Annotated in this window: 54 protein-coding genes (1 of these 54 cut by a window edge); 17 read left to right on the top strand and 37 right to left on the bottom strand. The window is 71.4% G+C overall.

The annotated features are described in order from the left end of the window. The first annotated feature begins 86 nt into the window (after positions 1-86). Positions 87-1,523, top strand: a complete 1,437-nt coding sequence (locus KIK05_RS06560; protein WP_214409640.1) for an aldehyde dehydrogenase — start codon at positions 87-89, stop codon at positions 1,521-1,523. A 210-nt stretch (positions 1,524-1,733) separates the two neighbouring features. On the opposite strand, the gene KIK05_RS06555 is transcribed toward KIK05_RS06560, so the two are convergent. Then, entirely contained in the window at positions 1,734-2,852 is a 1,119-nt protein-coding gene (locus tag KIK05_RS06555) for an acetate/propionate family kinase (protein WP_308249795.1), read from the bottom strand. A gap of 185 nt (positions 2,853-3,037) precedes the next feature. After that, a complete protein-coding gene (locus KIK05_RS06550) occupies positions 3,038-3,838 on the bottom strand; it encodes an alpha/beta hydrolase (protein WP_214409638.1) in 801 nt (266 codons plus the stop codon). 520 nt (positions 3,839-4,358) lie between these two features. Here KIK05_RS06550 and typA point away from each other — a divergent pair. Beyond that, on the top strand, positions 4,359-6,209 hold the full coding sequence (gene typA / locus KIK05_RS06545; protein WP_214409637.1) for a translational GTPase TypA: 1,851 nt from the start codon (positions 4,359-4,361) through the stop codon (positions 6,207-6,209). Positions 6,210-6,288: 79 nt separating this feature from the next. Here typA and KIK05_RS06540 read toward each other — a convergent pair whose 3' ends face one another. The 3 genes from KIK05_RS06540 to KIK05_RS06530 all read right to left on the bottom strand — a co-directional run bounded on the left by KIK05_RS06540 (position 6,289) and on the right by KIK05_RS06530 (position 8,249). Further along, entirely contained in the window at positions 6,289-7,179 is an 891-nt protein-coding gene (locus KIK05_RS06540) for a polysaccharide deacetylase family protein (protein WP_308249778.1), read from the bottom strand. 30 nt (positions 7,180-7,209) lie between these two features. Then, positions 7,210-7,494, bottom strand: coding sequence for a hypothetical protein (locus KIK05_RS06535; RefSeq protein ID WP_250562313.1), 285 nt, complete (start codon positions 7,492-7,494; stop codon positions 7,210-7,212). A gap of 173 nt (positions 7,495-7,667) precedes the next feature. Continuing rightward, positions 7,668-8,249: a helix-turn-helix domain-containing protein gene (locus tag KIK05_RS06530; protein WP_214409635.1), complete on the bottom strand. Its 582-nt coding sequence runs from the start codon at positions 8,247-8,249 to the stop codon at positions 7,668-7,670. 85 nt (positions 8,250-8,334) lie between these two features. Between KIK05_RS06530 and KIK05_RS06525 the strand changes: the two genes are divergently transcribed. Next, on the top strand, positions 8,335-9,171 hold the full coding sequence (locus KIK05_RS06525; RefSeq protein ID WP_214409634.1) for a DMT family transporter: 837 nt from the start codon (positions 8,335-8,337) through the stop codon (positions 9,169-9,171). A gap of 122 nt (positions 9,172-9,293) precedes the next feature. Here KIK05_RS06525 and KIK05_RS06520 read toward each other — a convergent pair whose 3' ends face one another. Then, positions 9,294-9,890 carry a sigma-70 family RNA polymerase sigma factor gene (locus KIK05_RS06520; RefSeq protein WP_214409633.1) on the bottom strand — a complete coding sequence of 199 codons (597 nt, stop codon included), beginning with the start codon at positions 9,888-9,890 and terminating at the stop codon, positions 9,294-9,296. Positions 9,891-10,177: 287 nt separating this feature from the next. Between KIK05_RS06520 and KIK05_RS06515 the strand changes: the two genes are divergently transcribed. Beyond that, positions 10,178-11,251 carry a PLP-dependent cysteine synthase family protein gene (locus KIK05_RS06515; protein ID WP_214409632.1) on the top strand — a complete coding sequence of 358 codons (1,074 nt, stop codon included), beginning with the start codon at positions 10,178-10,180 and terminating at the stop codon, positions 11,249-11,251. A 24-nt stretch (positions 11,252-11,275) separates the two neighbouring features. Here the strand turns inward: KIK05_RS06515 and KIK05_RS06510 are convergent, their stop codons facing one another. Further along, positions 11,276-12,283 (bottom strand): ABC transporter substrate-binding protein, encoded by a 1,008-nt coding sequence (locus KIK05_RS06510; RefSeq protein ID WP_250562312.1) that lies wholly within the window; start codon positions 12,281-12,283, stop codon positions 11,276-11,278. Positions 12,284-12,397: 114 nt separating this feature from the next. Here KIK05_RS06510 and KIK05_RS06505 point away from each other — a divergent pair, with 114 nt between their 5' ends. Genes KIK05_RS06505 through KIK05_RS06495 form a run of 3 tightly spaced genes read left to right on the top strand, consistent with a single transcriptional unit; the run spans position 12,398 to position 15,338 of the window. Beyond that, the gene (locus KIK05_RS06505; protein WP_214409631.1) at positions 12,398-13,438 is read left to right on the top strand and encodes a FecCD family ABC transporter permease; all 1,041 of its coding nucleotides are present in this window, start codon (positions 12,398-12,400) and stop codon (positions 13,436-13,438) included. Further along, complete coding sequence (locus KIK05_RS06500) at positions 13,435-14,544, top strand: FecCD family ABC transporter permease (RefSeq protein ID WP_214409630.1); 1,110 nt, start codon at positions 13,435-13,437, stop codon at positions 14,542-14,544. The genes KIK05_RS06505 and KIK05_RS06500 overlap by 4 nt, the downstream gene beginning before the upstream one ends. Then, on the top strand, positions 14,541-15,338 hold the full coding sequence (locus tag KIK05_RS06495; protein WP_214409629.1) for an ABC transporter ATP-binding protein: 798 nt from the start codon (positions 14,541-14,543) through the stop codon (positions 15,336-15,338). The genes KIK05_RS06500 and KIK05_RS06495 overlap by 4 nt, the downstream gene beginning before the upstream one ends. Positions 15,339-15,359: 21 nt before the next feature. Here the strand turns inward: KIK05_RS06495 and KIK05_RS06490 are convergent, their stop codons facing one another. Beyond that, on the bottom strand, positions 15,360-16,772 hold the full coding sequence (locus tag KIK05_RS06490) for a serine/threonine-protein kinase (protein WP_214409628.1): 1,413 nt from the start codon (positions 16,770-16,772) through the stop codon (positions 15,360-15,362). Between the two features lie 138 nt (positions 16,773-16,910). Then, the gene (locus KIK05_RS06485; protein ID WP_214409627.1) at positions 16,911-17,579 is read right to left on the bottom strand and encodes a TetR/AcrR family transcriptional regulator C-terminal domain-containing protein; all 669 of its coding nucleotides are present in this window, start codon (positions 17,577-17,579) and stop codon (positions 16,911-16,913) included. Positions 17,580-17,674: 95 nt separating this feature from the next. On the opposite strand from KIK05_RS06485, the gene KIK05_RS06480 reads away from it, so the two are divergent. After that, entirely contained in the window at positions 17,675-19,288 is a 1,614-nt protein-coding gene (locus KIK05_RS06480) for an FAD-dependent monooxygenase (RefSeq protein ID WP_214409626.1), read from the top strand. 33 nt (positions 19,289-19,321) lie between these two features. Here the strand turns inward: KIK05_RS06480 and ftsY are convergent, their stop codons facing one another. The 12 genes from ftsY to KIK05_RS06420 all read right to left on the bottom strand — a co-directional run bounded on the left by ftsY (position 19,322) and on the right by KIK05_RS06420 (position 33,258). After that, positions 19,322-20,509 (bottom strand): signal recognition particle-docking protein FtsY, encoded by a 1,188-nt coding sequence (gene ftsY / locus KIK05_RS06475; protein ID WP_214409625.1) that lies wholly within the window; start codon positions 20,507-20,509, stop codon positions 19,322-19,324. A gap of 103 nt (positions 20,510-20,612) precedes the next feature. Beyond that, the gene (gene smc, locus KIK05_RS06470) at positions 20,613-24,293 is read right to left on the bottom strand and encodes a chromosome segregation protein SMC (protein WP_214409624.1); all 3,681 of its coding nucleotides are present in this window, start codon (positions 24,291-24,293) and stop codon (positions 20,613-20,615) included. 252 nt (positions 24,294-24,545) lie between these two features. Next, positions 24,546-24,737, bottom strand: a complete 192-nt coding sequence (locus KIK05_RS06465; protein WP_214409623.1) for a hypothetical protein — start codon at positions 24,735-24,737, stop codon at positions 24,546-24,548. 189 nt (positions 24,738-24,926) lie between these two features. After that, positions 24,927-25,223: an acylphosphatase gene (locus KIK05_RS06460; protein ID WP_214409622.1), complete on the bottom strand. Its 297-nt coding sequence runs from the start codon at positions 25,221-25,223 to the stop codon at positions 24,927-24,929. Beyond that, positions 25,220-26,116, bottom strand: a complete 897-nt coding sequence (gene mutM / locus KIK05_RS06455) for a bifunctional DNA-formamidopyrimidine glycosylase/DNA-(apurinic or apyrimidinic site) lyase (RefSeq protein ID WP_214409621.1) — start codon at positions 26,114-26,116, stop codon at positions 25,220-25,222. Before mutM ends, KIK05_RS06460 begins: the two co-directional genes overlap by 4 nt. Before the next feature lie 3 nt (positions 26,117-26,119). Further along, complete coding sequence (rnc, locus tag KIK05_RS06450; protein WP_308249794.1) at positions 26,120-26,851, bottom strand: ribonuclease III; 732 nt, start codon at positions 26,849-26,851, stop codon at positions 26,120-26,122. Positions 26,852-27,115: 264 nt separating this feature from the next. Continuing rightward, positions 27,116-27,295 (bottom strand): 50S ribosomal protein L32, encoded by a 180-nt coding sequence (rpmF, locus tag KIK05_RS06445; RefSeq protein ID WP_189161846.1) that lies wholly within the window; start codon positions 27,293-27,295, stop codon positions 27,116-27,118. A 1-nt stretch (position 27,296) separates the two neighbouring features. Then, the gene (locus KIK05_RS06440) at positions 27,297-27,896 is read right to left on the bottom strand and encodes a YceD family protein (protein WP_214409619.1); all 600 of its coding nucleotides are present in this window, start codon (positions 27,894-27,896) and stop codon (positions 27,297-27,299) included. A gap of 48 nt (positions 27,897-27,944) precedes the next feature. After that, entirely contained in the window at positions 27,945-28,421 is a 477-nt protein-coding gene (coaD, locus tag KIK05_RS06435; RefSeq protein WP_214409618.1) for a pantetheine-phosphate adenylyltransferase, read from the bottom strand. 15 nt (positions 28,422-28,436) lie between these two features. Then, on the bottom strand, positions 28,437-29,006 hold the full coding sequence (gene rsmD / locus KIK05_RS06430; RefSeq protein WP_214409617.1) for a 16S rRNA (guanine(966)-N(2))-methyltransferase RsmD: 570 nt from the start codon (positions 29,004-29,006) through the stop codon (positions 28,437-28,439). Between the two features lie 376 nt (positions 29,007-29,382). After that, positions 29,383-31,566, bottom strand: a complete 2,184-nt coding sequence (gene recG / locus KIK05_RS06425) for an ATP-dependent DNA helicase RecG (protein WP_214409616.1) — start codon at positions 31,564-31,566, stop codon at positions 29,383-29,385. Positions 31,567-31,611: 45 nt separating this feature from the next. After that, a complete protein-coding gene (locus tag KIK05_RS06420; RefSeq protein ID WP_214409615.1) occupies positions 31,612-33,258 on the bottom strand; it encodes a DAK2 domain-containing protein in 1,647 nt (548 codons plus the stop codon). Between the two features lie 247 nt (positions 33,259-33,505). Here KIK05_RS06420 and rpmB point away from each other — a divergent pair, with 247 nt between their 5' ends. Further along, positions 33,506-33,691 (top strand): 50S ribosomal protein L28, encoded by a 186-nt coding sequence (gene rpmB, locus KIK05_RS06415; RefSeq protein ID WP_214409801.1) that lies wholly within the window; start codon positions 33,506-33,508, stop codon positions 33,689-33,691. Positions 33,692-33,768: 77 nt separating this feature from the next. Here the strand turns inward: rpmB and KIK05_RS06410 are convergent, their stop codons facing one another. The 4 genes from KIK05_RS06410 to KIK05_RS06395 all read right to left on the bottom strand — a co-directional run bounded on the left by KIK05_RS06410 (position 33,769) and on the right by KIK05_RS06395 (position 38,101). Next, entirely contained in the window at positions 33,769-34,383 is a 615-nt protein-coding gene (locus tag KIK05_RS06410; RefSeq protein WP_214409614.1) for a hypothetical protein, read from the bottom strand. A 92-nt stretch (positions 34,384-34,475) separates the two neighbouring features. Then, positions 34,476-35,261 carry a bifunctional hydroxymethylpyrimidine kinase/phosphomethylpyrimidine kinase gene (gene thiD / locus KIK05_RS06405; protein ID WP_214409613.1) on the bottom strand — a complete coding sequence of 262 codons (786 nt, stop codon included), beginning with the start codon at positions 35,259-35,261 and terminating at the stop codon, positions 34,476-34,478. A gap of 35 nt (positions 35,262-35,296) precedes the next feature. After that, positions 35,297-37,057: a hypothetical protein gene (locus KIK05_RS06400; RefSeq protein ID WP_214409612.1), complete on the bottom strand. Its 1,761-nt coding sequence runs from the start codon at positions 37,055-37,057 to the stop codon at positions 35,297-35,299. A gap of 75 nt (positions 37,058-37,132) precedes the next feature. Next, entirely contained in the window at positions 37,133-38,101 is a 969-nt protein-coding gene (locus KIK05_RS06395) for a thiamine-phosphate kinase (protein ID WP_214409611.1), read from the bottom strand. A gap of 73 nt (positions 38,102-38,174) precedes the next feature. Here KIK05_RS06395 and KIK05_RS06390 point away from each other — a divergent pair, with 73 nt between their 5' ends. Together KIK05_RS06390 and KIK05_RS06385 are read left to right on the top strand one after the other, a co-directional pair. Beyond that, on the top strand, positions 38,175-38,408 hold the full coding sequence (locus tag KIK05_RS06390; protein ID WP_214409610.1) for an Lrp/AsnC ligand binding domain-containing protein: 234 nt from the start codon (positions 38,175-38,177) through the stop codon (positions 38,406-38,408). 25 nt (positions 38,409-38,433) lie between these two features. Then, positions 38,434-38,883, top strand: coding sequence for a DUF3515 family protein (locus KIK05_RS06385; RefSeq protein ID WP_308249777.1), 450 nt, complete (start codon positions 38,434-38,436; stop codon positions 38,881-38,883). A 21-nt stretch (positions 38,884-38,904) separates the two neighbouring features. Here the strand turns inward: KIK05_RS06385 and KIK05_RS06380 are convergent, their stop codons facing one another. The 4 genes from KIK05_RS06380 to KIK05_RS06365 form a co-directional block, all read right to left on the bottom strand. Then, positions 38,905-40,017 (bottom strand): D-alanine--D-alanine ligase family protein, encoded by a 1,113-nt coding sequence (locus KIK05_RS06380; RefSeq protein ID WP_214409609.1) that lies wholly within the window; start codon positions 40,015-40,017, stop codon positions 38,905-38,907. Between the two features lie 129 nt (positions 40,018-40,146). Beyond that, complete coding sequence (locus KIK05_RS06375; RefSeq protein WP_214409608.1) at positions 40,147-41,382, bottom strand: trans-sulfuration enzyme family protein; 1,236 nt, start codon at positions 41,380-41,382, stop codon at positions 40,147-40,149. A 14-nt stretch (positions 41,383-41,396) separates the two neighbouring features. After that, positions 41,397-42,404, bottom strand: a complete 1,008-nt coding sequence (locus tag KIK05_RS06370; RefSeq protein ID WP_214409607.1) for an NAD(P)H-dependent glycerol-3-phosphate dehydrogenase — start codon at positions 42,402-42,404, stop codon at positions 41,397-41,399. Positions 42,405-42,476: 72 nt separating this feature from the next. After that, a complete protein-coding gene (locus KIK05_RS06365) occupies positions 42,477-43,133 on the bottom strand; it encodes a lysophospholipid acyltransferase family protein (RefSeq protein ID WP_308249776.1) in 657 nt (218 codons plus the stop codon). Between the two features lie 141 nt (positions 43,134-43,274). On the opposite strand from KIK05_RS06365, the gene cofC reads away from it, so the two are divergent. Then, complete coding sequence (cofC, locus tag KIK05_RS06360) at positions 43,275-43,943, top strand: 2-phospho-L-lactate guanylyltransferase (protein WP_214409605.1); 669 nt, start codon at positions 43,275-43,277, stop codon at positions 43,941-43,943. A gap of 25 nt (positions 43,944-43,968) precedes the next feature. Here the strand turns inward: cofC and KIK05_RS06355 are convergent, their stop codons facing one another. Beyond that, the gene (locus tag KIK05_RS06355) at positions 43,969-45,675 is read right to left on the bottom strand and encodes an MFS transporter (protein WP_308249775.1); all 1,707 of its coding nucleotides are present in this window, start codon (positions 45,673-45,675) and stop codon (positions 43,969-43,971) included. 242 nt (positions 45,676-45,917) lie between these two features. Between KIK05_RS06355 and KIK05_RS06350 the strand changes: the two genes are divergently transcribed. After that, entirely contained in the window at positions 45,918-46,655 is a 738-nt protein-coding gene (locus KIK05_RS06350) for a TetR/AcrR family transcriptional regulator (protein ID WP_214409604.1), read from the top strand. Between the two features lie 39 nt (positions 46,656-46,694). On the opposite strand, the gene KIK05_RS06345 is transcribed toward KIK05_RS06350, so the two are convergent. Continuing rightward, positions 46,695-47,057: a YciI family protein gene (locus tag KIK05_RS06345; protein ID WP_214409603.1), complete on the bottom strand. Its 363-nt coding sequence runs from the start codon at positions 47,055-47,057 to the stop codon at positions 46,695-46,697. A 167-nt stretch (positions 47,058-47,224) separates the two neighbouring features. On the opposite strand from KIK05_RS06345, the gene KIK05_RS06340 reads away from it, so the two are divergent. Continuing rightward, complete coding sequence (locus tag KIK05_RS06340; protein ID WP_214409602.1) at positions 47,225-48,751, top strand: MFS transporter; 1,527 nt, start codon at positions 47,225-47,227, stop codon at positions 48,749-48,751. Between the two features lie 3 nt (positions 48,752-48,754). On the opposite strand, the gene KIK05_RS06335 is transcribed toward KIK05_RS06340, so the two are convergent. Then, positions 48,755-50,023, bottom strand: coding sequence for an MFS transporter (locus KIK05_RS06335; RefSeq protein ID WP_214409601.1), 1,269 nt, complete (start codon positions 50,021-50,023; stop codon positions 48,755-48,757). 76 nt (positions 50,024-50,099) lie between these two features. On the opposite strand from KIK05_RS06335, the gene KIK05_RS06330 reads away from it, so the two are divergent. Further along, positions 50,100-50,303 carry a hypothetical protein gene (locus KIK05_RS06330; RefSeq protein WP_214409600.1) on the top strand — a complete coding sequence of 68 codons (204 nt, stop codon included), beginning with the start codon at positions 50,100-50,102 and terminating at the stop codon, positions 50,301-50,303. 79 nt (positions 50,304-50,382) lie between these two features. Here KIK05_RS06330 and KIK05_RS06325 read toward each other — a convergent pair whose 3' ends face one another. The 4 genes from KIK05_RS06325 to leuC form a co-directional block, all read right to left on the bottom strand. Next, the gene (locus KIK05_RS06325) at positions 50,383-50,685 is read right to left on the bottom strand and encodes an HU family DNA-binding protein (protein ID WP_214409599.1); all 303 of its coding nucleotides are present in this window, start codon (positions 50,683-50,685) and stop codon (positions 50,383-50,385) included. 163 nt (positions 50,686-50,848) lie between these two features. After that, the gene (locus KIK05_RS06320) at positions 50,849-51,109 is read right to left on the bottom strand and encodes an SCO5555 family protein (protein ID WP_214409598.1); all 261 of its coding nucleotides are present in this window, start codon (positions 51,107-51,109) and stop codon (positions 50,849-50,851) included. Next, complete coding sequence (leuD, locus tag KIK05_RS06315) at positions 51,088-51,675, bottom strand: 3-isopropylmalate dehydratase small subunit (protein WP_214409597.1); 588 nt, start codon at positions 51,673-51,675, stop codon at positions 51,088-51,090. Before leuD ends, KIK05_RS06320 begins: the two co-directional genes overlap by 22 nt. A gap of 14 nt (positions 51,676-51,689) precedes the next feature. Continuing rightward, positions 51,690-53,066, bottom strand: a complete 1,377-nt coding sequence (gene leuC, locus KIK05_RS06310) for a 3-isopropylmalate dehydratase large subunit (RefSeq protein WP_214409596.1) — start codon at positions 53,064-53,066, stop codon at positions 51,690-51,692. Positions 53,067-53,203: 137 nt separating this feature from the next. Between leuC and KIK05_RS06305 the strand changes: the two genes are divergently transcribed. Together KIK05_RS06305 and KIK05_RS06300 are read left to right on the top strand one after the other, a co-directional pair. Then, positions 53,204-53,920 (top strand): IclR family transcriptional regulator, encoded by a 717-nt coding sequence (locus tag KIK05_RS06305; protein WP_214409595.1) that lies wholly within the window; start codon positions 53,204-53,206, stop codon positions 53,918-53,920. A gap of 268 nt (positions 53,921-54,188) precedes the next feature. Next, positions 54,189-55,826: a hypothetical protein gene (locus KIK05_RS06300; RefSeq protein ID WP_308249774.1), complete on the top strand. Its 1,638-nt coding sequence runs from the start codon at positions 54,189-54,191 to the stop codon at positions 55,824-55,826. A gap of 117 nt (positions 55,827-55,943) precedes the next feature. Here the strand turns inward: KIK05_RS06300 and KIK05_RS06295 are convergent, their stop codons facing one another. Further along, positions 55,944-56,453 carry the 3' portion of an SGNH/GDSL hydrolase family protein gene (locus tag KIK05_RS06295; RefSeq protein WP_214409593.1) on the bottom strand. The gene runs 192 nt beyond the window's last position, so the window shows 510 of its 702 coding nt (coding positions 193-702); the start codon falls outside the window, past its right edge; the stop codon is at positions 55,944-55,946.

Below are 56,453 nucleotides of genomic sequence, written 5' to 3'. Positions count from 1 at the left end.
GTGGCCCCGCTCCTTCGCGGCAAGACTGAAACAAGCAAGCATTAGGTCAAACAGAACCCCGGCCCGCCCGACCAGGAGGCAGACACATGCTTCAGCACGACCGTCTTTTCATCGGGGGCGACTGGGTGGCTCCCGCGGGCAGCGCGACGATCGACGTCGTCTCGCCGCACACCGAGGAGATCATCGGGCGGGTGCCCGAGGGCACCGCCGCCGACATGGACCGCGCGGTCGCCGCGGCCCGCGAGGCGTTCGACAACGGCCCCTGGCCCAGGATGACCATGGCCGAGCGCGCCGAGGTGGTCGGCAAGCTGACCGAGCTGTACTCCGCCCGGCAGTCCGAGATGGCCGAGATCATCACCCGCGAGATGGGCTCTCCCATCACCTTCTCGCAGCTCGCCCAGGCTCCGCAGCCGCTCGGGATCCTTCAGTACTTCAGCGAACTCGGGAAGACGTTCGCGGTGGAAGAGGACCGCCCCGGCATGTTCGGGCCGGTGACGGTCAGGCGCGAGCCGGTCGGCGTGGTCGCGGCCGTGGTGCCGTGGAACGTCCCCCAGTTCGTCATCATGACCAAGCTCGCCCCCGCGCTGATCGCCGGGTGCACCGTCGTCGTCAAGCCCGCCCCGGAGACCCCCCTCGACTCCTACCTCCTCGCAGAGATGATCAAGGAGGCCGGTCTCCCGGCCGGGGTCGTCAACATCGTCGCCGCCGGCCGCGAGGCGGGCGAGCACCTCGTCTCGCACCCCGACGTCGACAAGGTGGCCTTCACCGGGTCCACCGCCGCGGGCCGCCGCATCGCGAGCATCTGCGGCGAGCAGCTCAAGCGCTGCAGCCTCGAACTGGGCGGCAAGTCGGCGGCGATCATCCTGGACGACTGCGACCTCGGCGCCGCGATGGGCTTCCTGTCGATCGCCTCCCTGATGAACAACGGCCAGGCGTGCGTCGCGCAGACCCGCATCCTCGCCTCCTCCCGCCGGTACGACGAGGTGGTCCAGGCCATCGCCGACATGGTCACCTCCCAGCCCGTCGGCGACCCGGCCGACCCGGCCACCGGCATCGGCCCGCTGGTCGCCAAGCGCCAGCAGGAGCGGGTCGAGGGGTACATAAAGATCGGCATCGACGAGGGGGCGAAGCCCGTCGTCGGCGGCCTCGACCGGCCGTTCGACCGCGGCTGGTACGTCGCGCCCACGGTGTTCGCCGGGGTGTCGAACGACATGCGGATCGCCCGCGAGGAGATCTTCGGCCCCGTCCTGTCGGTGATCGAGTACCAGGACGAGGCCGACGCGGTCCGCATCGCCAACGACAGCGACTACGGCCTGTCCGGCACGGTCTGGACGGCGGACACCGACCACGGCATGAACATCGCCCGCCGGGTCCGCACCGGCACCTACGGCGTCAACATGATGAACACCATGGAACCGTCCACCCCGTTCGGCGGCTACAAGGCCAGCGGCATCGGCCGCGAACTCGGCCCCGAAGGCCTGTCCGCCTACCTGGAGCACAAGTCGATAGCCCGCCTCGGCTGACCCGCTCCCCGCCGTACGGCAGCGCCCGCTCCCCGCCGTACAACGGCGCCGCGACTCCGGGTGAAAGGGGCGAGACCGTCGTCCAGCGCGCCCCCGCGTCGCTGGGCGACGGTCTCGTCGCCGTAGTGGCCGAGATCGCCCCCGCTGGAAGAGACGCCCCCGCTGGAGCCCTTCCGGTTGATCTCCTACCTCCGTGGAGGTAGACGACAACTATTCGGGATTGGTTCGCGAGATGACGGTGAAAGTTTCGCGGGCGATCTCCAGCTCCTCGTCGGTGGCGACGACGGCGACCGCCACGCGCGACTCGTCGGTGGAGACCAGGCGGGTGCCGGTGCAGGAGACGTTGCGGAAGGGGTCGAGGCGGACGCCCATGGGCTCCAGGCCGGTGAGCACCCGGCGCCTGACCTGTGCGGAGTTCTCGCCGACGCCGCCGGTGAAGGCGATCACGTCGACCGTGCCGAGCACCGCGCAGTAGGCGCCGATGTACTTCTTCAGCCGGTGGCAGTACACGTCGTAGGCCAAGGTGGCCCGCTCGTCGCCCGACGCCCTGCGCTCCATGACCGTTCTCATGTCGTTGTCACCGCACAGCCCCAGCAGGCCGCTGCGGTGGACGAGCATCTCCTCGACGTCCTCGGGCGACATGCCGCCGCGGATGAGCTGGAAGACCACGGCCGGGTCGATGTCGCCGGAGCGGGTGCCCATCACCAGGCCCTCCAGCGGGGTCATGCCCATCGAGGTGTCCACGCACCGCCCTGCGGAGATGGCCGAGGCGCTGGCGCCGTTGCCGAGGTGCAGGACGATGACGTTCGCGGTGGCCGGTTTGCCGACCATCTCGGCGGCGAGGCGGGAGACGTACGCGGTGGAGGTGCCGTGGAAGCCGTAGCGGCGCACGCCGAACCTCCGGGCGACCTCGTCGTCGATCGCGTAGGTGTGGGCGGCCGGCGGGATGGTGCTGTGGAAGGCGGTGTCGAAGACGGCGACCTGTGGCACCTCGGGCCAGAGCCTGCGCGTCACCTCGATGCCGGCGAGGTTGGCCGGGTTGTGCAACGGAGCCAGCGGGACGGCGGCCTCGATCTGCTTGACGACGTCGTCGTCGATCAGCGCGGGCTCGGTGTACGAGGGGCCGCCGTGGACGACGCGGTGGCCGACGGCCCTCATCTCACCGGGAACCCGCGACACCTCCTCGGCCACCCGCTTCAGGGCCGCCTCGTGGTCGTGGACGCCGGACTCCGGCTCACCGATGCGCTCGATCTTGCCCGCCTTCAGCCGGACCGGGCCGTCGAGGTCGATCAGTTGGTATTTCACTGACGAGGATCCCGAGTTGATCACCAGGATCACTTGGTCCACCCCCTGTGCCTGGATCACCTGGCGGCGACCGCGCTGACAGATGTCCGGAACCGATGCCCCCGGACGCGAGCCTTAACCGGCCCGGCGGCGCTCCGCGATCCAGGCCAAGCATGGAAGATGGCGTTCACGCAGGACGGGGCGGGGGCCGTGTCCCGCCTGAGGGCGGGTCAGGTCGCGGAGTGGGCGCTCGCGGGGCTGGCGTCCTCGCCGGAGTCCCAGGGAGCCCCGGCGATCCACCTGCCGATGCGCCTGATCAGGTCGGGGGTGGCCGCCGACTCCGCGTGGCCGTACCCCTCCTCGATCCACAGCTCCTTCGGTTCGCGGGCGGCGTCGAAGATCTGGTGGGCGTGCTCCAGCGGGAAGAACCGGTCGGCGTCGCCGTGGACGACCAGCAGCGGCGTCGGCGAGATCAGCCCGGCCGCCTCGTGCGGCGCGAGCGGCACGGGGTCCCACTGGCCGACCTTGATGCGGGTGCGCTTGGCCACCCGCGCCACCAGGCGTCCTGAGGCCCGCTCGATCGCCCAGTGCACCTGCCGCATCGGGCGGGTGCCGCGGTAGTACCAGCGGGCGGGCCCGCTGACGGCGACCACGGCGTCGGTCCCCCGGTGCAGGGCCGCGTGGCGTACGGCGATGGCGGCCCCCATGGAGAAGCCGACCGTGGCCACGTGCGTGTACCCGACGGAACGGGCGTGCCGCACGGCCGCGTCGAGGTCGAGGACCTCCTCGTCGCCGACGGTGGACAGGCCGCCCGACCTGCCGTGCCCGCGGAAGTCGAAGGCCACCACCCCGCCGAACCCGCTCAGGACGTGGGCGATGCGCCGCGTCGTGGCCTCACGCCAGGATCCGGTGAACCCGTGCGCGAGGACGATGCCGAGATCGGGCTCGCCCCGGGAGGGGGTGTGCGCGGCGTCGATGCGCACACCGTCCTTGGTCATCAGCGTCGCGGGGAATGCTGTGGCGAGAGGCATGCGTTGAGCTTATTCGCCACCGTCGTAGCGCACTGCGGCGAGTGGTAGGCCACCGGGGCGGCCAGGGCAGCCGTTCCGTCGGCCTTGGCCGACATCGGCATGACGCAGCCCGCCGCGAACGCTCCGAGCACCAGCCCCCATACGACGAGGCGGCAACCTTGGCCCTTGCGCCGCCTGCACTGATACCGGTCGGACGGCCGGCCGGTCCGGAGTGCGGTGGCGGCGACTTGTGTCAGTCCTTCGTCCACCATGCTGTCTGCCTTCCCGTGCCCGGCGGTGTTAGTCCCCGGCGCCGTTTCATGCGGCGTACAGTGCGGCCTCGTACGGGCACCCGTACCCGCCGTCGTTCCTGGTGAACGGGGGTTGGACGGACACCGGGCGGGCCCGGGAACGAGTTTGGAATAACGCCGGAATTGTCCTCTTTGCGGATGACCGGCACATGCTGGTAACAGCGATCAACTAAAATGGGGGAGCCGCAGTGTCCGCGGCGTGCCCCCACGACCCAGAGCGAGATTCAATCATGCCTTTGAACAGCCGCGACGACCTGCGGAACATCGCGATCATCGCGCACGTCGACCACGGCAAGACCACGCTCGTGGACGCCATGCTCTGGCAGTCCGGGGCGTTCCGCGCCAATCAGGACGTCGACGAGCGGGTCATGGACTCCAACGACCTGGAGCGCGAGAAGGGCATCACCATTCTCGCCAAGAACACCGCCGTCAAGCACGGCGGCATGACCCTCAACATCATCGACACCCCCGGCCACGCCGACTTCGGCGGCGAGGTCGAGCGCGGCCTGTCGATGGTCGACGGCGTCGTGCTGCTGGTCGACGCCTCCGAGGGTCCGCTGCCGCAGACGCGGTTCGTGCTGCGCAAGGCGCTCGCCGCCAAGATGCCGGTCATCTTGTGCATCAACAAGGTCGACCGGCCCGACGCCCGCATCAAGGAGGTCGTCGACGAGGTCTACGAGCTCTTCATGGACCTCGACGCCACCGAGGAGCAGATCGACTTCCCGATCGTCTACGCCTCCGCCAAGGCCGGCCGGGCCAGCCTGAACCGTCCCGAGAACGGCGGCATGCCCGACTCCGACGACCTGGAGCCGCTGTTCCAGACGATCGCCGAGACGATCCCGGCCCCGGTGTACGACCCGTCCGCGCCGCTGCAGGCCCACGTCACCAACCTCGACGCCTCCAGCTACCTCGGCCGTATCGCCCTGTGCCGTGTCCACCAGGGCACCATCAAGAAGGGCCAGCAGGTCGCCTGGTGCCGCACCGACGGCAGCATCCAGCGCGTGAAGATCAGCGAGCTGCTGATGACCGAGGCCCTGGAACGCAAGCCGGCCCTGGAGGCCGGGCCCGGCGACATCATCGCCATCGCCGGCATCCCCGACATCATGATCGGTGAGACCCTCGCCGACCCCGACGACCCGCGTCCGCTGCCGCTGATCACGGTCGACGAGCCGGCGATCTCGATGACGATCGGCACCAACACCAGCCCGCTCGTCGGCAAGGTCAAGGGCTCCAAGGTCACCGCCCGCATGGTCAAGGACCGCCTCGACAAGGAGCTCGTCGGCAACGTCTCGCTGCGCGTGCTCCCCACCGACCGTCCCGACGCGTGGGAGGTCCAGGGCCGTGGCGAGCTGGCGCTGGCCATCCTGGTCGAGCAGATGCGCCGCGAGGGCTACGAGCTGACGGTCGGCAAGCCGCAGGTGGTCACCAAGACGGTCGACGGCAAGATCCACGAGCCGGTCGAGCGCCTCACGGTCGACGCCCCCGAGGAGTACCTCGGCGCGATCACGCAGCTGCTGGCCGTCCGCAAGGGCCGCATGGAGCACATGACCAACCACGGCACCGGCTGGATCCGCATGGAGTTCGTGGTCCCGGCCCGCGGCCTGATCGGCTTCCGCACCGAGTTCCTCACCGAGACGCGCGGCACCGGCCTGGTCCACCACGTCTTCGAGGCGTACGAGCCGTGGTTCGGCGAGCTGCGCACCCGCAACAACGGCTCGCTGGTCGCCGACCGCGCGGGCGCGGTCACCGCGTTCGCCATGATGAACCTCCAGGAGCGCGGCACGCTGTTCGTCTCGCCCGGCACCGAGGTGTACGAGGGCATGATCGTCGGAGAGAACTCCCGCTCCGACGACATGGACGTCAACATCACCAAGGAGAAGAAGCTCACCAACATGCGCTCCTCCACCAGCGAGGAGACCGAGAAGCTCATCCCGCCGCGGGTGCTCTCGCTGGAGCAGGCCCTGGAGTTCTGCCGCGAGGACGAGTGCGTGGAGATCACCCCGGAGACCGTCCGCATCCGCAAGGTCGTGCTCGACGCCCCCAGCCGCGCCCGCGCGGCCGCCCGCGCCAAGCGTGGCTGAAGCATCCCGGGCATGAACGCCGGCCGCCTCGCGGGGCGGCCGGCCGGTCGGCGGAGGGGCTCAGGGCCGAGAAGGGCTTTCAGGGCCGCGGCTTCGCCGCGACGCGGCTTTCGCCCGTCTCCCCGGCGTAGCGTCTGCCGGGGACGAGCTGCTCGTCACCGAACAGCTCCGAGACCGTGACGAAGGTGTACCCCTTCGCCTCCAGCTCCTGGAGCAGGCGGGGCACGGCCTCCACCGTGGTCTTGTGGATGTCGTGCATGAGCACGATCGCGCCCGGCTGGGCCACGGAGGCCCGCTGCACGATCAGCGGGGTGTTGCGGTCACGCCAGTCGAGGGTGTCCAGGTCCCACAGGATCTGCGCCAGCCCCGCGCCGCGGGTCCCGTCGGCGACCTTGCCGTCGGTGTTGCCGTAGGGCGGCCGCATCAGCCGCATGGTGACGCCGGTCACCGTCCTGACGACCTGCTGGGTGCGGTCGAGCTGGGAGCGCAGCGCGTCGGGTGACAGGCCCGTGAGCGACGGATGGTCCCAGGAATGGTTGCCGATCTCGTGCCCCTCCGCGACCATGCGCTGCAGGAACGGCGCGGTCTGCGCGTTCACCATCTGCCCGACCACGAAGAACGTCGCCTTGGCCTGGTGGGCGTAGAGGGTGTCGAGCAGCGTGCCGGTGTAGTCGAACGGGCCGTCGTCGAACGTCAGCGCGACGCATTTGACCTGCTTGCACTGGATGTTCCGGCGCTCCTGCACCTTCGGACGCCTCCCGGGCCAGACGGGCTGCTGGGCGATCAGTCGTGCGGCCAGGATCCGGGGGTCGGCCACCGGCCGTACCGGGGCGGTACGCCGCACGCGGAGGGCGTCCCCACCTCGGCCCTGCCCGGGGGCCCGCACCTCGCCGCATCCCGGCAGGCAGAGCGCCGCCGCGAGCGAGAGCGAGATCGACAGCCATGCCATTCCGATTCGAGACGGTGCCACTCGCACGCTCCCCCCGTACAGCGGCAGGGGTCACGGGTAATGCTCGGCCGCTCCCCCGCGCAGAGTCTTGGCGAGCTCGTCCCACCAGGGCGGAACGTCTGCCCGTAACTCGGCGTAACGACGTGCCACCCGAATGGCACATCCAACCGGATCAGTACCCAAATGGCGACGCTTCACCACACCCTCCTGCCAACGGTAAAAGCCATCACGGAATGTGACGACCAGCCCGATCCACACAGAAAGGATGGCGTCTTCACACACTTCGTACGCGTCGGTCACCCCCAGGCCTTCGAGCTCCACCTGGAGCTTCGCCATGGCCGCTCGGGAGTCAGTCACCCGTCCACCCCCTGACGGCCTCCGGGACGACCGGGAACCCAAGGCTTCAGCGCACTCACACCGGTGATGTACCCGCCTTGACCGAAGCTTTGAACCGTTGTCGGCGAGCCGTGACTCGACTGTGAGGAACAGCGGTCACGGCGTAGGGGGCTCTACTGGTCGGGCGTCTCCCTGGGCTCGGTGACGACCATGACGAAGCGGAGCGGCCCCTCGCCCTCGTTGGCGTAGCGGTGCGGCCGGTCGGCGCTGAACAGCACGGCCTCGTCGCGGCCGATCACGTGGCTCGCGCCGTACACCGACAGGGTGAGCTCACCCTCGAGGACGGTGAGCATCTCACGCGTGCCGGCGGGGTGGGCGTCGCCGTCGTGGTACTCCCCCGGCGCCAGGGTCCAGTCCCACAGCTCCAGGATGGCGGGCGCGTCGGATCCGACGAGCAGCCGGGCGGAGCCGCCCTTGTCGCTCTTCCAGAGCGTGACGACGTCGGAGGAGTGGACGACCCGCACGACCGGGGTGTCGGAGACCTCGACCAGGCGCGCCACGGTCACCCCGAGCGCGTCGGCGATGCGGGTCAGTGTGGTCACGCTGGGGTTGGTGCGGCACTGCTCGATCTGCACGAGCATGCCCCGGCTCACCCCCGAGCGGGCGGCCAGCGCGTCGAGCGTGAGCCCGCGGTGCGCCCGCTGGGCGCGGACGTTGTTGGCGATCGCCGCCGTGATCGTCTCCGGATCAGGCATGAGTGCAGTCTAGTGTGATTTGTGTGCAATCTAGTACACCCAATAGGTTGTACAAACAGTGCAATGCAGTAGAGGTGTAGAGGTAATGACCGCAGTGGTGCTGGCGACGGTGTGCGCCGTGGTGTACGGGACGGCGGACTTCTTCGGCGGTCTTGCCACCAAGCGCTCCAAAGTGCTCGCCGTCGTCATGTTGTCGCAGGTCACGGGCCTTGCCTTCGTGCTCCCGCTGCTCCCCCTGCTGCCCGGCTCCCTCAACGCGGCCGCTCTGGGCTGGGGCATGGCCGCCGGCCTGTGCGGCGGGCTGGGCGTCATCCTCTTCTACCGGGCGCTCGCCAACGGCGTCATGTCGGTGGTCGCCCCGACGACCGCGACCACCTCGGCGGCGCTGCCCGTGCTGGCGGGGCTCCTCATGGGCGAGCGGCCGAAGGCCCTGGCGCTCGGCGGGGTGGTGCTGGCGCTGGCGGCGGTCGTGCTGGTGAGCCGCGACTCGAACGCGGGCCTGGGGAAGGCGGCGCTGCTTCCCGCCCTGCAGTCGCTGGCCTCCGGTCTCGGGTTCGGCGCGTTCTTCATCCTGCTCAAGCAGGTGCCCGAGAGCACCGGCCTGTGGCCGCTGTTCGGCGCCCGTCTCGCCTCCACCGTCGTGGCGGCCGTCCTGGCGGTGACCACCAGGCGGACGTTGCGCCCCGGGCGGGGAGCGCTGCCGGCGATCGTGGCCGCCGGGGCCCTCGACATGCTCGCCAACGTGCTCTACCTGTTCGCGGCCCAGCGCGGCCTGCTCGCCGTGGTCGCGGTGATCGTGTCGCTGTACCCGGCGAGCACGCTCCTGCTCGCCCGGTACGTCCTCGGGGAGCGCCTGAACACCGTGCAGGTCACGGGTGTCGCCCTGGCCCTCGGCGCCGTCGCCCTCATCGCCTCGGCATAGGCGCCGCGGACATGACGAAGGCCGGCACGGCGGATGCCGTACCGGCCTTCGTGACAGCCTGGGCGTCCGGAGCCGGAGGGACGTGGGCCGGCTCCCGGGCTCCCGGAAGTGAAGTGGCCCGGTCAGGCCGCCTGGAACTGCGGGGACATCCGCACGGCCCCCTCCTCGTGCGCGTAGCCCTCCAGCATGTTCCTCAGCTGGCGGCGGCCGCGGTGGAGGCGGGACATCACCGTGCCGATGGGCGTGCCCATGCGCTCGGCGATCTCCTTGTACGCGAACCCCTCGATGTCGGCCAGATAGACCGCGACACGGAAGTCCTCGGGCAGCGACCGCAGGGCGTTCATGACGACACTGTCGGGCAGCTGCTCCAGCGCCTCGGTCTCCGCCGAACGCAGCCCCGTGGACATGTGGGACTCCGCGGCGGCCAGCTGCCAATCTTCGATGTCCTCGGCGGCCGACAGCTTCGGCGACCGCTGCTGCTTGCGGTAGTCGTTGATGAAGTTGTTCGTCAGGATCCTGTGGAGCCAAGCCTTCAGGTTCGTGCCAGGACGGAACTGGTGGTAGGAGGTGTACGCCTTGGCGACGGTCTCCTGCACCAGGTCTTCGGCGTCGGCGGTGTTCCGGGTGAGGCGCATGGCCGATGCGAAGAGCTGGTTCGTCACGGGCATGACGTCACGCTCGAACCACGCCTGACGCTGCTGTTCGGTCATCGAGATCATCTCATCCCCCTCATACCTGCTGTCCCCCGTTACCCATCCGGCATGAACCCATGCAGGCTCGGTTACCGCTTTACTCCATCTGACGGCTGATCACATGCTTACGGTTCACCTATAAGGGTGATGTTAGGGGTATTAGCTGGTCAGGAGAGTCACGAAGCGAGAGCGGGCCGGGGCGGCCACTACACACCCCAAAGCCGGACAAGTCTCATAATCGTAACAGACTCTCCACCAAACGGAAGAAAATGTGGTCAGAGTCACACAGAAGGTTTACAGGGTACCGTATCGCCATGAACTACGTGGACAGGCATGATCCGAAGGTACGAGCGTGGGTGGCCGAGGCGATCCGCACCGTGGAGGCGGACGCCAACCGCAGCTGCGACACCCATCTCCACGTGTTCCCGCTCCCACCACACTGGGGCATCGACCTCTACCTCAAGGACGAGTCGGTGCACCCGACCGGCTCGCTCAAGCACCGCCTGGCCCGCTCGCTGTTCCTCTACGGCCTGGCCAACGGCTGGATCGGCCCCGACACCACCGTGATCGAGGCCTCCAGCGGCTCGACCGCCGTCAGCGAAGCCTACTTCTCCCGCATGCTCGGCCTGCCGTTCGTCGCCGTCATGCCCGCCACCACGTCCCCGGAGAAGATCGCGCTCATCGAGTTCTACGGCGGCAAGTGCCGGCTCGTCGACGACCCGAGAGCGATCTACGAGGAGTCGCGCCGCCTCGCGGAGGACACCGGCGGCCACTTCATGGACCAGTTCACCTACGCCGAGCGCGCCACCGACTGGCGGGGCAACAACAACATCGCCGAGAGCATCTACCAGCAGATGTCCCTGGAGCGGCACCCCGAGCCGTCCTGGATCGTGGTCGGCGCGGGCACGGGCGGCACGTCGGCAACCATCGGCCGCTACATCCGCTACCGCCGCCACTCCACCCGACTGGCGGTGGTCGACCCGCAGGGGTCGGCGTTCTACCCCTCCTGGGTCGAGGGCGACACGGGCGCGACCGCGCCCGGCTCCCGCATCGAAGGCATCGGACGGCCCCGGGTGGAGCCGTCGTTCCTGCCGACCGTGATCGACCGCATGATCCAGGTGCCGGACGCCGCCTCGATCGCCGCCATGCGGTGGGTCCGGCAGGTCACCGGGCGCCACGTCGGAGGATCGACCGGCACCAACGTCGCGGCGGCCGTACAGATCATCAAGGAGATGCGCGAGCGGGACGAGCGCGGCAGCGTGGTCACGCTGATCTGCGACGGCGGCGAGCGCTACCGGTGCACCTACGACAACGACGCCTGGCTCGCCGAGCGGGGCATCGACATCGACCCCCCGCTCCGCGAGTTCGGCACGTTCCTGGAGTTCTAGCCATGTTCCCGGCCGGCGGCGGGGTCAGGCGCTCCTGGCCGGGTCCACGCCGAAGGTCGCGGCCAGGTCGTCGAGGATGACGTTGGCGCCCTGGATGCCGCAGGCGGTCATCCAGGTGATGTCGTCGACGTCCTTGCGCTCGCCCTTGAGCCTGCCCCACAGCGGGTTGGCCTCGAACTTCTCGCGGATCTTGCGGACGTCGCCCTTGTCGTCCGGGTAGGTCGCGACGAAGATCCGGTCGGCGTCGAGGTCGGCGATCCGCTCCTCGCTGATGTTCACGGCGATCTTGTCCGTGGCGGTCGGCTGGCCCTGGGGGCGGGGGAAGCCGGCGTCCTTGAGCACGAGGCCGGAGTAGGAGTTCTCGACGTACAGCCGGACGGTCGGCTCCCCGGCGAAGCGGGCGATCGTGACGGTCGGCATCTTCCCGCCGTTCTTCTCCTTCACCGCCTCGCCGATCTTGGTAGCGCGCTGCTGGTACGCCGTGAGCCGCTGCTCGGCGAGGTCCTCCTTGCCGAGCGCCTTGCCCATGAGGCGGAGGTTCTCCTTCCACAGGGCCCCGGTGCTCTCGCTGAACACCGTGGGGGCGATCTGCGACAGCTTGTCGTACAGCGCCTCGTGGCGGACCTTGGCCGAGACGATCAGGTCGGGCTTAAGCGCGATGATCTTCTCCAGGCTGGGGGCCTCCAGCGTGCCGACCACCTGGGCCTCGCGGCCGTACCGCTGGGCGCTCGCCCCGAGGTAGCCGGGAAGCTTGTCGGTGAGCGCGCGGTAGGTCGTGAAGCCCACGACCTCGGTGTCCAGGGCGAGCACCGCGTCGACGAAGCTCTGGTCGAGCGCCACCACGCGCTTGGGCGGGGCGGGGATCGTGGTCTTGCCCATCGCGTGCTCGACCACGCGGGGCCAGGCGCCGCCGCCCGCCTGCGCCTGGCCCGATTGGGGACCGGCCTCCTGGGTGGTCGACCCGCACCCCGCCAGGCCGATCAGAACCGCGGCGACCAACCCCAGGGCGCTCAGCGCTCGCATCTCCGTCATCCTCCCATTAGGTCCACCTAAATTAGGTAAGGCGTGCCTAATCTGACATACTCGGGACGGATCAGGCAAAGCCGGCCGGGTGGGCCGGCGGCGAAGAGACGTGAAGGGGTGGTCATGGCCGCGACGGCAGCCGTGGACCGCCCGTCCGCCCGCGGCCTGCGCGCCCGGCGGCTCACCGTCCTCACCGGCCTCGCGCTGGCCGTCCTGGTGGCGGCGGCCCTCAGCGTCATGATCGGAGCCAAGGCCGTCTCCCCCGCCGGCGTCTGGCAGGCCCTCTGGAGTCCGGGGGGCGGCGAGAGCGACGTCATCGTCCGGAACCTGCGCGTGCCGCGCACCGCGCTCGGCCTGCTCGCCGGGCTCGCCCTCGGCGTCGCCGGAGCGCTCATGCAGGGCCACACCCGCAACCCGCTGGCCGACCCCGGCCTGCTCGGCGTGACGCAGGGCGCGGCGTTCGCCGTCGTCCTCGGCATCGTGCTGTTCCGGCTCGACGGCGTCTCGTCCTACGTCTGGTTCGGCCTGGCGGGCGCCCTGGTCGCCAGCGCGGCGGTCTTCGCCCTCGGCCTCGCGGGCGGGCGCGGCGGCCCCACCCCGGTGACGCTCGCCCTGGCGGGCACCGCCGTCAGCGCCCTGCTGTACGCGCTCACCTCCACGATCGTGCTGCTCGACCAGCAGGCGATGGACATGTTCCGGTTCTGGCAGCTCGGGTCGATCGCCGGGCGGGACGCCGGGGTCGCGGGGCAGGTCCTGCCGTTCGTCGCCGCGGGCCTCGCCCTCGCGCTCGCCAACGGGCCCGGCCTGAACGCTCTCGCGCTCGGCGAGGACGTCGCCCGCTCGCTCGGCCAGAACGTCGCGCTCACCCGCGCGGTCGGGATCGCCGCGATCACGATGCTCACCGGGGCCGCCGTCGCCGCCTGTGGCGCGCTCGCCTTCGTCGGCCTCATCGTGCCGCACCTGGCCCGCTTCCTCGCCGGCCCCGACCACCGCTGGCTGCTGCCGTACTCCGGACTCGCGGGCGCGGCGCTGCTCCTGCTCGCCGACGTCATCGGCCGCGTCGTCGCCCGGCCCGGCGAGCTGGAGGTCGGCGTCGTGCTGGCCCTGCTCGGCGCCCCGTTCTTCGTCGCCCTGATCCGACGCGGACGATCGGTCCGCCTGTGACCGCCCCGCACCACGCCGAACCCGCCACCCGCGCCGTACGGCTCGCCGGGCAGCGGCCACTCCGTCTCGGCGGCGTCTCCTGGCTCGTACGTCCGCGCGGCGTCGCCGTCACCCTGACCGGACTGGCGGCGCTGCTCCTGCTGCTCGCCCTGAACCTGCGGCTGGGCGACATCCCCATGGACCTGGCCGACGTCGTGCGGGCGGTGCTCGGCGCGGACGGCACCGGCGGCACCCGCATGGTGATCATGGAGCTGCGCATGCCCCGCGCGCTCACCGGAGCGCTGGTCGGCGCCGCGCTCGGCCTGTCCGGCGCCATCACCCAGGCCATCGCCCGCAACCCGCTGGCCGGCCCGGACATCCTGGGCGTGACCTCCGGGGCGAGCGTCACCGTGGTCGGGCTCACCGTGGCGGGCGGCGCGGCGTACGGCGGCGCGAGCGGCGCCCTGGCGTCGATCGGGCTGCCGTTGGCGGCCCTGGCGGGCGGGCTCGCCGGGGCGCTGCTGGTGTACGGGCTGGCCTGGCGCCGCGGGCTGGACGGCTACCGGCTCGTGCTGGTCGGCGTGGGCGTCGTCGCGGTGTTCACCAACCTGAAGTACTGGCTGCTGACCGTGGGCGACGTCAACGACGCCACCCGGGCCATGGTGTGGATCAGCGGCTCGCTGAACGGCCGCGGGTACGAGCACGTGGTGCCGGTCGCCGTCGCCCTCGCCCTGATCGTCCCGGTCACGCTCACCGGCACGCGGGTGCTCGGCGCGCTGCGCCTGACCGACGACACGGTCAAGGGGCTGGGAGTACGCGTCGACCTCGCCCGTGCGGCGCTGCTGCTGGCCGCCGTGCTGCTCGCCTCCGTCGCGACCGCCGCGGCGGGACCGATCGCGTTCGTCGCCCTGGCGTCCCCGCAGATCGCGCTGAGGCTCGCGGGCGTCGCCCAGCCGCCGCTGGTCGTCTCGGCCGTCACCGGCGCGGTGCTCGTCACCGGGGCCGACCTGATCGCGCGGACCCTCACCCCGGTCGAGTTGCCCGTCGGGGTGGTCACGGCGGTGCTCGGCGCCCCGTACCTGATCTACCTTCTCGTCCGCGTCCGGCGCACCAAGGGTGGGATATGAGGCTCCAGGCGGTCGACGTGAGGCTCGGGTACGGCGATCGGCTGATCGTCGACGGGCTCGACCTCGGCGTCGAGACCGGGACGGTCACCACGATCATCGGACCGAACGGCTGCGGCAAGTCGACCTTGCTGCGCGCGCTCGGCCGGCTGCTGAAACCCGCGTCCGGGCAGGTGCTGCTGGACGGCAAGCGCATCGACCGGATGCCGAGCCGGGAGGTGGCGAGGATCCTCGGGGTCCTGCCGCAGGCCCCGGCGGCGCCCGAGGGACTCACCGTGGCCGACCTCGTCGCCCGGGGCCGCCACCCGCACCAGGCGTGGTACCGCCAGTGGTCGGCCGGCGACGAGTCGGCGGTCGAGGAGGCGCTGCGGATGACCGGGCTGCTCGACCTCGCCGAGCGGCCGCTGGACGAGCTGTCGGGCGGCCAGCGGCAGCGCGCGTGGATCTCGATGGCCCTCGCCCAGGGCACCGACCTGCTCCTGCTGGACGAGCCCACGACCTTCCTCGACCTGGCCCACCAGATCGACGTGCTGGAGCTGGTCACCCGCCTGCGGGACGAGGCGGGCCGTACGGTCGTGATGGTGCTGCACGACCTGAACCTCGCGGCCCGTTACGCCGACCGTCTCGTGGCCATGCGCGCCGGCAAGGTGGTCGCGGCGGGCACGCCGCACGAGGTGATCACTGAGGCCGTCCTCGACGAGGTCTTCGACCTGGCCGCCAAGGTCATCCCGGACCCGGTGGCCGGCACGCCCATGGTCGTGCCGATCGGCGTGCGGGGGAACGCCTCCTCACGGTAGCGCCCGTCGGAGGCACGGCTGTCACCCGTTCACGGGACGGAGGGTTCCCCGCGCCGCGCGGTCACCCGCCGCGGAGATGTAGGAGACCTCCAGGTTGTCTCCGCGGATCCTGACCTTGAAGTCGCCCGAGCCACAGTCGTCGGTGACCTCGTGCAACCGGTAGATGCTTCCCGAGCGCGAGGTGAGCTTCAGATCACCCTTGCAGCCGAGGCGCGGGTACTCCACGCTCATCTTCCCCCCGGCCTGAAAGCGCATCGTCACCGGCAACGTGCCTGCCTCTTTGCGGAGCAACGCGCCCTTCCAGGCGCCGTCGAGCTGGACCAGCTCGACGGCCACCGTCTGCCTGTGAGACGCCTTCCAGTAGAGGAAGGCGCCCGTGGCCAGGCCGCAGGCCAGCAGGACGCCGGCCACGGCGATCGCCACCGGCCGGAGCCGTACGCGGCGCGCCCGCTTTTCCGGCGAGGAGGTGGTCCGGGTGGGCTCTTCCGTGACGGCGGGGGCGGAGGTGTCCTCGTCCTGCTCACGAACGACGTCGGGGGTGGCCCCCGGTGCGGCCGGCTCTTCCTGGGGCCGCGCCTCCCGTACGGGCGGGGGCGGCGTGACCGGGCCGCTGTGCTCGGGCGTGCTCCGCGAACCCAGGAGCCGGAGCAGCACGTCCTGCATCGCCGGCCGCTCGGCGGGGTCTTTGGCCAGGCACTGGACGACCAGCGACCGCAGGGGCTCGGGCACGCCGTCGACGTCCGGCGCGCCGTCGATCACCCGGTAGAGCACGGCGTGCGTGGTCTGGGCGGCGAACGGGGAACGGCCGATGGCGGCGTAGGTGATGACCGCGCCCCACGCGAAGACGTCGGCGGACGCCCCGATCGGCTCGCCCTTGATCTGCTCCGGGGCCATGTAGGCCGGCGTGCCGATCACCTGGCTGCTGGTGGTGGAGGTGCCGTCCAGCGCCCGGGCGATGCCGAAGTCGATCACCTGCGGGCCGTCGGGCCCGAGCAGCACGTTGCCCGGCTTGAAGTCGCGGTGGACCAGCCCGGCCTCGTGGATCGCGGTCAGCGCGGTCGCGGTCCCGACGGCCAGCCGGTGCAGGCTCGGACCGTTCCGGGGGCCGTTCCTGCTCACGTCCTCCTGCAGGGACGGGCCCTCGACGTACTCGGTGACGATGTACGGAGGGTTGGCCCAGAGGTCCGCCCCGAGGAACTGTGCCGTGCAGAACGACGCCACCCGCTGCGCCATGGCGACCTCGCGTGCGAAGCGGGCACGTGTGTCGGGGTCGGCGGCGATGTCCTCCCGCAGGACCTTCACCGCCACGAGGGTGCCCGCCTCGTCCCGTCCGAGATGGACGACGCCCTGACCGCCGGCACCCAGCCGGCGTATCAGCCGGTAGGGGCCGATCTGCTGGGGATCACCGGGTAGCTGGACATGGGACACCGTCATCGCACGCCCCCATCGACTAACGGAATCACAGCGTTCCCGACCTGCGCTCCGCGCCACTGACCGGGCATACTCCTAGATCTTGTACTTAAGCAGCAATCTTCTGGCTTGTCCTAGGAATTCCGGTTCTTACCGGCGCTGTCAGCCGGAGCCCTCGGGCAGCGCCCGGGCGGTGGCGACGAGACCTGCGATCAACATGTCGAGGGCCCGCTCGAAGTCCTCTTCGGGGTCGGCCTGCGGCATGACCGGCAGGAGGCGGCTGAAGTGCGGAAGCCGTTCCGGATCGACCCGACGGAGATACCGCTCCGCGTCCTGATGGCCGCCCTCGGAGTGCGAGTCGCCGGTGAAGCCGCTTGTGGACAGCAGCAGTGAACCGAAGACGAGGCTGTTCACCGCGCCGAGCGCGCGCCGGGCGTCGTCGTCGGGGAAGCCGGCCGCGTACAGGGCGCCGACCAGCCCGTCGAAGGCCTGGAGCGCCGTGACGGACGTCGGGTTGGCCTGGTCGGTGACCAGCGCCCGCACCACGACCGGATAACGGCTCATCACCCGGTACATCCGCGACGCCACGCCTCGGACCCGCTCGGGCCAAGGCAGCGCGGGGTCGGCGGGCTCGACCTGGGCGAACACCCGTTCGGCGAGCCCGTCGAGAATGTCGGCCTTGTTCGAGACGTGGTTGTAGAGCGACATCGCCTCGACGCCGAGGGACTTCGCCAGCCGCCGCATGGACAGCCCTTCGAGGCCGTGCTCACCGGCGAGGGCGAGCGCCGCGTCGAGAACCTTCTCCCTGTTCAGAGGCTCACGCCGTCTCATCTTCCGCCCCGCCTCTCTCTGTGCCATTGACAAGCTTACGGCGTATGTATAGTACTTACGCCGTAAGCATACAGCGTAAGTATGGAGGTGTGATCATGCCCGACCCGACCACCACCACCGGCGTGCTCATCGTCGGCGCCGGCCCCACAGGATTGACACTGGCGTGCGAACTGGCACGTCGCAGCGTCCCCCATCGCATCGTCGACAGGGCCGAGCGGCACAGCACCGCCTCCAGGGCCAAGACGATCCAGCCGCGCGCCCTCGAAGTCGCCGACGACCTCGGCGTCGTCGACCGCATCCTGGAACTCGGCGCCGTCCACGTCCCGTCCCGGCACTACGACCGTGACCGGGTGGTCTCCGAAGCCGTCGAAGCGGCGGTGGGCGTGGCCCCCTCACCCGAGGTGCCCCACCCCGCCCCGGTCTGGATCTCACAGCCGCGCATCGAAGCGGTGCTCCGCGACCGGTTGGCCGAACTCGGGGCTCACGTCGAGATGGCCGCCGAGGTCACGGAACTGGCCCAGGACGATGACGAGGTGACCGTCACGCTGCGGACCTCCGAGGGGCCCCGCCTGGTACGCGCACGGTACGTCATCGGCTGCGACGGCGGCCACAGCATCGTACGGCGGCAGAGCGGGATCACGTTGGAAGGCACCACGTACGAGCGGCACCGCTGGTACCTGGGGGATGTCCACATCGACGGCCTCGACCGGCACTGCCAGCACATCTGGATGACGCCGGAACACGGCGTCCTGTCGCTGTTCCCGCTGCCGGGCACCGACCTGTGGCAGTTCCAGGCGTCCATCCCCGCCGACGAGCAGTCGCCCGCGGAGCCGTCGCTGGAGCTGTACCGGCAGATCTTCACCGAGCGGGCGGACCTTCCCGGAGTCCGCATCCACAGTCCCGGCTGGCTGTCGCTGTACCGCATCAACGTCTGCATGGTCGGCCGGTACCGCGCCGGCCGGGTCTTCCTCGCCGGCGACGCGGCCCACATCCACTCACCCGGCGGGGGCCAGGGGATGAACACCGGGATCCAGGACGCCTACAACCTGGGCTGGAAGCTCGCGGCCGTCCTGGACGGCGCCGATCCCGCGCTTCTCGACACCTACGAACAGGAACGGCTCCCGGTCGCCCGCGCGGTCCTGCAGGACAGCACAGCACGCCTGCACATGGTGATGCGCGCCGCCGAGGACGGCGACGGCGCGTACGCGCAACGCAACCTCACCGACGACTTCACCACCGGGCTCACCATCACCTACCGCGGCAGCCGCCTCTCCTGGCCGGCACCGGCGCCCTCGGCCGGTCCCCAGGCCGGTGACCGCGCGCCCGACGCGCCATGCCTCGACACCTCCACCGGTGAGAGGATCCGGCTGTTCGACCTCTTCCGCGGCCCCCACTGGACCCTGCTCGCCTTCGGCGACGACCACGGCGACCTCGGCCGGCTTACCAGTGGTGACCGGAGCGTCCCGCTTGGCGCGTACACGATCACCACCTCCCGCACCACGACCGGCCCCCACGTGGTCCTCGACGGCGAACGGCACGCCCACCGCGCGTACGCCGTCGGCAGCGGCGAACTGGTGCTCGTCCGCCCGGACGGCTACCTCGCCGTGCGATGCCCGGCCCGCGACCGCGAGATCGTCGAGCGATACCTCGACACCCTGTGCTCGCGGGGCGCGGGAGCCGTGCCCACCGATCAGGGGAGATCAAGATGACCGATGTCGCGGTCGCGGGCGGGCGGTGACGTCTCAGCCCTCGTCGTTGCCGAGGATGGCGTCGACGAAGACCTCCGGGTCGAAGGGGGCGAGGTCGTCGGGGCCCTCACCGAGGCCGACGAGCTTGACCGGCACGCCCAGCTCGCGCTGGACGGAGATCACGATGCCCCCCTTGGCCGTGCCGTCGAGCTTGGTCAGCACGATACCGGTGACGTTCACCACCTCGGCGAACACCTGCGCCTGGCGCATGCCGTTCTGCCCGGTGGTCGCGTCGAGCACGAGCAGCACCTCGTCGACCGTGGCCTTCTTCTCGATGACGCGCTTGACCTTGCCGAGCTCGTCCATCAGGCCCGTCTTGGTGTGGAGACGGCCGGCGGTGTCCACGATGACCGTGTCGACCTTGTCGTCGATGCCCTTGCTCACCGCGTCGAACGCCACCGAGGCGGGGTCGGCGCCTTCGTCCTTGCGCACGACCTCGGCTCCGACGCGCTCACCCCAGGTCTGCAGCTGGTCGGCGGCGGCGGCGCGGAAGGTGTCGGCCGCGCCGAGGACGACCTTGCGGCCGTCGCCGATGAGCACGCGCGCCAGCTTGCCGGTGGTCGTGGTCTTGCCGGTGCCGTTCACGCCGACGATCATCAGGACGGCCGGACGCTCGCCGTGCGGAGCGGTGTGCAGGGTGCGGTCCATGTCCGCGCCGATCTGAATGAGCAGCTGCTCGCGCAGCAGCCCGCGCACCTCCTCGGGGTTGCGCGAACCGAGCACCTTGACCCGGGTGCGGAGCTCCTCGACCATCGCCTGCGTGGGCGCGACGCCCACGTCGGCGGTGATCAGAGTGTCCTCGATCTCCTCCCAGACGTCGTCGTCGAGGCGGTCACGGGACAGGAGCTCGAGCAGCCCCTTGCCGAGGGTGCTCTGCGAACGGGCGAGGCGGGCGCGCAGCCGCACCATGCGGCCGGCCGACGGCGGCGGGATCTCGATCTCGGGCGCCACCGGGGCCACGGGCTCCACCGGCCTGGCGGGCGGGGGGACGGTGGTGGTGATGGTGTCGTCTTCGACCACACCGGTGGCGGGGGCCTGCTTCTGCTCGGGGAGCGTCGGCGCCTGCGGCGGCGAGGGCGGCGGCAGGTGCTTCTCCCTGGGCCTGAACAGCAAGAACATGCCGCCCACCGCGAGCAACGCGACGAGGACGACGATCACGATGATGCCGATGTACCCATCCACAAGATGTCAGTTTTCCAGACGAGGCACTGTGCTCACGCCCGGGCTCGCCCACGACGCGCTAAGAGTCCGGATATTTCCGTCGTACGGGCGGACAGGTGAGGACTCAGGCGGATTCGCGTTCGCGGAGGCGTTGGCTGACCACGTGGCTGACGCCGTCGCCGCGCATGCTGACGCCGTACAGGGCGTCGGCGATCTCCATGGTGCGCTTCTGGTGGGTGATGACGATCAGCTGGGAGCTCTGCCGCAGCTCCTCGAAGAGGGTGAGCAGGCGCTGGGTGTTGGTGTCGTCGAGGGCGGCCTCGACCTCGTCCATCACGTAGAACGGCGACGGGCGGGCCTTGAAGATCGAGATGAGGAACGCCACGGCGGTCAGGGACCGCTCGCCGCCCGACAGCAGGGAGAGCCGCTTGACCTTCTTGCCCGGCGGCCTGGCCTCGACCTCGACGCCCGTGGTCAGCATGTCGGTGGGGTCGGTGAGCAGCAGGCGCCCGTCGCCGCCGGGGAAGACCCGCGAGAAGATCGCCTCGAACTCGCGGGCGACGTCCTCGTAGGCGGCCGCGAAGACCTGCTCCACCCGCTCGTCGACCTCCTTGACCACGGTGAGCAGGTCGCGCCGGGTCTTGCGGAGGTCTTCGAGCTGGGAGTTGAGGAAGGTGTGCCGCTCCTCCAGGGCCGCGAACTCCTCCAGCGCCAAGGGGTTGACCTTGCCGAGCTGCGCCATCTGCTTCTCGGCCGTGCGCGCCCGCTTCTCCTGCTCCTCGCGGACGTACGGCACGGGGTCGCCGTCGGCGAGGGGGACGAGCTGGTCGGGGCCGTACTCGGAGATGAGCGCGTCCATCTCGACGCCGTACTCCTCCATGGCCCGCGTCTCCATCTGCTCCAGGCGCAGCCGCTGCTCGGTGCGGGCGACCTCGTTGCCGTGGACGCGGTTGACCAGCTTGTCCAGCTCTCCGGACAGCTCGCGGACGCGCACGCGCACCATCTTGAGCTCGGCGTCGATCTCGCCGCGCGCCCGCTCGGCCTCGTCGCGTTCGCCGGCGGCCAGCACCAGCGACCGCTCCAGCACCCCGAGGGCCCGCCCGGCGCCCTGGACGACGGCCTCGGCCACCTGGGCCTGCGCCCGGCGGCGTTCCCGGAGCGCGGCGGCGCCCGCGCGCTCCTGCCGCTCGCGCGCCGCCGCCCGCATGAGCTGGTCGGCGCGGCCCGCGATGCCCTTCACCCGCTCCTCTGCCGTGCGGACGGCGAGGCGGGCCTCCATCTCGGTCTGCCGGGTCACCGAAAGGGCCGCGGCGCGCTCGTCGCGCACCTCGGTGGTCGGCTCGGCGGCCAGCTCGTCGGCGTACTCGGCCTCGGCGAGCCGCTCCTCGAGCTCCACGACCCCGGCGAGGTCGCGGTCGCGGGCCTCCTCGGCGGCGGAGACGCTCCTCGCCAGCCGCTCGCACTCGTCACGGGCGGCCTTGGCGGCCGCGTCGAGCTGGGCCAGCCGCTTGGCGGCGGCGGCCACCCGCTGGTCGGCCTCCCGCTGCTTGGCGCGCACGCGGTCGAGGACGCCCTGCGCGGCGTTCACGGCGGCCTGCGCGGTGTTGACCCCGGTCTGGGCCTGCGCGGAGCCCGCCTGCGCCGCGTCGACGGCCTGCTGGGCCGTACGCTCCGCCTCGGTCGCCTCGGCCAGCCCGGTGGACGTGCGCTCGGCGCCGGCGCGCGCCTCCTCGAGATCGGCCTCGGCCTGGTCGAGCGCGGTGCGCATCTGCAGCACCGACGTGCCGCCCCCGGAGCCGCCCCGGGCGTAGAAGGATCCCACCAGGTCACCCGACCAGGTGACGGCGCGAAGGTCGGGACGCTCCTCGACGAGCTTGCGCGCCACGGACACGTCGTCGGCGACCACCACGCCCGACAGCAGGCTCTCGACGGCCGGGCGGAACTCGCCGGACACCGTCACCAGGTCGGCCGCCCACCGTGCTCCGTCGACCGCGGCGGGACGCCGGACCGCGGTGTCGGAGGCGATGACCAGGCCCGCGCTGCCGGCCTTCTCGGCCCGAAGCAGCTCGATGGCGTCGACGGCGGTGGACAACGACTCCACGGCGACCGCCTCGGCGGCGGCCCCCAGCACGGCGGCGATCGCCGGCTCGGCCCCCGGCTCGACGGACATCACCGCGGCGAGCGGCCCGAGCACGCCGGACAGGCCCGCCGCGAGCAGCGTGGCGGCGCCGTCGGCCCCTTCGGACAGGCCCATGCGCAGGGCCTCGCACCGGGCCTCCAGGGCCGCGACGGCCCGCTGGGCCTGCTGGTCGGCGGCGCGGGCCGTGCCCACCGCCGCCCGCGCCTCGGCCAGGGCCTTCTTCGGCCCTTCGACGGCGGCCCTGGCCTCCTCGGCGGCGGCCCGTGCCTCCTCCACCGCGGCCTTCGCCTGGGCGACGCCCTCCTCGGCCATCGCCAGCTCTTCGGCGAGCGCCGGGTCGGACGCCGGCTCGCTGAGCTCCTCGGCGTCGTGCTCCTCCTGCGCCCGCTCGCTGCGCCGGCGGGCCTCGTCGAGGGCCTTGGCGAGCCGGCCGATCTCCTCCTCGGCGGCCCTGGCCCTGCCGCGCACGGCTCCCACTTCGCCACGCAGCCGCGCGAGGGCCTCCCGGCGGTCGGCGGCGGCCTTCGCCGCCGCGGCGAGGCGGCGTTCCTCGTCGGCGAGCGCGCTCTCGGCCTCCGTGCGGCGCCAGACGGCCTGCTCCAGGATCTCCTCGGCCTGCTCCAGCTCGATCTTCAGCGCTTCCTCGCGCTCACGGACCTCGGCGGCCTCGCGTTCGTAGTCTTCGGGGTCGCGCCCGCGCCGTTCGATCGAGGCGGCCTCGACGGCGTGCCGGTGCCGCTCGGCGGCGAGGGTCTGGACGCTGGTCAGGCGCTCCTTGAGCGCCGCCAGGCGGTAGTAGGTCTCCTGGGCGGCGGCCAGGCGGGGCTGGGCGGCGCTCTCGGCGGCCTCCAGCTCGGCCTCGCGCTCCTGGCACCGCTGCAGCTCGGCCTCGACCTGGACGCGCCTGGCGACCACCGCGGCCTCGTCGGCGGCCTCGCGTTCGAGGTGGGTGCGCAGCCGTACGACGTCGTCGGCGAGCAGGCGCAGGCGGGCGTCGCGCAGGTCGGCCTGGATCACCGCCGCCTTCCTGGCGATCTCGGCCTGGCGGCCCAGCGGCTTGAGCTGACGGCGCAGCTCGTTGGCGAGGTCCTGCACGCGGGTGAGGTTGGCCTGCATCGCGTCGAGCTTGCGCAGGGCCTTCTCCTTGCGCTTGCGGTGCTTGAGGACGCCCGCGGCCTCCTCGATGAACGCCCTGCGCTCCTCAGGACCGGCGTGAAGGACGGTGTCGAGCTGGCCCTGCCCCACGATGACGTGCATCTCGCGGCCGATGCCGGAGTCGGACAGCAGCTCCTGGATGTCGAGGAGCCGGCAGGTGTCGCCGTTGATGGCGTACTCGCTCTGGCCCGACCGGAACATCAGCCGGCTGATCGTGACCTCGGTGTAGTCGATCGGGAGGGCGCCGTCGGTGTTGTCGATCGTGAGCGTCACCTCGGCGCGGCCGAGCGGCGGCCGGGAGGAGGTGCCGGCGAAGATGACGTCCTCCATCTTGCCGCCGCGCAGCGACTTGGCGCTGTGCTCGCCCATGACCCAGGCGAGGGCGTCGACGACGTTGGACTTGCCGGAGCCGTTGGGGCCGACGACGGCCGTGATGCCCGGCTCGAAGCGCAGGGCGGTGGCGGAGGCGAAGGACTTGAAGCCGCGCAGCGTGAGGTTCTTGAGATACACGCGCCGCCGACCTCCCCATCGTGCCCGGAGATCACCTGCGGCCTTGCCGGCGATCCCTTCCGGGGCACACTACCGGCTCAGGGGCGTTTCAGTGCGCCGTCACGGCGATACGGGAGGCGGGAAAGCGCTTCACCCGGAGTGGGGACGCTTCGGGTGCGGGGCGGAGGAATGACCACGCAAAGAAAAATGCGGAAAAATTGACAAGGGACGCCTTTGCGGGGCGTCCCTGACAGTGTGTTGCCGTACCGAACCTCAGGTGAGGGCCGGCTCGCGATCCTGCAGCGAGAACGCCTCGTCACGCGACTGAGCCGCGAGCGCGTCGTTCTGAGCCTGGAGCCTTGTGAGCTCCGCCTCGAGGTCGCGGATACGCTGCTGGAGACGGCGCATTTCCGAGACCATTCGAGGGTCAAGACCGCCGACGTGGCCGAGTAGAGCCTTCGCCATGGTTAAGGGTCCTCCACGCTGAGTGACCAAACTGGGTCGCGCACTTGTTACCGCGGGAGGGGTGCGCGTGTTTCCTATCAAGAGTCGCACCGGCAATGGAGGCGGTCAAGTTGAACGCTCCCCATGAATGCACCAATGGGCACTCCCGACATGTAAATATACCCCATTTAGGGGGTTTAAGGGAAGCGGCTACCGCTCCACAAATCCACCAAAACCACCACGAACCGGAGACCAGCGCTCCACCACCACATCTACCCGCCCCGGGGTGTCACCACCCCTGAGCTGGGCGAGAAGCTTCTCACAGGCTTCACGCGGCCCCTCGGCCACGACCTCGACCCGGCCGTCGGCGAGGTTGGACGCCGAGCCCACCAGGCCGAGCTCCAGAGCCCGCGCCCGCGTCCACCAGCGGAAACCCACCCCTTGGACGTGCCCGCGCACCCAGGCGTTGAGGCGGACGTCACCGCTGTTCCGCTCGGACTCGGTCATGCTCCCACCCGGGGTTGACATCGAGGGCAACTGTAGGAGGACCTGTTCATGAACGCCTCCCGCAGGACGGGGGCGCCACAGCGGCCGCACGGCTCGCCCTGCCTGCCGTAGACGTTGAGCGACCTGTCGAAGTAGCCGCTCTCGCCGTTGACGTTGACATACAGGCTATCGAAGGACGTGCCGCCCTGGCCGAGCGCCTCGCCCATGACCTCGCGCACGGCCACCAGCAGCTCGCCGATCTTCTCCCTGGTCAGGCCGCGGGTGGAGGTGCCGCCGTGCAGCCGGGCCCGCCACAGCGCCTCGTCGGCGTAGATGTTGCCGACCCCGCTGATCAGCGACTGGTCGAGCAGCGCCCGCTTGATCTCGGTCTGCCTGGCCACCAGCCGCCGGGCGAACAACTCGTCGTCGAACGCCTCTTCGAGCGGATCGGGCGCGATGTGCACGATCGGCTCCGGCACCGGGCGGACCAGGGCCGCGAGGGGCGCCACCAGCAGGTGCCCGAAAGTGCGCTGGTCGACGAAGCGCAGCTCGGGACCGCCGTCGTCGAAGGACAGCCGCACCCGCAGGTGCTTCTCGACCGGCGAGCCCGGGTCGACGACCAGGAGCTGCCCGCTCATCCCGAGATGCGCCATGAGCGCGTCGGACACGACGTCCGGAGAAGCGCCCTCGGAGGGCTCACCGGCGGCTTCGGCCAGGGGCAGCCAGAGGTACTTGCCCCGGCGCTCCGCCGACACCAGCGTGCGGCCGGCCAGCCTGCCGCTGAACTCCGCCGCGCCCGGCAGGTGCCTGCGGATCGCGCGGGGATGCAGGACCTCGGCCTCGGCGATCGTGCGCCCGGCCACCCACTGGGCCAGACCCCGCCGTACGACCTCGACCTCGGGTAGCTCGGGCATCTGCTAGGTGGTCGCCTTCTCCAGCTTCTCGCGGGCCTCGCCCTTCTGGCGGGCCTCGCTCTGCGCACGGATCGCCGTCCAGGCGGCCTCGGCGGCCTGCTGCTCGGCTTCCTTCTTGCTGCGGCCGGCGCCCGAGCCGTACTCCTGCCCGCCGACCCTGACGACGGCGGTGAACGACTTGGCGTGGTCGGGCCCGCTCTCGTCGACGTGGTACTCGGGGACACCGAGCATCTCGGACGCGGTGAGCTCCTGCAGGGAGGTCTTCCAGTCGAGCCCGGCGCCCAGCGAGGCCGAGCGCTTGATCAGCGGGTCGAACAGCAGGTGGACGACGCGGAAGGCCTCGTCGAGCCCCTTGTCGACGTAGACGGCGCCGATCAGCGCCTCCAGGGTGTCGGCCAGGATCGAGGACTTGTCCCGGCCCCCGGTGCCCTCCTCGCCGCGCCCGAGCCGCATGAAACGGCCGAGGTCGAGGGTGCGCGCGACATCGGCGAGCGCACGCATGTTGACCACCGCGGCCCGCAACTTGGCCAGTTGCCCTTCGGGCAGGTCGGGGTGGCCGCGGAACAGGGTGTCGGTGACCACCAGGCCCAGCACCGAGTCGCCCAGGAACTCCAGGCGCTCGTTGGTGGGCAGGCCACCGTTCTCGTAGGCGTAGGAGCGGTGCGTCAGCGCCCGCTCCAGAAGCGCGTCGTCGAGCCGTACGGCCAGCACGCGCTCGATCTCGTCTCTCGCGATTTCTACGGCAACCGGCTTTCCACCTGCGGCCACGTCTCCTCCTCGGACGGGAATGCTCCGGCCGTCACGTAGCACGTCACGACCTTGGTCGCGATGGCGGATGGAACGCGGGAAAAGCCCGAAAACGTGGTGGGCGCCGGGAGATTGCGGCAGTCCCGGCGTCCACCACGGCCGCGGGCGAACCGCCACCGCACGCCTTGCCGGTGGACGGGTGCCGGCCGGATGCCAGGCATCCGGCCGGTTCACCGGCCACCGCAGGCGTGATCAGGCCGACGGCTCGATGACCTGACGGCGGTTGTAGGTGCCGCAGGTCGGGCATGCCACGTGCGGCAGCTTCGGCGACCGGCACTGGTTACAGCTCACGAGCGCGGGCGCGGCGGTCTTCCACTGCGCGCGGCGGGAGCGAGTGTTGCTCCGCGACATCTTCCGCTTGGGGACGGCCACGTCAACCCTCCTGGTCCTTGTGGTTCTCTTTTGACTTCGGGCCCTGGTCCAGACCCTGCTTCAGACCCTGCAACGCCGCCCAGCGGGCGTCGAGCTTGTCGTGCCGGTGGTCGGGGCCGGCTTCCGCCAGCTTGACCCCACACTCCACGCAGAGCCCGGGGCAGTCTTCACCACAGACCGGGCTCAGCGGCAGTGCGAGCACCACCGCGTCGCGGAACGTCGGCTCGAGATCGAGGAGTTCACCGTCGAGGAGTGAGTCGTCCTCGGCGGCATCTTCCGCCGAGTAGAAATAGAGCTCCTGGAAGCCGACCTCGATCTCCGAGGTCAACGGATCCAGGCAACGCGAGCACTCTCCGCTGAGCGGAGCCCGCGCCGTGCCCGTGACGAGCACGCCCTCCATCACCGCCTCGAGCCGGATGTCCAGCTCGATATCGGCGTCCTGGGGGACGCCGATCATGCCGACAGTGAGATTCGCCGGAGCCGGGAGAACAGGGGCGATCTCACGCATAGATCCCGGTCGTCGCCCCAGATCGTGGGTGGAAATCACCCAAGGGGCTCGGGGGTCGAGGCTATGCAGTGTCTTCCTGCTCTCTTGAGGCATGGCGAATCACCGCCGTCGTACAAGGCCGATTAGAAAGAATACCAGGACTCAGCCGCGCAGCCGCTCGACCAGCATCTGACGGACGAGGTCGGGCACGAGCCCCGAGACGTCACCACCGTACCTCGCGATCTCCTTCAACCTGCTCGACGACAGGAAGGAGTACTCGGGGTTGGTGGACATGAACAGCGTCTCCACGCCCGACATGCGGTAGTTGAGCTGGGCCATCTGCAGCTCGTAGTCGAAGTCGCTGACGGCGCGCAGGCCCTTGACGATCGCCGGGATGCCCTGCTGCTTGCAGAAGTCGACCAGCAGCCCGTGGAACTTCTCGACCCGGACGTTGCCGTACTCCTTGGTCACGGCCTGAAGCGTCTCCACCCGCTCGTCCACGGTGAAGAGGCTCTTCTTCTCGACGTTGATCAGCACTGCGACGACGACCTCGTCGTACAGCCGGGAAGTCCGGCCGATGATGTCGAGGTGACCGTTGGTGACGGGGTCGAAGGACCCCGGGCAGACGACACGACGCAAGGCTTACCCCCAGTTTCACTGGTTCCCGGCGGCGCGACCGTACCAAACAGACGCTTCGCCATAGCGACGGACCCTCTCCTCTTCGAACCCCGAGGGCCAGACCAGGTCCTTCCCCCGCGATTCGCGCTCCACCGCGACCAGGGCGTCCGCGGCGAGCCACCCGTTGTCGCGCAGACGCTCCAGGACCTCGCCGACCACCTCGTCGCGCACCGCGTACGGCGGGTCGGCGAACACGAAGTCGTACGGCTCGGCGCACTCGCCGGCCACCACGCGCTCGACCTTGTCGCCGACGACCACGGCCCCGGGCAGGCCGAGCGCGGCGATGTTCGCCTTGATCGTGCGGACGGCCTTGGCGTCGGACTCCACCAGCAGGGCGTGCGCGGCGCCCCGGGACAGCGCCTCCAGGCCCACCGCCCCCGACCCCGCGTACAGGTCGATCACGCGGGCGCCGTCCAGCGGCCCGAGCAGCGAGCCGACGGTGGAGAACAAGCCTTCCCTGGCACGGTCGCTGGTCGGCCGCGTACCGCGCCCGGGCGGCACGGCGATCCGCCTTCCACCGGCCGTTCCTGCGATGACTCGGGTCATCCGCCCATTCTCGCGCCGCCGCCCGGGTGCCGGTGCCGCCGGGTCAAGAGTCGGCAAGTGTCGGCGAGGAAAGAGCAAGGGTCGTTCCCCACCGGCGTCCGACCGCACATGATGAGTTCTGCGGCCTTCATGGTGACCCAGGGGAAGGCCGACCGGCGTGATCGTGAGCCCTTCCGCGCGCCGGTGCCCTCGGCACCTGACCCGAGGGTGGGCCCAGCCGGGGACGGCATTCGGGGGGAGGCCGTCCCAAGGCTGGGCCCTGGGTCATTCCACATCTCAGACCCCCCACAGCCCCCCGCCACCCCGAGACCACCGCCCCACACTCTGACGGCGACCACCGTCCCCGCTCGTCGGCCTTGCCGGTGGCCGCCGGGGGTCAGGTCTTCTCGAGGTATTCGGCGCGTTCGTCGCCGAGGAGCCGGTCGATCTCCGCCTTGAGGGCCGGATTGCCCTGGAGCTCAGGGTCGTGGGTCAGGAGCGTGGCGGCCTCCTCGCGGGCGGTCGCGATGACGTCCTCGTCGCGGAGGAGCTGCAGCATCCTCAGTGAGGACTTGCGCCCCGACTGCGCCGCGCCCAGCACGTCGCCCTCGCGCCGCTGCTCGAGGTCGACCCGGGACAGCTCGAAGCCGTCGAGGGTGGCGGCCACCGCGTCGAGCCGGCCGCGCGCCGGGGTGCCGGCCGGGAACTCGGTGACGAGCAGGCACAGGCCCGGCAGGCCGCCCCGGCCCACCCGGCCGCGCAGCTGGTGGAGCTGCGAGACCCCGAACCGGTCGGCATCCATGATCACCATCGCCGAGGCGTTGGGGACGTCGACCCCGACCTCGATGACCGTCGTGGCGACCATGACGTCGATCTCACCCTTGCTGAACGCCCGCATCACGGCGTCCTTCTCCTCCGGAGGCAGCCGCCCGTGCAGCGCCTGGACGCGGAGGCCCGCAAGCGGCCCCTCGGCGAGCATGGGCGCGACCTCCAGCACCGCCAGCGGCGGCCGCCGCTCGTCGCCGGCCTCCGCCCCGGACTCGCCCAGATCGCCCTCGTCGCCCTCCAGATCGCCGATGCGCGGGCACACGATGTACGCCTGCCTGCCGAGGCCGACCTCCTCCCGGACGCGCTCCCAGGTGCGCTCCAGGTAGTGGGGCTTCTCGGCGGCGGGCACGACGTGGGTGGTGATCGGCGCGCGCCCGGACGGCAACTGGCTCAACGTGGAGACCTCGAGGTCGCCGAAGACGGTCATCGCCACCGTGCGCGGGATGGGGGTGGCCGTCATCACCAGCACGTGGGGACGGCCGTCCCCGGCCTTCTCGCGCAGCGCGTCGCGCTGCTCCACGCCGAAGCGGTGCTGCTCGTCGACGACGACGAGCCCGAGGTCGGCGAACTGGACGTGCTCCTGGAGCAGGGCATGGGTGCCGACGACGATGCCGGCCGCGCCGGAGGCGGCGTCGAGCAGGGCCGCGCGCCGGGCGGCCGCGCCCATCGAACCGGTGAGCAAGGTCACCGTCGTGCCGCCGAAGACGCCGCCCGTGCCGAGATCGCCCAGCATGCGGGTGATCGACCGGTGGTGCTGCTGGGCCAGGACCTCGGTGGGGGCGAGCAGCGCGGCCTGCCCTCCGGCGTCGACGACCTGGAGCATGGCCCGCAGCGCCACCACGGTCTTGCCCGCGCCGACCTCGCCCTGGAGCAGCCGGTGCATTGGGTGAGCGCTCGCCAGCTCGGCGGCGATCTCCTCGCCGACGGCCACCTGGCCCTCGGTGAGCTGGAACGGCAGGCGGCCGTCGAAGTCGGCGAGCAGCCCGTCGTCGCGGCGCGGGCGCGGCGTGGCGGGCCACGCGGCGGCGGCCTGGCGCCGCTGGGCCAGCACGGCCTGCAGCACGAACGCCTCGTCGAACTTCAGCCGGCTGCGCGCCCGCGCGATGTCGCCCTGGTCGCGGGGCCGGTGCACCGCCTCCAGCGCCTCGGCGAGCCCTGTCAGGCGGTGGCGGGCGCGCAGGTCGGCCGGGAGCGGGTCGGGGATGGGACCGAGCGTGTCGAGGACGACGGCCACGGCGCGGCGGATGACCCAGGAGCTGATGCCGTTCGCCGCGGGGTAGATCGGCACCGGCGCGGCGGCGAACTCGGCCGCCGTCGACTCGCTCTCCTCGAACAGCTCGAACTCGGGATGGTTGAGCTGCCACTTCGCCCGATCGCCCCTGCCGAACCGCCCGACCTTGCCGGAGAACATGGCGCGGGCGCCGGGCTTCAGCCGGCTCTCGGACATGTGGGAGACCTTGCCGAAGAACGACAGGTAGATGGTGTTGCGCCTGCCGTCGACGACCTCGACCTCGAGCCAGGTGCCCGAGCGGTTGCGCATGGGTTTGCGCATCAGGCGGGAGACCTCGCCCACCACCGTGACGTGCTCGTCGACCTCGAGGGCGTCGAGCGCGGTGAGCTCGCCCCGCTCGGCGTACCGCCGGGGGTAGTGGCGCAGCAGCTCGCCGACCGTGGTGATGTTGAGCGAGCTCTCGAGCGGCTTGGCCGTCTTCGGATCAAGCACCTTCGTGAGCGGCTCGTCGAAACGCGTCACGTCACCAAGTTCTACCGCTCACGACCGACAAGAACACCTCGAGGGTCATTCGACGCCGATGAGGAGGGGGTAGCCGCCCTGGGCGCCTTCGTAGGTGACGATCTCGATGTCGGGGCGTGTCGATTCGAGGTGGGCACGGACGGCCCGTGCGGGACGTTCGCCGCCCTCGGCCCCGATGATGAGGGTCACGAGTTCGCTGCTCACCGACAGCATGCGGACGGCGACCTCCACCGCCGTCTCGTCCACCCCCGGGCCGATGAGCGCCACGTCGCCGTCGATCACGCCGAGGACGTCCCCCGGGCGGCACATGCCCGCGCTGGTCATGGCCTCGCGGTCGGCCACCCACACGTGGCCGTGCCGGGTGTGCCCGGCGGCGCCGGTCATCGCGACGACGTCGTCGTCGAAGCGTCGCAGCGGATCGTGCACGGCCAGCGCGGCCAGGCCCTGCACGGTGGCCTTGGTGGGCAGCACGCTCACCACGGCGCCCTCCTCGCGGGCGATCTCGGCGGCGGCCACGGCCACGGCGTTCGTCCCGCTGTCGTTCGGCAGGACCACCACCTCCGTGCCGGCCTGCCTGATCGCCGCCACCACGGCGGCCAGCGGTGGGACGGTCCCCGGCTCGCGGCGTACCACCACGGCTCCGGCGTCCTCGAACAGGTGGGCGATGCCGTCCCCGGCCGCCACCGCCACCACGCCCCGGCCGTGCCCGGCCCGGTGGGGGCGGGCGGGCGCGTCGAGGTAGGTGACCCTGATGCGGTACGGCCGTCCGGCACGCATGCCCGCCTCGATCGCGGCCCCCGCGTCGTCCACGTGGACGTGGACGTTCCACAGGCCCTCTCCCCCGACCACCACCAGGGAGTCGCCGAGGCGGTCGAGCTCCTCGCGCAGCGCGGCCACGGCGCTCTCGCGGGCGTCCAGGAGGTACATCACCTCGTAGCACGGCGGGTCGGCGCACCCGTCCGGGCCCTTGGCCGCCTCCGGTTCGACCCGGGCGGTGGGCGCGGGGACCTGGTAGCGGTCGACGTAGGAGTCGGTGATCACCGAGGCCAGCGTCTCCACGATGACGGTCAGCCCGGCGGCGCCGGCGTCCACGACGCCGTTGCGGGCCAGGACCTCCAGCTGCCCGGTCGTACGGCCGAGCGCCGTACGCGCCGCCACGGCGGCCCTTCCCGCCACCTCGGCCAGCTCACCCGCCGGCGGGCTCTGGGACGGCTGCTCGGCGACGGCGTCGGCGACCGCGCCGAGCACGGTCAGGACGGTGCCCTCGACGGGTCTCGCCACGGCGTTCCTCGCCAGCTCGGCGGCGCGCACGAGCCCGTCGCGCAGGTCGCGGCCGTCGCCCTTGCCCTGCTTGAACACCTCGGCCATGCCCCGCAGGGCCTGGCTCACGATGACTCCCGAGTTGCCCCTGGCGCCGACCAGCGCCCCGTCGGCGAGGGCGCGCCACGTGGTCTCCGGGTCGGCCGCGGGCGGCAGGCCGTCGAGCGCCTCGGCCGCCGAGAGCATCGTCAGGTGGAGGTTGGTGCCGGTGTCGCCGTCGGGGACGGGGAAGACGTTCAGCGCGTCGATGTCCGCGCGCGCCCGCCCGAGCGCGTCGGCGCAGAGCCGTGACCAGCGGCGCACGGCGTTCGGGTCGAGGACCTGGAGCGGCGGGTGCACCCCCTCACCTGCCTCGGCGGGCTCCGAACTCATCGAGATCCTCCCAAGCGCGGGGACGAAGGTGCTCCTGACTGGTGGTGTTCCCACGGGCACGACCGCGCGATCTCCCCGGATGCGCTACGGTTGGTGCTACGAGATTATCCCCGTTCGCCGGTTCCCGGTTTGGCGTGCACCGGGCGACATCGGATACCCTCGTGTGGCCAGCCGGTTGTCCCGGCATGCCCGACCACCGCTTCTACCTCGGTTTCGGGCCTATTGACTGACCTAAGGAGCGATGACCGTGGCTTCCGTCTGCGACGTTTGCGGCAAGGGGCCGACCTTCGGCAACAACATCTCGCACTCGCACGTCCGCACCCGCCGTCGCTGGAACCCCAACATCCAGCGTGTGCGCGCGATGGTGGGCAACACGCCGAAGCGGCTCAACGTGTGCACCTCCTGCATCAAGGCGGGCAAGGTCACCCGCTGACCTGAATCTCACCGGCAGCCCGCCGCCCTTTCGAGGGCGGCGGGCTGTCGGCTTTCCGTCGCCGCGCCCGTAGGGCGCTACAGCAGGCGGGCGATGGGGTCGTCGGCGAGGCGGCGCAGCAGCAGGGCGGTGGCGGACGCCTGGGAGGCCTCCGGCTCGCCCCGGCGGCCCGACTCGACGGCCCCGGCGAGGGCTCTCAGCTCGTGCGGGGGCAGCAGCGTGCGAGCCGTCGTGTGGAGGCGGAGCCGCAGCTTGCGGCCGCTCCTCGGGTCCTCGGCCACCAGATGCGGCACCCGCCGCCCGGTGGGCACGGTGCCCTCCCCGTGGGGGTTGGTGACGTACTCCGGCTCGGAGCCGACCCACACCCGCGTCGTCGCCAGGTCGGCCTCCCGCGTCCCGAGCAGGCCCCGGACGCGCAGCACCGTGCCGTCCAGGACCGCCTGCCGCAGGTAGGTGCCGGCGACCATGGTGGCGACGAAGCCCAGCATCACCACCATGATCAATCCGAAGATCGCCGTGACGACGGTCTCCGGCAGGCCGCCGCCTCCGCTCGTGTCGGGGAAGTCCAGCATGGAGGCCACGACGGCGGCGATGCCGCCGAGGACGGCGAGGAACAGCAGGCCGACGACGGACACCGCGGCCTTCTGGCCGGCGGAGGCGTTCACGCTGAGACGCACCAGGGCATTCGACACGCTAGGAAGCTACCCGCAAGCGGCGCCCGTCAGGCGTGATCCCCCCCGCCGCCGTTCCGTGTCGCCGGGGCGCCGCGTGGAGGCAAGGCGGGTCAGCGCCAGCGCCAGCCGTGGTCGACGGGGCCGATGCCGGCGCCGAGGGGGAAGCCGTACGAGATCGCGCCCGTGACGTACTCCTTGGCCATCTCGACGGCGCGGGGGACGTCCTCGCCGAGCGCCAGGTAGGACGCGATGGCGGAGGCCAGGGTGCATCCGGTGCCGTGGGTGTGCCGGTTGTCGTGCCGCTCGGCGGAGAAGCGGAACTCGGCGGTCCCGTCGGTGAGGAGGTCGACCGGCGGGCCCGGCAGGTGGCCGCCCTTGACCAGGACCCACGTGGGGCCGAGCGCGAGCATCGCGTCGGCCGCCCGGCGCAGGTCGTCCTCGTCCTCGACCTTGACGGAGGTGAGCTGCTCGACCTCCCAGAGGTTCGGGGTCACCACGGTCGCCAGCGGCAGCAGCCGGGAGATCACGGTCTGCACGGCCGCGGGGGCCAGCAGTGGGTCACCGTGCTTGGAGACGGCGACCGGGTCGACCACGATGGGCGCCTCCACCCGCGACAGCGCCTCGGCGACGACCTCCACGAGCTCGGGGGACGCCAGCATGCCCGTCTTGATGGCCTGTGCGCCGATGTCGCCCAGGACGGAGTCGAGCTGGGCGCGCACGGCCTCGGCGGGGAGTTCCCAGTACCCCTGCACGCCGAGGGAGTTCTGCGCGGTCACCGCGGCGACCACGCTCATGCCGTGGACGCCGAGCGCCAGCATGGTCTTCAGATCGGCCTGGATGCCCGCGCCCCCACCGGAGTCGGAGCCCGCGATCGTCAGCACGCACGGAGGAGTCATCCGTCCATGAAACCAGGCCCGCGGGCCCCGCCTTCTCAGGGGTTCGGCTCGACCTGGGACACGGCGTTGTCGTTCACGCGGATCCGGCAGCTCCCGCCGTTCAGCTCGCACCTGTCCGGCGCGCTGGAGTCCCCGTCGGCAGCGAAGGTGACCACGGCCTGCTCGTTCTCGCCGAGCACCTGGGTGGACGACAGTACGAGCGTGCCGCCCTCCTGCGTCCAGGTCGCGCCGTCGGCGCCGGTGACGCTGCCGCCGACCGGGATCCGGACGCTCCACCCCGACGACAGGACGGGGCCGTTGTTGCTGATGGTGACCTGGCCGGTGTACCCGGCGTCGCTGAGCCCGGACACGGCGAAGTCGACCGCGACCCGGCCGGGTCCGATCACCGGATCGGTGTCGTCGGTGGGGGTGGCGTCCGGGGTGGCGGTGTCGGTCGGTTCCTCGGTGGGCGTGGGGTCCGGCGTGTCCTCCTTGGTGCGGCTCGCCTTGGGGGTCGGGCTGGTGATCCGGGTGCGTTCCGGCGTCGGGCGGGCCGAGGGCTGCGGGTTGCGCCGCTCAGGGGTATGGACGGCGGTCGCCGTCGGCCTGGCCGGCTTGGAGGCGCGAGGCGAGGTCGTCTCGCTCTCGGAGGGGTCGGAGGTGACCGGATCCGCGGAGTCCTCGGTCGCGGACGGCGCGGCGCCCCCACTGGGCTTCCCCTGCGCGACGGCCGCGCAGGCCTGCCCCTTCGGGCAGGCGGTGGTGCTGGTGAGGTCGAGCCCGGAGGAGGCCAGCTTCACGCCGACGACGGCGGTGCCGATCGCCGCGACGACCGCCACCGCGGACAGGGCCACCAGACGGCGTCCCCGCCAGAAACCCTCCTTGCGCTCCCGGCTCTGGCGCTGCCCACGGCGTCGTTTCGGCGGCACATGGCCGCCCTCGGCGTGCGGCTCCTCGGGGCGGAGATCTTCCGGGGCGGCGCCGGGGCCGATCGCGGGGGCGTACGCGGTCTCCTCGCCGGGCTCCGCGTACCGCCCGGGGCCGGCCAGGCCGCCGACGGCGGCTCCCGGCTCCGTACGGCCGCTCCGCACCGCCGTCTCGCCGGCGCTCCACGTGCCCGGAGGTTCGGCGGCCGGCGCGTCCCACCCGCCGGAGGCCGAGGGCCCGGTCTCCCAGCCGTGGGAGGGGTGCTGAGCCGTGGGCGCGGGCCCCCAGGTGCCACCCTGCGCTGTGGAGGCAGGATCCCAGGTACCACCCTGCGCCGTGGAGGCAGGATCCCAGGTGTCGCCCTGACCTGTGGGCGCGGCTTCCCAGGCGCTCGTGGGTCCCTGAGCCGTGGACGCGGGTTCCCAGGCGCTCAAGGGCTGCTCAGCCGTGGGCGCCGGGTCCCACGCCGGGCGGCTTTCCTGGGCTCCGGTGCCGGTGTCGCCCGTGTCCCACGCGTTCGCGGGACCGGTGGGCAAGGGACCGGTGGGCGAGGGGCCGGTCGGCGAGGGGCCGGTCGGCGAGGGGGCCGAGAAGGCGGAGGAGGTGTCGGCGCCCGGCGCCGGACGCGGGGTGGCGGACGGCTCGTCGTCCCAGGCGCTGGGCCAGGCAGGGCCGGGCGAGTCCCATGCGCTGTGCCGCGGCGGCTGCGGGGCCTCGAAGCCGCCGCTCGGGGTCTTCCCGCCGTCCGGGGCCTGGAGCCAATCAGGGTCCTCGGTGCTGAGCCACTCCTGGGTGCCTCGCTCGTCGTCCCACCCCGTGTCGTCGTGCTCGCCCGCCCACTCGGGGTCGGACTCCCGCCCTCGGGATGACGTGTGGCGTCCCCGTCCCATGAAGCGCCTTCCTATGTAGAAACCTGGCGCCCCACTTCATAACACCTTCAATACTTCTTTGTCACAATTTTCACCTTATTCACGGAAGTGATCCCAGCCACCGGCCACCTCGGTGCGCCCGGTGACCTGCACGCCTTCGCCTGGGGTGATTTTTCCGATGAACCGCCACGGGTCCGGCAGCCGTACACCGGGAGGGAAGGAGGCCAGCAGGGCATGATCCTCCCCACCCGTCAGCACCCACGTGAGCGGGTCTTCGCCCAGCTCGGCGGCGGCGTCCGCCAGTACGTCCGGCACAGGGAGGGCCGAGGGATCGATCTCCACGCGCGCGCCGCTCGCCGCGGCGAGATGCCCGGCGTCCTGCAGCAGGCCGTCGCTCACGTCGAGCATGGCCGTGGCGCCGAGCCCGGCCGCCGCCGGACCGCAGGCGTAGGGCGGCCGGGGGCGCCGGTGGGCGTCCACGAATTCCTGGAACGAAGGGTCCTCCCGGCCCGCCAGGAGCGCCGCGAGCCCCCCGGCGGCGTACCCGAGCCGGCCCGCCACGGCGAGGACGTCCCCGGGCCTCGCGCCGGAGCGGGTCACCGGGGAGCGGCCCGCCAGGTCGCCGAGCGCCGTCACCCCGAGCAGGATCTTCTCGGACCTGACGACGTCGCCGCCCGCGACGCTCGCGCCGACCAGCGCGCATTCGTCCCGGAAGCCGTCGGTGAGCCCGTCCAGCCAGTCCGCGGGGAGGTCCCCGGGGGCGCCGAGGCCCACGAAGAGGGCCGTGGGGTCGGCCCCCATCGCCACGACGTCGGAAAGGTTCTGTGCTGCCGCTTTTCTCCCGATGTCGTACGAGCTGGACCAATCGCGACGGAAGTGCCTACCCTCAAGTAGGAGATCCGTCGTCACGACCACCCGCCCGTCAGGGGCACGAAGCACCGCGGCGTCGTCGCCGGGGCCGAGCAATATCGCCGGAGATTGTGGCAAGCGCCCGACAATACGGGCAATGATCCCGAATTCCCCAAGATCTGCGAGTGTGATAGCACACCTCCGGGTGTGTTGCATGTACGGTGGCGATTCGGGCTGATCTAGTTACGGGACCGATACGAGCGAGTTTCGCCCCCGCCGGGAGGACGTGATGGTGCAGGCCTACATCCTTATCCAGACAGAAGTCGGCAAGGCCGCCGCGGTCGCCGGTGCGATCGCGGCGATCCCCGGAGTGACCCAGGCCGAGGACGTGACCGGGCCGTACGACGTGATCGTCCGTGCGGAGGCCAACAACGTGGACGAACTCGGCAAACTCGTCGTCGCGCAGATTCAGGCCATCGAGGGGATCACGCGTACCCTTACATGTCCGATCGTGCACATCTGAGCGTCGACAGCTTTCGGGGGGAGCCGTGGTCAGGGTCGTCGTCGGCATGGCCGCCTTGGCGCTGCTGGCGGGGTGCGGCGGCGCCGTACGGGTCGAGCCGCCCGCTCCGCAGGCCGCGACGGCCGCCAACTGCAAGACCCTGAACACCCGGCTGCCCCACACCCTCGACGGCGCGGAGCGCGTCCCGTCCGAGCCCCCCTCGCCGTACGTCACGGTCTGGGGGGAAGGCGAGATCGCGCTCCGCTGCGGGGTCTCCCGCCCGGCGGCCATGGACCCCATGCAGCAGGTGCCCGACATCAACGGAGTGCCCTGGTTCGCCGACCCGGCCAGGGACACGCTCTTCACCGCGATCACACGGGGCGGATACGTCGAGGTCACGATCTCCCGCGCCCACCAGCCCGCGAGCGTGCTCCTCGACCTCGCCGCCCCGATCAAGGCCACCTTCCCCGTCACCCCGCCCGAACCCCAGGGCTGACCGGGGGCCGGCCCGGGATCCTCAGCGAAGGCCGGCGGGCCGGGCCAGGGCCAGCTGGATCAGCCGTTCGACCAGCTCGGCGTACGACAGGCCGGTGGCGGCCCACAGCTGGGGCGCGACCGACAGCGACGTGAACCCCGGCATGGTGTTGATCTCGTTGACGATCAGGCTGCCCGACGGCGTGTAGAAGAAGTCGACGCGCGAGAGCCCCTCGCAGCCGAGCGCCTCGAACGCGCGCACGGCCATCTGCCGCAGCTCCTCGCTCACCGCGACCGGGATGTCGGCCGGCACCTGCAGCCGCATCTCGTCCGGGACGTACTTGGCGTTGAAGTCGAAGTACTCGTGGTCCCCGTACAGCACCTCGCCCGGCAGGCTCGCGGCGGGCGGCTCGTCGCCGAGCGACTCCAGCACCGCGCACTCGACCTCCCGCCCCTCGATGGCGGCCTCGACGAGGACCTTCGGATCGTGGGTGCGGGCGAACTCGATCGCCTGCTCCAGCCCCTCGGCGCCGTCGACCCGTGAGATGCCCTGGCTGGAGCCGGCGCGGGACGGCTTGACGAACACCGGCCAGCCGAGCTCCTCGACGTCCTTCAGGACGCGCTCGCGCTCCAGCCGCCAGTCGCGGTCGCGCACCACGACGTACGGGCCGACGGGCAGCCCGGCGGCGGCCAGCACGGCCTTCATGTACGCCTTGTCCATGCCGACGGCGCTCGCCAGCACGCCGGAGCCCACGTAGGGCACGCCGGCCATCTCCAGCAGGCCCTGGATGGTGCCGTCCTCGCCGTAGGCGCCGTGCAGCATCGGGAACACCACGTCGACCTGGCCGAGCGATTCGGGGATCCGCCCCGAGTCGAGCGCGACGAGCGATCCGCTGCCGGAGGGCAGCGCGAGGGCGGCGCCGCTGTCGTCGACGACGGGCAGCTCGCCGCCCTCGATCTCGAATCTCTGGTTCTCGGAGGCCAGCACCCAGCGGCCGTCGGGCGCGATGCCGATCGGCACGACGTCGTATTTGGACCGGTCGAGGGCCGCCAGGACGCTTCCGGCGCCCATCAGCGACACCGCGTGCTCGGAGTTGCGTCCGCCGAAGACGACCGCGACCCGAACCCGAGGCCGGGATTCTTCCTGCTCGTTCATGATGCCCGAATCTACCTTGCGTCCCTGTCGTCCCCGCTTGTCAGGGCGTCCCTGGGGTCTCAGTCGTTACTTGTTGTCAGATCTGCAGGCGAAATGTCGTTCGTACTTGTCGGTTTCACCGGCGCGCGTTCAGGGGCGGGTGGCCGTGTTGGAGCGGAGCGCGTCGAGCGCGTCGGTGACGTCGGCGATGAGGTCTTCGGCGTCCTCCAGCCCGATCGAGAACCGGACGGCCCCGGCGTCGACCCCGGAGGCGGTCAGCAGGGCTTCGTCCAGCTGACGGTGGGTGGTGGAGGCGACGTGGGAGACCTTGGTGTGCGTGCCGCCGATCGAGGTGGCGATGCGCGCGAGGCGCACGGAATCGGCGAGCATCACCCCCGCCTCGTACCCGCCGTGCGGGGTGACGGTGACGCAGGCGCCGTACCTCGTGCCCTCGGGGCCGTTGTCGAACAGCTGACGGGCGAGCTGGTGGCCGGGATGGCCGGGCAGGCCCGGGTAGTCGACGCGGCGCACCGCCGGGTGCTTGGCGACGGCCGCCGCGAACACCATGGCGGTGGCGCACATGCGGCGGACGCGCAGCGGCAGCGTCGCCAGGCCCCGGCGCAGCAGGAACGCCTCGTCCGGCGCGAGGGTGGCGCCCGTGTCGATGCGCACCTCGCGGATCTTGGCGATGAGGTCGGGACGGCCGACCACCGCGCCGCCGGTGGAGTCGTCGTGCCCGCCGATGTATTTGGTGGCGGAGTGGACGACGAGGTCGGCCCCGTGCTCCAGCGGGCGGCACACGACGGGCGTCGCGAACGTCGAGTCGACCACCAGCAGCGCCCCGGCGTCACGGGCGATGCGGTAGAGGCCGCGGATGTCGGCCACCGCCATGGTGGGATTGCCGAGCGTCTCGGCATAGACGATCTTGGTGGACGACCGCACGGCGGCGTGCACCCTGCGCAGGTCGGAGTAGTCGACGAAGTCGGCCGACACGCCGAAGCGCCCCAGCACGTTCGCCAGCAGGGAGTACGTGCCGCCGTACACCGGGGCGGGGGCGACCACGTGGGAGCCGGCGCGCAGGAAGGTGAGGAACACCGCGGTCACCGCGGCCATGCCGGAGGCGAACGCCTGGCCCGCGACGTCCTCGGGGGCCGCGGCACCCTCCAGGGCGGCGATGCCGGAGGCGAAGGCCGCGACCGTGGGGTTGTCGATGCGGCTGTAGGCGAAGCCGGGGGCACGGTCGCCGAGCACGTCGTCGTACTCCGCGGAGCTGTCGAAACTCCAGGCCGAGCTGCGCCAGACGGGCAGCCCGACCGGTAACTGCCGGGAGACCGGCGCGGGGGGCAGGTGGACAGCGCGGGAGTTCTCGCCGAGCCTCCTGCGCATGCGTCGCGAGGGTGTCAAACTCCGTACCGTTCGGGCTTGGGAGTCCGCGACATGAGCAGCGTCGCGGCCTCACTGGGGGTCATTCCGTCATGGACGACGCCCACCACCACCTCGGTGATCGGCATCTCCACGTCGTGCTTCCTGGCCAGGTCGAGCACCGACTCGCAGGACTTGACTCCCTCCGCGGTCTGCTTGGTCGCGGCGACCGTCTCGGCCAGCGTCATGCCTCGGCCGAGATTCTCCCCGAAGGTACGGTTTCTCGACAATGGGGACGAACAGGTGGCGACGAGGTCCCCCATGCCCGCGAGGCCCGCGAACGTGTGCGGGTCGGCGCCCAGCACCGCGCCCAGCCGGGCGATCTCGGCGAGCCCGCGCGTCATCAGCGTCGCGCGCACGTTGTCGCCCAGCCCCATGCCCACCGCCACGCCGACGGCGAGGGCGATGACGTTCTTCACCGCGCCGCCGAGCTCCACCCCGACGACGTCGGAGTTGGTGTAGGCGCGGAACCACGGCAGGTGGCAGGCCTCCTGCAGCCGCCCGGCGACCTGCTCGTCGAGGCTGGCGACCACCGTGGCGGCGGGCTCGTGCCGGATCAGCTCGCCCACGAGGTTCGGCCCGGAGACGACGGCGACGCGCTCGGCGGGGACGCCGGCGACCTCGCAGATCACCTCGCTCATGCGCTTGGAGGTGCCCAGCTCGACGCCCTTCATCAAACTGACGAGCACCGCCTCGCGCGGGATGTGCGGGGTCCAGGCGGCGAGGTTGCCGCGCAGGGTCTGCGACGGCACCGCGAGGACGACGAAGTCGGCCCCCTCCATCGCCTCGGCGGGGTCGGTGGTCGCCCGCAGGGACGCGGGGAGGCTCACACCAGGGAGGTACTCGGGGTTCTCGTGCCCGCGGTCGATGGCCTCCACCACCTCGGCGCGCCGCCCCCACAGCGTCGTCGACGTGCCCGCCTCCGCCAAGATCATCGCGAAGGTGGTGCCCCACGAACCGGTTCCGAAAACGACGGCCTTGGTCATCTACTCACCGTACGCTCACTCAATGGCTGAAGTCGCCCTGCGTGCCTACTGCCTCACTCCCGCCCGGCGGGGTCAGCCGGCGCGGGTCTCGCTCTGGTCGAAGGGCTCGTCCGGCGCCTTCTCACCGCGCAGCTCGGCCAGCTGGCCCGTGATGGCGGCCATGATGTCGGAGGTCGCGTTCTTCAGGACCTGACCGCGCAGCGGCTGCCCCTCGTACTTCGACAGGTCGACCGGCGGCCCGGCGAGGACCTTGAAGGTCTTGCGGGGGAACAGCCTCGGCTTCTTCTCACCGTACGGCAGGAGCTCCTGGGCGCCCCAGTGGGCCACGGGGATCACGGGCACGCCGGTGGCCAGCGCGAGCCGGGCGACGCCGGTCTTGCCGGCCATGGGCCACATGTCGGGGTCGCGGGTGATCGTGCCCTCGGGGTAGAAGATCACGCAGGCCCCCTCGCGGAGGGCCTTCTCGGCGTCCTTCAGCGAGCGGGCCGCGTCGGTGGAGCCGCGGTGGACGGGGATCTGCCGGCACTTGCGCACGATCGTGCCGATGACCGGGATGTCGAACACCCCGGACTTGGCCAGGTAGACCGGCCAGCGGCCGTTGTTGTAGGCGAAGTGGGCGAACAGCAGCGGGTCGGTCCACGACAGGTGGTTGGCCGCGATGATCATGCCGCCCTTGCGCGGGACGTTCCTGCCACCCCGCCAGTCGCGCTTGGTGAACAGAAGCAACACCGACTTCACGATCACCACGACTAGGGCTTCCCAAAAGACCGGCGGGCGTCCGGGGCGGCTCATTGACTCCTCCAAGCATGCATGGGCGCCATCAGTCTCCCGGTTCGCTGCCAGAGATGTCGAGGCGAGATGCTTAAGGTTATGCGTCCTGAGGAACGTGGCGAGTCAGGCTGGACCATCGTGGTGCCGGTGAAGACCCTGGTCGCCGCCAAGACCCGCCTGGCGGCCGCGGCCGGGCCCCACCGCGCCGCGCTCGCCGTCGCCGTCGCGTGCGACACGGTGTCCGCGGCGCTCGCCTGCCCCGACGTCGCGCGGGTCGTGGTCGTCACGGCCGACCCGGTGCCCGCCAGGGCCCTCGCCCAGCTCGGCGCGCACGTGGTGCCCGACCCCGACTCCGGGCTGAACGCGGCGCTGCGGGCCGGTGGTGCGGAGGCCGTGCGACTGGCGCCCGGGAGCCCGATCGGCGCCCTGCAGGCCGACCTGCCCGCCCTGCGCCCGGCCGAGCTGGGCGTCGCGCTGGCCTGCGCCGCCGACTTCGACCAGGCCTTCGTGCCCGACGCCGCCGACGTCGGCACCACGTTCTACGGGGTACGGCCCGGCGTCCCCTTCACGCCGCGGTTCGGCGGCGAGTCCCGGGCCAAGCACCTGGCGGGCGGGGCCAAGGAGGTGGCCCCCGACGGCATCCCGTCCGTGCGGCGGGACGTCGACACCCCGTCCGACCTGGAGGAGGCCCTCGCCCTCGGCGTGGGCCGGCACACGGCCGCCGTCGTGGAAATGCTCAAGGAGTCCTCCACCTGGAGGACTCCTTGAGACGCTTGGCCGGCCGGGGCACCTGTCAGTGGCCGGCGCCGCCTTCGCGGGCGTGCTTGGGAAGGAGGAAGGCGACCAGGAACGTCAGCAGCAGCATGCCGTCCACGACCCACAGGATCGTCTTCATCACGTCGGCGAACCCCTGCTTGGCCGACTCGGCGCCCGCCGTCGCCAGGGCCTTCTGGATGGCGCCCCCCGTCTCGGGCGAGGTCGCCGCGGCCCGCGCGTCGGCCTCCAGCCGGGTGCAGGAGGCGGGCACCGCTTCCTGGTCCTTGGCGACCGCGCGGTCGTGGCCACAGGCCCGCAGCCCGGCGACGATACGGTCCTGCGGCTCGCCGGTCACGTGGACGGCCGCCAGGTCCGAGCGCAGCTTGGGCGTGAGGTCGTCGGCGGCGGTGGCGACGCCGCCACCGAGGAGCCCGAAGAACACCGTGCCGAGCAGCGCGACGCCGAAGGCGCTCCCGAGCTGCTGCACCGCGGTCAGGCTGCCCGAGGCGGAGCCGGTCTCGTGGTCCTCCACACCGGCGAGCACGATGTCGAAGAACGGCGCCATCAGCATGCCCATGCCGACACCGGTGACGAGCAGCGCGGGGACCATCTGCCAGGGGGTGACGCCGATCCCGGCGACGTTCAGCGTGATCAGGACGCCGAGCACGCCGAGGGCCATCACCAGGGTGCCGCCGTGCAGCAGCTTGCGGCCGAACTTCTGCAGCGGCTGGGCGAGGCCGAAGCCGACGACCATGCCGAGTGACCACGGCGCCGTGGCGAGGCCGGCCTTCAGGGTCGAGTAGCCGAGGCCGATCTGGGTGTAGAGGTTGAAGACCAGCATGAACCCGGCCATCCCGGAGAAGAACACCAGGCCGGTGGCCAGGCCACCGGTGAAGGCGCGCTTGCGGAACAGGCTGGGCACGACGAGCGGGTCGCCGCCGGCGCGAGCCTTGCGCGACTCGAACCACCCGAACAGGATGAACACGACGACCGACGCGCCCATCATCAGGAACGACCACAGCGGCCAGTCGTTCTCACGTCCCTGCACCAGGGGGAAGACGATCAGCAGACCCGCCAGCGAGGCCAGCAGCACGCCGGGGACGTCGAGCTTCAGCGGGTGCGGCGAACGCGACTCGGGCAGGAAGCGCGACCCGCAGATCACGGCGGCAAGGCCAAGCGGCAGGTTGATCAGGAAGATCATGCGCCAGCCGGTCCCGAAGAAGTCGGCGTCGATCAGCCAACCGGCCAGGATCGGGCCGCCGACGGACGACAGGCCCATGACCGGCCCGAACATGCCGAACGCCGCCTGCATCTCCTTGGGCGGGAACATCTCTTTGATCATCCCGAGGCCCTGGGGGAGCATGACCGCGCCGAACAATCCTTGGACGACGCGCGCGGCGATCAGCAACTCGGGCCCCTGGGCCACGGCGCACAGCAGCGAGCCGACGGTGAAGCCGGCCGCGCCGATCAGGAACATCCTCTTGCGGCCGAAGATGTCACCGAGCCGGCCGCCGGTGATCAGTCCCACGGCCATCGAAAGGGTGTAGGCGGCGCCGAGCCACTGGATGGTCGCGGCGCTGCCGCCGAGCTCGGCGCGGATGGTCGGTGACGCGATGTTGGTCACCATGGCGTCGAGCAGGTCCATGACCTCGGCGGCGAGGATGACGAAAAGCGCCGCCCAGCGCCATCTGTAGGGCGCGGGCTCGGGTGGGGCCTCCTGGGGGTGGAGGTCGGTGGTGGTCACGGGGACTCCTCGGGGGTGAGCATCGTCAACGTCTTATGAACAGTGTTCATTTCAATCGAGCACTGTTCTATCATAGAACGGTGTTCGCGATTGATGTGCGGCGTTCTCACGATATGTCGCGACTGTCGAGAGCACAAGATATATCGCGAAAATGACCGGTGTTCTCCCGCGATGAGCGGTGTTCAGGACGCAACTACACTCGGCCACAAGGGATCACGACCGACGCCAAGGGGCGGTGACGCATGAAGCAGGCGGACGAGCCGGTGCCCACACCCCCGTGGGAGCGCTCACGCAAGCGCGCGGCCCACGTCCGGGTTCCCCTCACGCTGGAGCGCATCGTCGACGCCGCCTACGTGGTGCTCGACCGCGAGGGGTACGACCGGCTGAGCATGCGCCAGGTCGCCGCCGAGCTCGGGGTGGCGGTGTCCGCGCTGTACGCGCACGTGACGAGCAAGGACGAGCTCCTCGAGCACATGTACCACCGGCTGTTCGAGGGCTTCGAGCTGCCGCCCCCCGATCCCGCTCACTGGCAGGACCAGGTCATGGACTTCGCCCGCGGCGCGCGGGAGAAGCTGACGGCCCACCGCGACATGGCGCGCATCTCGATGGCGTACGCGCCCTTCACCCCCGAGCTGATGCCGCACGTCGAGCGCCTGCTCGCGATCTTCCGCACCGCGGGGATGCCCGACCGCGTGGCGGCCACCGCCGGCGACATCATCTCCACCTTCATCGACGGCTTCGCCTACGCCGAATCGATGTGGGAGGAGCGCCGCCGCAGCAGCGAGGCCGGCACGTGGGAGGAGATGCGTGAGTCGATCAACGACTACTTCGACTCGCTGCCGCCCGAACGGTTCCCCCACCTCGTCGCCCTGTCGTCGCTGATGTTCGGCGAAAGCAACGACGAGAGGTTCGAGCTCGGCATGGACATCATCATCCGCGGGCTGGCCTCCTACATCGAGCCCGGGACCTCCTCCCCCTGAAAGCGGCGGCGCGCACCGGGAAGCGCGCGCCGTTGCTCCTCACATCCCCGGACCCGACTGGTGCGTGACGGGCCGCACCTCCATCGCGAAATACCGCGCGTCCGGCCAGCTGGCCGCGATCTCCACGGCGCGCTCGGTGCTGTCGCACTCCACGAGCAGGTACCCCGCGAAGTGCTCCTTGGCCTCGACGAACGGCCCGTCGGTGACCACCGGGACGCCGTCGCGGACCCGCACGGTCTTCGTCTCCGACGGGCCCGCCAGGGCCTCGCCCCGGATCAGCTCACCGGACTCGGTGAGCTCCTTCATGAGCTCGTCGACCCGGCCGAGCAGCTCGGCGGCCTCGGATTCCGGCAGCTCCTCGACGTAGCCGGGCCGGTTGTGGATCAACAGCATGTACTTCATCGTCCGCTCCCTCAGTGACTGGCCTTGCGCCGGGCGGTCGGAGCCGTACCGGGCGCCTCGACATCGTCGCGAAAAAGTCCGCGCTCCCATGTACAGACCGCCGTACCCGCTCCGACTCCCTCGTGACGGCGCCCGAGCCGTCCTCGAAGGACAAGAGAGGTCTCGTCATGCACGACGTCGCCATATCGGCCGCTCCGGCACGCGCCGGCCTGCGGGAATGGGTGGGGCTGGCGGTGCTCGCCCTGCCCACCCTGCTCGTGGCCGTGGACATCACCGCACTGTTCCTGGCGCTGCCGCACCTGAGCGCCGACCTCGGGACGAGCGGCGTACAGCAGCTCTGGATCGTGGACATCTACGGGTTCATGGTGGCCGGCTTCGTGACCACCATGGGCACTCTCGGCGACCGCATCGGCCGCCGCCGGCTCCTGCTCGTGGGCGGCGCGGCGTTCGGCGCCGCCTCCGTCCTGGCCGCCTGCTCCACCAGCCCCGCGATGCTGATCGCCGCCCGGACGGTGATGGGCGTCGCCGGCGCGACGCTGATGCCCTCCACGCTGGCGTTGATCACCAACATGTTCCGGGACGGACGGCAGCGGGCCAAGGCCATCTCCGTGTGGGCGACCTGCCAGTTCACCGGCGGCGCCCTCGGCCCCGTCGTCGGCGGGATGCTCGTCGAGCGCTTCTGGTGGGGATCGGTGTTCCTGGTGGCCGTGCCGGTGATCGTCCTCCTGCTCGTCGCCGGGCCCGTGGTGCTGCCCGAATACCGCACGCCGGGCGCGGGGCGCCTCGACCTCGCCAGCGTGGCCCTGTCCCTGCTGGCGATCCTGCCGATCGTCTACGGGATCAAGAACCTCGCCGCCGACGACGGCTCCCTCGCCGGGCCGGTCCTGGCGATCGCGGTGGGGTGCGCGTTCGCGGCGGCGTTCGCCCGGCGGCAGCTGCGGCTGGACGACCCGCTGCTGAACCTGCGTCTGTTCACCCGGCGCTCCTTCACCCTGGTCCTGGCCGCGCTCGCGCTGGCGGGCGTCGCCATGGCGGGTGCGGGGCTGCTGGTCACCCAGTACCTCCAGACCGTCCTCGGATACCCGCCCGCCCAGGCCGCGCTGTGGTTCGCGCCCATGGGCCTCGCGGTCGCGGCCGGCACCCTGCTGACCCCGGCCCTCACCAGGTCCGTGGCGCCGAGGACGGCCATCGCGGGCGGCCTGGCGCTGTCCACGGCCGGCGCGGCGCTGCTCGCCCTGGTCCACGACGGGCCGGCGACGGCGGTGGCGGGGGTCACCATCCTGGCGCTGGGTACGGGCCCGCTGTTCGCCCTCGGCACCACGATCGTCGTCGGCTCCGTCCCTCCGGAGAAGGCCGGATCGGCGGCGTCGACGTCGGAGATCGCCAACTATCTCGGCGGCACGCTGGGCATGGCCGTCCTCGGCACCGTCGCCGCCGCGATCTACCGTCACCGTATGGAGGCCGGCGTCCCGGCCGGGATCCTCGACCAGGTGAGCGGGGCCCGGGAGACCGTCGCGGGGGCCGTGGCCGCCTCGGCGCGTCTTCCTCAGGCGGACGCCGCCGCCGTCCTGCACGCCGGCCACGAGGCGTTCATCTCCGGGCTCCACGCCGTCGGCCTGATCGGCGCCGCCCTGTTCGCCGGGCTCGCCGCCGTCATGGCGTGGCGGTTCCCCTCGGAGAACCCGTCGCGGTGAGCCTCACAGGGCCGGGACGCGGCGGCGCATGACGAGGATCGGCAGGTGGGCCAGGATGAACGTCGCGCTCGCCGTCCATATGGCCCCCCTGACGCCGAGCCACTCCCCCGCCAGCCCGCCCAGCACCCCGCCGAAGGGCATCGCGCTCCACATCAGGAAGCGCATGGAGGCGTTCATGCGGCCGAGCAGGTGCTCGGGGCAAATGGACTGCCGGTAGCTGAGCTGGGAGATGCCGAAGATGGTCCCGGCGAACCCGGCGAGTGCGAGGCCGAGCGGGAAGAGCACGACGCGCCAGCCCGGACCGGCCAGCGGCGCGACGAGGTTCGCGGGGACGGCCGCGGCGGCCGCGACGTACAGCGCCCGGCCGGTGCCCCATCGGGCCAGCACGCGCGGCGCCGCCACGGCTCCGAGCAGACCTCCGACGGCACCGGCCGCGATGACCAGGCCGTAGACCCCGGGGCCGAGGCCGAGCACGCGCAGCAGGAACAGCGCCTGCGCCGACGCCCACACCCCGAACCCCAGCATGTTGAGCGCACCGACCAGCGCGACCACCCGCAGAACCGGCTGGGCGGCGATGAACCGCACGCCCTCGGCGACCTCCTGCAGCAGCTTCCCGGACGCGGCGGCCGGGCGCCGCGCCTCCTTGACGCCGATGGCCCCCAGCAGCACCGCCGAGACGACGTAGCTGACCGCGTCGGCGAGCAGGGCGAACGGCGCGGTCGCCACCTGGACGAGCCAGCCGCCGAAACCCGGGCCCGCGAGGGCGGCGGTGGATCTGATCGTCTCCATCGTGCTGTTCCCCCGCGCGAGATCCCGCTTGGCGACGATCGAGGGCAGGTAGCTCATGTGGGCGACGTCGAAGAACACCGTGCACACGCCGGTGACCAGCGCCACGCCGTACAGCTGGGGCAGGGACAGCAGGCCGCCGGCCGCGGCGAGGGGGACGCTCGCGAGGGCTGCGGCGCGGACGAGGTCGGTGGCGACCAGGATGCGCCGCCGGGGCAGCCGGTCGACCCAGACCCCCGCCGGGAGCCCGACCAGCAGGAACGCCACCATCTCCGCGGCGGTCAGCAGACCCACCTGGAACGGCCCGGCGTGCAGCACCAGAACCGCGACCAGGGGAAGCGCGACCATGCTGACCTCGGTGCCGACCTGGCTGATCGCGTCCGCGCCCACGAACAGCGCGTACGGCCTCGTCCGCCACAGCGTGACCGGCCTGTCCGGAGTGTCCCGTCTGTCCGACAGCGCAGTGGATTCGTCCGCTTCTGCCATGGTCAGCCACCCTGGCGGGGGTCACGCCCGCCGCGCAACCGGATTTACCCCCGGCACGCGCGGTAAACTGGCGCCCGTGCAGGCCACGGTGCGGATCTTCGATCCGGCAACCCGCTCCGGATCCGTCTTCCTCGACGACGGCAGCGAGATGCCGTTCGGCGCCGAGGCCTTCGACGCGGGCCCGCTCCGGCTGCTGCGCAGCGGCCAGCGGGTGAACATCAGGGTCGAGGGCGACGCCATCACGGTCATCACCCTGTCGACCTTCCCGCTGCCCGGCTGACCTCGGCCTCCGGCCCTCCCACGCAGCGGCGCCCGGAGGCCGCGCAGGCCCCCGGGCGCCGTGATGAGCCGCCGAGCGGTCACTTCTTCTTGGTCGCGGCCTTCTTTCCTGCGGTGTTGACCTGCTCTTTGAAGTCCGCACCGGGACGGAACCTGGGCGCCCAGCTCTCGGAGACCTTGATGGGTTCGCCGGTCGAAGGGTTCCTTGCCTGACGGGCGGGCTTGTGAGCCATCTCGAACGCGCCGAAGCCAGTGATCGAGACTTTCTCCCCGTTCGAGACAGCGTGTTGGATGGCCTCGATTACCGCGTTCACGGCCTCGGTGGCCGTCTTCCTGTCGCCGACCCGATCGGTGATCGCGTCGACGAGTTCTCGCTTGTTCATCTAGCTTGCTCCCCCTGTTACCGCTGTCTGAGGATGAGCGCTGCGGCGGGCAGTGCCCGAGCCCTCACCCGGTGTGGCCAAGCGCGGGGTTTCGGCACGCACCCACCAGTCAACGGTCAGAAACCCCTTACCCGCTTGAAAGTAAGGGACACGCGGCCCGGACTCAATCACCTTCCGCGATGTCGCGCCTACTCGGCGTGTCGAAATCGTCTCCCAGATCGGCGAGAAAAGCGTCCAGACGGGAGCAGGCGTGATCGAGGTCACGCTTCGCAAGGTCGCAGATCGCGACAAATCTCCGCGTGACCCGCTCTTTGTCCTCAGGCGAGAGCCGCGCGGCGGCAATGCGACGGTAGGTGTCGCGTAACCGCCGCGCCAGCTCCTCTTCGGGGCTCGTGGGGCCCGTCAAACCGTCGTCGGCAGCCATGGCTGCCGACCATTCTCGTACACCGCCACCTCGTCGGCGTGGCGCAGGGTCAGACCGATGTCGTCGAGCCCCTCGAGCAGACGCCAGCGGGTGTAGTCGTCGATCTCGAAACCGGCCGACTCGCCGCCCCAGCGCACCTGGCGTTCGGTCAGGTCGACGGTCACCTCGGTCGCCGGGTCGGCCTCGACGGCGGCCTGCAGGGCCTCCACGGTCTCGGCGGGCAGGACGACCGGCAGCAGGCCCATCTTGGTGGAGTTGTTGCGGAAGATGTCGCCGAAGCGGGCCGCGATCACGACGCGGAAGCCGTACTGCTGGAGGGCCCACACGGCGTGCTCGCGGGAGGAGCCGGTGCCGAAGTCGGGGCCCGAGACGAGGATCGAGGCGCCCTGGTAGACCGGGTCGTTCAGGACGAACGCCGGGTCCTCGCGCCAGGCCGCGAACAGGCCCTTCTCGAAGCCCGTACGGCTGACCTGCTTGAGCCACACGGCGGGGATGATCTGGTCGGTGTCGACGTTGCTGCGGCGCAGCGGTACGGCCCGGCCGGTGTGCGTGGTGAAGGCTTCCATGATTCCCAAGCTCCTTACAGGTCGGCGGGCGCGGTCAGACGGCCGGTGACGGCGGTGGCCGCGGCGACCGCGGGCGAGACGAGATGGGTGCGCCCGCCCTTGCCCTGGCGGCCCTCGAAGTTGCGGTTGGAGGTGGAGGCGCTGCGCTCACCGGGGGCGAGGGTGTCGGGGTTCATGCCGAGGCACATCGAGCAGCCGGCCTGGCGCCACTCGGCCCCGGCGGCCTGGAACACCTCGTGGAGGCCCTCGGCCTCCGCCTCGGCCCTGACCTGCATGGATCCGGGGACGATGAGGGTGCGGGCCTTGACCTTGCGCCCGCGCAGCACCTCGGCGGCGGCACGCAGGTCCTCCAGCCGGCCGTTGGTGCAGGAGCCGACGAAGACGGTGTCGACCTCGACCTCGCTGAGCTGGGTGCCGGCGGACAGGCCCATGTATTCGAGGGCGCGGCGCGCGGCGGCCGGGTCGGAGGTGTCGTCGGGGGCGGGGATCGCGGTGTTGAGCGGCGCGCCCTGCCCGGGGTTGGTGCCCCAGGTGACGAACGGCGACAGCGTCGAGGCGTCGATCTCGACGACCGTGTCGAAGACGGCGTCGTCGTCGGTCCTCAGGGAGCGCCAGTACTCGACGGCGGCGTCCCACTGCTCGCCGCTCGGGGCGTGCGGGCGGCCCTTGAGGTACTCGAAGGTGGTCTCGTCGGGGGCGATCAGCCCGGCGCGCGCGCCCGCCTCGATCGACATGTTGCAGACGGTCATCCGGCCCTCCATGGAGAGCTTGCGGATCGCCTCGCCGCGGTACTCGACGATGTGGCCCTGGCCGCCGCCCGTGCCGATCTTGGCGATGATCGCGAGGATGAGGTCCTTGGCGGTGACGCCGTACGGCAGCTCGCCGGAGACCTCGATGGCCATGGTCTTCGGCCGGTACGCCGGGAGGGTCTGGGTGGCCAGGACGTGCTCCACCTCGGAGGTGCCGATGCCGAAGGCGATCGCGCCGAACGCGCCGTGGGTGGAGGTGTGGGAGTCGCCGCAGACGATGGTCATGCCGGGCTGCGTGAGGCCGAACTGCGGGCCGATGATGTGCACCACGCCCTGCCCGGCGTCGCCCATGGGGTGCAGCCGGATGCCGAACTCGGCGGCGTTCTTGCGGAGGGTCTCCACCTGCTGCTTCGACACGGGGTCGGCGATCGGGCCGAGCACCGTCGGGACGTTGTGGTCCTCGGTGGCGATGGTGAGGTCGGGCCGGCGCACCTTGCGACCCGCCATGCGCAGGCCGTCGAACGCCTGCGGGCTGGTCACCTCGTGGATGAGGTGCAGGTCGATGTAGAGCAGGTCGGGCTCGCCGTCCGCGCGACGGACGACATGCTGCTCCCATACTTTCTCGGCCAGTGTGCGACCCATGTCGTGAACGCCTCCTTGCGTTTCATCCCCCCGAACGTCTCATAGGATAAGACGGAAATTTCGGGATACGGACAGCGTACCCATCCCCGTCCCGAATGCCAGTTGCATCTCGGATAGCGAGACGGCAGTATCGGGGTATGGACAACTCTAGCGGAGTCGGCGTACTCGACAAGGCCGTCCTCGTGCTCAACGCCCTCGAAGCGGGCCCCGCGTCCCTCGCACAGCTCGTGCAGGCGACCGGCCTGGCCCGTCCCACCGCCCACCGGCTCGCGGTCGCCCTCGAGCACCACCGCATCGTCTCCCGTGACACACAGGGCCGCTTCATCCTCGGCCCCCGCCTATCAGAGCTGTCCACGGCCGCCGGCGAGGACCGCCTGCTCGCCGTCGCGTCCCCCGTCCTCATCCAGCTGCGCGACCTGACCGGCGAGAGCGCCCAGCTCTACCGCAGGCAGGGCGACGAGCGGGTCTGCGTGGCCGCCGCGGAACGCACCAGCGGCCTGCGCGACACCGTCCCCGTCGGCAGCTCGCTGCCCATGACGGCCGGATCCGCCGCCCAGATCCTGCTGGCGTGGGAGGAGCCCGACCGCCTCCACCGCGGGCTGCGCGGCGCCAAGTTCACCGCCGCCACCCTCGCCAGCGTCCGCAGGCGCAACTGGGCCCACAGCGTCGGCGAGCGCGAGCAGGGCGTCGCCAGCGTCTCCGCCCCCATCCGGGGCGCCGCCGGCAAGGTGATCGCGGCCGTCTCGGTCTCCGGGCCGATCGAACGCCTCACCCGCACGCCCGGCCGCATCCACGCCGCCCCCGTCGTGGCCGCCGCCGAGCGGATCACCGAGGCCATGCGCCGGGCCAACTGAAGGCATACGAAAGCCCCGGCGTAGCCGGCCGTATCGTCACACGGAGGTAAGCGGCGCACCAAGTGGTGGGAACTGTGCCGGACAATCGGACATGTGCTCACCGATTGGGCGTCGAAGGCGTGCTAACTGATTAGAGCCGCCCGCCGCCAAGCACTAGCCTGGCGGAGTGACAGATCGCATCGAGGCAGCCGCATCGGAGCTGCGTCCCCTCCTTCAAGAGTTCATTCTCTGGGCACCTCAGAACGCACCGGACAGTGATCCCGACCTGGTGGGGCCTGCCGCTCTGTGGCATCGCCTGATCGCTCGTGACGACGTCCACGTCTGGAAGTCCGACGATCTGCGCCCCGTCCTGGTGGAGCGCATGCCGAAGGTCGTCGAGGACCCCGACGCCGCGGCCGACGGCATGGTGCCCGCGGTGCGCGCCTACCTCACCTTCCTGTCCGAGACCGGGCGCCTGGGCAAGGAATCCGACAGCCTGGACGACCTGCTCGACGAGCTCGACGCGATCGAGGACGATTTCGTCGACGCGATGGAGGAGGTCCTCGGTGAGCGCGACTGGGACGAGGACGAAGAAGACCTCGACGAGGAGGAGGTCGAGGGGCTCGGCGACTTCGAGCCCTTCGCCGACGAGCTGGCCGATCTGCCCACCATCCGCCTGCGCCCCGACTCCGAGCTGGCCGAGGCCGCCCGGGCCGTGCCGCTGATCCTCAAGGCCCGCGACCTCGCCCTGTGGGTCGGCACCGCCCGCAAGGTCGGCGAGGAGACCCTGCTCAGCGACGACGAGATCCGCCAGGCGCTCGCGGTCGCCGGGCTTCCCGAGCCCGGCCAGGAGCCGCTCGCCCAGGCCGTCCCCGCGCTGTGGAACCTCTGGAACCTCGCGGTCGACCTGGAGTTCCTCAAGCCCGACGGCGAGGACACCGTCAGCGTCGACGAGGACACCGCCGCGTGGCCGTTCGAGAACGACGAGGACGTCCTCGACGTCTGGATGCTCGGCCTCCACTCCGTCGACTACGGCGACCCCGAGCTCGACGACGACGATCTCACCCTCGCCCTGTCCGGCCTCACCCGCGCGCTGCTGGTCCGGCTACTGGTGGCGGGCGGCGAGCGTCCGGTCGGCGAGCTGCGCGATGAGCTCGCCGAGGCCGCCGCCGAGTTCGACGACCTCGGGTCCGCCGCGTGGTCGGAGGTGGGCGACCCGCTGGCCTCCGTGCTCGAGTGGCTGTCCGGCTACGGCATGGTGACGGTGTCCGGCGACCGGGTCCGGCTCACGCCGCTCGGCACCGAAGGCGTCGTCCACCTGCTGGACGACGACGACATCGAGGTCGACGCCCGGCCGGCCATCGACGCCATGACCGCGCTCGACCTGCTGTCGCTCAGCGCCGACCTGCCCGAGGAGGAGGCCGACGCCGAGTTCGCCGCCTGGATGAAGCTGCGCGACCCCGCCACGGCCGCCGGCGAGCTGCTCGCGGCCGCCGCCGACGACGAGGCCGACGCGCTCATCCGCGTGCAGGCGGCGAGCCTGGTCGGCTCGCTCGGGCCGGTCGCCGTCCCCGCCTGGCAGGAGGCCCTCGACGAGCCGTCGCTGCGGCCGTACGCCGCCACCCACCTCGCCCAATTGGACGTCGAGGGGGCGCCGGAGCCCACCCAGAGCGACACCCACTGGCTCATTCTCGACATGTGGACGATCTCGGCGGGTCTCGGCACGCCCGAGTTCGTCAGCAGCCTGCACGACATCGGCCCCGCGCCGGTGCTGAGCAGCCTGCTGGAGGTCATCTGGAAGGTGCCGCACCCGCACGTCGAGGAGCTCCTGGAGGCCATCTCCGAGTCCCACCCGGACAAGCAGGTCGTCAAGGCCGCCAAGCGGGCCCTCTTCAAGGCCCGCTCCAAGGCCACCCCCACCTCCTGATGTTCCTTGAGCCCGTTTTCCGCACATCGCCCCTATTGACCTGAGTCGATCACGCATAGTTCCGGACCGTGTACAGCATCCGACCGGGGAGATTCGGGCTCGTGCGGAAAACAGGCTTCAGAGACGGAGCGCGGCCGCCTCGGCCCACGAGCGGTAGCCCACTCCCGAAGGGTGGAACCCGTCGGCGGCGAAGAAGCCGTTCAGGTCGGCCGGGATCTCCATGCTGAAGTGCCAGGCGCCCTCCGCCTTCGCCACGCCGGCGATGACGTGGTCGAGGGCCCTGGCCCGCAGCCCCATGACGGACCTGAGCGGCTGGGGAAGGGACGGGAACCTCCCGACGGGGGGCATCCCGGCCAGCACGATCTTCCCGGCCCGTTCGCGTACGGCGCCGACGAGCTCGGTCAGGTGCCGTTCGAAGAGTCGTAGCCGGGTCAGTTCGAGGAGGTCGTTGACGCCCAGCGCGACGAAGAGCACGTCGGCCGGTTCGACGAGAGGGGCCAGGTCGTCGATCACCACCCGGGTCGTCGCGCCGGTCCTGGCGGCGACCTGCCACTCCACCGGCTGCCCGGTACGCGCGGCGAGCGCGCGGGCGAGATGCCCGGCCATCCCGTCCTCGTGGGACTCCAC

The organism is Sphaerisporangium fuscum (assembly GCF_018531465.1).
In the GTDB taxonomy this organism is placed as follows: domain Bacteria; phylum Actinomycetota; class Actinomycetes; order Streptosporangiales; family Streptosporangiaceae; genus Sphaerisporangium; species Sphaerisporangium fuscum.
The sequence above is the reverse complement of the archived record's forward strand: the minus strand, read 5'-3'. Positions and strand labels throughout refer to the sequence as shown.

Coding starts and splice junctions, on each gene's coding strand:
- KIK05_RS06560 (WP_214409640.1), top strand. CDS start 87: ATGCTTCAGCACGACCGTCTTTTCATCGGGGGCGACTGGGTGGCTCCC.
- KIK05_RS06550 (WP_214409638.1), bottom strand. CDS start 3,838: ATGCCTCTCGCCACAGCATTCCCCGCGACGCTGATGACCAAGGACGGT.
- typA (WP_214409637.1), top strand. CDS start 4,359: ATGCCTTTGAACAGCCGCGACGACCTGCGGAACATCGCGATCATCGCG.
- KIK05_RS06535 (WP_250562313.1), bottom strand. CDS start 7,494: ATGGCGAAGCTCCAGGTGGAGCTCGAAGGCCTGGGGGTGACCGACGCG.
- KIK05_RS06530 (WP_214409635.1), bottom strand. CDS start 8,249: ATGCCTGATCCGGAGACGATCACGGCGGCGATCGCCAACAACGTCCGC.
- KIK05_RS06525 (WP_214409634.1), top strand. CDS start 8,335: ATGACCGCAGTGGTGCTGGCGACGGTGTGCGCCGTGGTGTACGGGACG.
- KIK05_RS06520 (WP_214409633.1), bottom strand. CDS start 9,890: ATGATCTCGATGACCGAACAGCAGCGTCAGGCGTGGTTCGAGCGTGAC.
- KIK05_RS06515 (WP_214409632.1), top strand. CDS start 10,178: ATGAACTACGTGGACAGGCATGATCCGAAGGTACGAGCGTGGGTGGCC.
- KIK05_RS06510 (WP_250562312.1), bottom strand. CDS start 12,283: ATGACGGAGATGCGAGCGCTGAGCGCCCTGGGGTTGGTCGCCGCGGTT.
- KIK05_RS06505 (WP_214409631.1), top strand. CDS start 12,398: ATGGCCGCGACGGCAGCCGTGGACCGCCCGTCCGCCCGCGGCCTGCGC.
- KIK05_RS06495 (WP_214409629.1), top strand. CDS start 14,541: ATGAGGCTCCAGGCGGTCGACGTGAGGCTCGGGTACGGCGATCGGCTG.
- KIK05_RS06490 (WP_214409628.1), bottom strand. CDS start 16,772: ATGACGGTGTCCCATGTCCAGCTACCCGGTGATCCCCAGCAGATCGGC.
- KIK05_RS06485 (WP_214409627.1), bottom strand. CDS start 17,579: ATGAGACGGCGTGAGCCTCTGAACAGGGAGAAGGTTCTCGACGCGGCG.
- KIK05_RS06480 (WP_214409626.1), top strand. CDS start 17,675: ATGCCCGACCCGACCACCACCACCGGCGTGCTCATCGTCGGCGCCGGC.
- KIK05_RS06465 (WP_214409623.1), bottom strand. CDS start 24,737: ATGGCGAAGGCTCTACTCGGCCACGTCGGCGGTCTTGACCCTCGAATG.
- KIK05_RS06460 (WP_214409622.1), bottom strand. CDS start 25,223: ATGACCGAGTCCGAGCGGAACAGCGGTGACGTCCGCCTCAACGCCTGG.
- mutM (WP_214409621.1), bottom strand. CDS start 26,116: ATGCCCGAGCTACCCGAGGTCGAGGTCGTACGGCGGGGTCTGGCCCAG.
- KIK05_RS06440 (WP_214409619.1), bottom strand. CDS start 27,896: ATGCCTCAAGAGAGCAGGAAGACACTGCATAGCCTCGACCCCCGAGCC.
- rsmD (WP_214409617.1), bottom strand. CDS start 29,006: ATGACCCGAGTCATCGCAGGAACGGCCGGTGGAAGGCGGATCGCCGTG.
- KIK05_RS06420 (WP_214409615.1), bottom strand. CDS start 33,258: ATGAGTTCGGAGCCCGCCGAGGCAGGTGAGGGGGTGCACCCGCCGCTC.
- thiD (WP_214409613.1), bottom strand. CDS start 35,261: ATGACTCCTCCGTGCGTGCTGACGATCGCGGGCTCCGACTCCGGTGGG.
- KIK05_RS06400 (WP_214409612.1), bottom strand. CDS start 37,057: ATGGGACGGGGACGCCACACGTCATCCCGAGGGCGGGAGTCCGACCCC.
- KIK05_RS06395 (WP_214409611.1), bottom strand. CDS start 38,101: ATGCAACACACCCGGAGGTGTGCTATCACACTCGCAGATCTTGGGGAA.
- KIK05_RS06390 (WP_214409610.1), top strand. CDS start 38,175: ATGGTGCAGGCCTACATCCTTATCCAGACAGAAGTCGGCAAGGCCGCC.
- KIK05_RS06380 (WP_214409609.1), bottom strand. CDS start 40,017: ATGAACGAGCAGGAAGAATCCCGGCCTCGGGTTCGGGTCGCGGTCGTC.
- KIK05_RS06375 (WP_214409608.1), bottom strand. CDS start 41,382: ATGCGCAGGAGGCTCGGCGAGAACTCCCGCGCTGTCCACCTGCCCCCC.
- KIK05_RS06370 (WP_214409607.1), bottom strand. CDS start 42,404: ATGACCAAGGCCGTCGTTTTCGGAACCGGTTCGTGGGGCACCACCTTC.
- cofC (WP_214409605.1), top strand. CDS start 43,275: ATGCGTCCTGAGGAACGTGGCGAGTCAGGCTGGACCATCGTGGTGCCG.
- KIK05_RS06350 (WP_214409604.1), top strand. CDS start 45,918: ATGAAGCAGGCGGACGAGCCGGTGCCCACACCCCCGTGGGAGCGCTCA.
- KIK05_RS06345 (WP_214409603.1), bottom strand. CDS start 47,057: ATGAAGTACATGCTGTTGATCCACAACCGGCCCGGCTACGTCGAGGAG.
- KIK05_RS06340 (WP_214409602.1), top strand. CDS start 47,225: ATGCACGACGTCGCCATATCGGCCGCTCCGGCACGCGCCGGCCTGCGG.
- KIK05_RS06335 (WP_214409601.1), bottom strand. CDS start 50,023: ATGGCAGAAGCGGACGAATCCACTGCGCTGTCGGACAGACGGGACACT.
- KIK05_RS06325 (WP_214409599.1), bottom strand. CDS start 50,685: ATGAACAAGCGAGAACTCGTCGACGCGATCACCGATCGGGTCGGCGAC.
- KIK05_RS06320 (WP_214409598.1), bottom strand. CDS start 51,109: ATGGCTGCCGACGACGGTTTGACGGGCCCCACGAGCCCCGAAGAGGAG.
- leuD (WP_214409597.1), bottom strand. CDS start 51,675: ATGGAAGCCTTCACCACGCACACCGGCCGGGCCGTACCGCTGCGCCGC.
- leuC (WP_214409596.1), bottom strand. CDS start 53,066: ATGGGTCGCACACTGGCCGAGAAAGTATGGGAGCAGCATGTCGTCCGT.
- KIK05_RS06305 (WP_214409595.1), top strand. CDS start 53,204: ATGGACAACTCTAGCGGAGTCGGCGTACTCGACAAGGCCGTCCTCGTG.